The sequence below is a fragment of the Rhabdaerophilum sp. genome, assembly GCF_046092605.1.
Taxonomy (GTDB): domain Bacteria; phylum Pseudomonadota; class Alphaproteobacteria; order Rhizobiales; family Beijerinckiaceae; genus Rhabdaerophilum.
Genome location: NZ_JBJTDY010000179.1, coordinates 1 through 48,874 on the forward strand (window position 1 = coordinate 1; position 48,874 = coordinate 48,874).

At 64.4% G+C, this 48,874-nt stretch carries 54 protein-coding genes; 20 read left to right on the top strand and 34 right to left on the bottom strand.

Annotation, left to right across the window (positions count from 1 at the left end):
• Positions 1-113: 113 nt before the first annotated feature.
• From trmB to hslV, 19 genes are all read right to left on the bottom strand, one after another.
• Positions 114-842 carry a tRNA (guanosine(46)-N7)-methyltransferase TrmB gene (gene trmB, locus ACKODO_RS14010; protein WP_408984055.1) on the bottom strand — a complete coding sequence of 243 codons (729 nt, stop codon included), beginning with the start codon at positions 840-842 and terminating at the stop codon, positions 114-116.
• A gap of 17 nt (positions 843-859) precedes the next feature.
• The gene (gene metK, locus ACKODO_RS14015) at positions 860-2,059 is read right to left on the bottom strand and encodes a methionine adenosyltransferase (protein WP_408984056.1); all 1,200 of its coding nucleotides are present in this window, start codon (positions 2,057-2,059) and stop codon (positions 860-862) included.
• Positions 2,060-2,222: 163 nt separating this feature from the next.
• On the bottom strand, positions 2,223-2,657 hold the full coding sequence (locus tag ACKODO_RS14020) for a helix-turn-helix domain-containing protein (protein WP_408984057.1): 435 nt from the start codon (positions 2,655-2,657) through the stop codon (positions 2,223-2,225).
• Positions 2,658-2,774: 117 nt separating this feature from the next.
• Positions 2,775-4,523 (bottom strand): apolipoprotein N-acyltransferase, encoded by a 1,749-nt coding sequence (lnt, locus tag ACKODO_RS14025; protein ID WP_408984058.1) that lies wholly within the window; start codon positions 4,521-4,523, stop codon positions 2,775-2,777.
• A gap of 65 nt (positions 4,524-4,588) precedes the next feature.
• Positions 4,589-5,548, bottom strand: coding sequence for a hemolysin family protein (locus tag ACKODO_RS14030; RefSeq protein WP_408984059.1), 960 nt, complete (start codon positions 5,546-5,548; stop codon positions 4,589-4,591).
• Positions 5,545-6,039: an rRNA maturation RNase YbeY gene (gene ybeY, locus ACKODO_RS14035; protein WP_408984060.1), complete on the bottom strand. Its 495-nt coding sequence runs from the start codon at positions 6,037-6,039 to the stop codon at positions 5,545-5,547. The genes ACKODO_RS14030 and ybeY overlap by 4 nt, the downstream gene beginning before the upstream one ends.
• Complete coding sequence (locus tag ACKODO_RS14040; protein WP_408984061.1) at positions 6,032-7,111, bottom strand: PhoH family protein; 1,080 nt, start codon at positions 7,109-7,111, stop codon at positions 6,032-6,034. The genes ybeY and ACKODO_RS14040 overlap by 8 nt, the downstream gene beginning before the upstream one ends.
• The gene (gene miaB / locus ACKODO_RS14045) at positions 7,099-8,526 is read right to left on the bottom strand and encodes a tRNA (N6-isopentenyl adenosine(37)-C2)-methylthiotransferase MiaB (protein ID WP_408984062.1); all 1,428 of its coding nucleotides are present in this window, start codon (positions 8,524-8,526) and stop codon (positions 7,099-7,101) included. The genes ACKODO_RS14040 and miaB overlap by 13 nt, the downstream gene beginning before the upstream one ends.
• The gene (locus ACKODO_RS14050; protein WP_408984063.1) at positions 8,501-9,349 is read right to left on the bottom strand and encodes a lysophospholipid acyltransferase family protein; all 849 of its coding nucleotides are present in this window, start codon (positions 9,347-9,349) and stop codon (positions 8,501-8,503) included. Before ACKODO_RS14050 ends, miaB begins: the two co-directional genes overlap by 26 nt.
• A 60-nt stretch (positions 9,350-9,409) precedes the next feature.
• Positions 9,410-9,910, bottom strand: a complete 501-nt coding sequence (locus ACKODO_RS14055) for a GNAT family N-acetyltransferase (RefSeq protein WP_408984064.1) — start codon at positions 9,908-9,910, stop codon at positions 9,410-9,412.
• Positions 9,911-9,948: 38 nt separating this feature from the next.
• A complete protein-coding gene (gene tsaB, locus ACKODO_RS14060) occupies positions 9,949-10,659 on the bottom strand; it encodes a tRNA (adenosine(37)-N6)-threonylcarbamoyltransferase complex dimerization subunit type 1 TsaB (protein ID WP_408984065.1) in 711 nt (236 codons plus the stop codon).
• 6 nt (positions 10,660-10,665) lie between these two features.
• Entirely contained in the window at positions 10,666-11,223 is a 558-nt protein-coding gene (locus ACKODO_RS14065) for a NifU family protein (RefSeq protein WP_408984066.1), read from the bottom strand.
• Between the two features lie 147 nt (positions 11,224-11,370).
• A complete protein-coding gene (locus tag ACKODO_RS14070) occupies positions 11,371-11,865 on the bottom strand; it encodes a universal stress protein (RefSeq protein ID WP_408984067.1) in 495 nt (164 codons plus the stop codon).
• A gap of 76 nt (positions 11,866-11,941) precedes the next feature.
• The gene (gene trpS, locus ACKODO_RS14075) at positions 11,942-13,012 is read right to left on the bottom strand and encodes a tryptophan--tRNA ligase (RefSeq protein ID WP_408984068.1); all 1,071 of its coding nucleotides are present in this window, start codon (positions 13,010-13,012) and stop codon (positions 11,942-11,944) included.
• A gap of 111 nt (positions 13,013-13,123) precedes the next feature.
• The gene (gene murJ, locus ACKODO_RS14080; RefSeq protein WP_408984069.1) at positions 13,124-14,689 is read right to left on the bottom strand and encodes a murein biosynthesis integral membrane protein MurJ; all 1,566 of its coding nucleotides are present in this window, start codon (positions 14,687-14,689) and stop codon (positions 13,124-13,126) included.
• Between the two features lie 31 nt (positions 14,690-14,720).
• Positions 14,721-15,476, bottom strand: coding sequence for a metallophosphoesterase family protein (locus ACKODO_RS14085; RefSeq protein WP_408984070.1), 756 nt, complete (start codon positions 15,474-15,476; stop codon positions 14,721-14,723).
• A 6-nt stretch (positions 15,477-15,482) separates the two neighbouring features.
• Positions 15,483-16,787 (bottom strand): ATP-dependent protease ATPase subunit HslU, encoded by a 1,305-nt coding sequence (gene hslU, locus ACKODO_RS14090; protein ID WP_408984071.1) that lies wholly within the window; start codon positions 16,785-16,787, stop codon positions 15,483-15,485.
• Positions 16,784-17,875 (bottom strand): hypothetical protein, encoded by a 1,092-nt coding sequence (locus ACKODO_RS14095; RefSeq protein ID WP_408984072.1) that lies wholly within the window; start codon positions 17,873-17,875, stop codon positions 16,784-16,786. Before ACKODO_RS14095 ends, hslU begins: the two co-directional genes overlap by 4 nt.
• Entirely contained in the window at positions 17,872-18,444 is a 573-nt protein-coding gene (hslV, locus tag ACKODO_RS14100) for an ATP-dependent protease subunit HslV (protein ID WP_408984073.1), read from the bottom strand. Before hslV ends, ACKODO_RS14095 begins: the two co-directional genes overlap by 4 nt.
• A gap of 144 nt (positions 18,445-18,588) precedes the next feature.
• On the opposite strand from hslV, the gene hisB reads away from it, so the two are divergent.
• The 7 genes from hisB to coaA are packed head-to-tail and all read left to right on the top strand — an operon-like array spanning position 18,589 to position 23,200.
• Positions 18,589-19,182 (top strand): imidazoleglycerol-phosphate dehydratase HisB, encoded by a 594-nt coding sequence (gene hisB, locus ACKODO_RS14105; protein ID WP_408984074.1) that lies wholly within the window; start codon positions 18,589-18,591, stop codon positions 19,180-19,182.
• Positions 19,183-19,195: 13 nt separating this feature from the next.
• Positions 19,196-19,690: a DUF2628 domain-containing protein gene (locus tag ACKODO_RS14110; protein ID WP_408984075.1), complete on the top strand. Its 495-nt coding sequence runs from the start codon at positions 19,196-19,198 to the stop codon at positions 19,688-19,690.
• Positions 19,687-20,337 carry an imidazole glycerol phosphate synthase subunit HisH gene (gene hisH, locus ACKODO_RS14115; RefSeq protein ID WP_408984076.1) on the top strand — a complete coding sequence of 217 codons (651 nt, stop codon included), beginning with the start codon at positions 19,687-19,689 and terminating at the stop codon, positions 20,335-20,337. The genes ACKODO_RS14110 and hisH overlap by 4 nt, the downstream gene beginning before the upstream one ends.
• Positions 20,334-21,074: a 1-(5-phosphoribosyl)-5-[(5-phosphoribosylamino)methylideneamino]imidazole-4-carboxamide isomerase gene (gene hisA / locus ACKODO_RS14120; RefSeq protein WP_408984077.1), complete on the top strand. Its 741-nt coding sequence runs from the start codon at positions 20,334-20,336 to the stop codon at positions 21,072-21,074. Before hisH ends, hisA begins: the two co-directional genes overlap by 4 nt.
• Positions 21,071-21,859 carry an imidazole glycerol phosphate synthase subunit HisF gene (gene hisF / locus ACKODO_RS14125; protein WP_408984078.1) on the top strand — a complete coding sequence of 263 codons (789 nt, stop codon included), beginning with the start codon at positions 21,071-21,073 and terminating at the stop codon, positions 21,857-21,859. The genes hisA and hisF overlap by 4 nt, the downstream gene beginning before the upstream one ends.
• Complete coding sequence (locus ACKODO_RS14130; RefSeq protein WP_408984079.1) at positions 21,856-22,179, top strand: phosphoribosyl-ATP diphosphatase; 324 nt, start codon at positions 21,856-21,858, stop codon at positions 22,177-22,179. Before hisF ends, ACKODO_RS14130 begins: the two co-directional genes overlap by 4 nt.
• 52 nt (positions 22,180-22,231) lie before the next feature.
• Positions 22,232-23,200, top strand: a complete 969-nt coding sequence (gene coaA, locus ACKODO_RS14135; RefSeq protein ID WP_408984080.1) for a type I pantothenate kinase — start codon at positions 22,232-22,234, stop codon at positions 23,198-23,200.
• Between the two features lie 18 nt (positions 23,201-23,218).
• Here coaA and ACKODO_RS14140 read toward each other — a convergent pair whose 3' ends face one another.
• Genes ACKODO_RS14140 through ACKODO_RS14155 form a run of 4 tightly spaced genes read right to left on the bottom strand, consistent with a single transcriptional unit; the run spans position 23,219 to position 26,709 of the window.
• Positions 23,219-24,214 carry an adenosine kinase gene (locus tag ACKODO_RS14140; RefSeq protein ID WP_408984081.1) on the bottom strand — a complete coding sequence of 332 codons (996 nt, stop codon included), beginning with the start codon at positions 24,212-24,214 and terminating at the stop codon, positions 23,219-23,221.
• Positions 24,215-24,269: 55 nt separating this feature from the next.
• Positions 24,270-24,827 carry a Smr/MutS family protein gene (locus ACKODO_RS14145; protein WP_408984082.1) on the bottom strand — a complete coding sequence of 186 codons (558 nt, stop codon included), beginning with the start codon at positions 24,825-24,827 and terminating at the stop codon, positions 24,270-24,272.
• Positions 24,828-24,830: 3 nt separating this feature from the next.
• Positions 24,831-25,967, bottom strand: a complete 1,137-nt coding sequence (locus ACKODO_RS14150) for a murein transglycosylase A (protein WP_408984083.1) — start codon at positions 25,965-25,967, stop codon at positions 24,831-24,833.
• 34 nt (positions 25,968-26,001) lie between these two features.
• A complete protein-coding gene (locus tag ACKODO_RS14155) occupies positions 26,002-26,709 on the bottom strand; it encodes a Tim44/TimA family putative adaptor protein (protein ID WP_408984084.1) in 708 nt (235 codons plus the stop codon).
• A gap of 143 nt (positions 26,710-26,852) precedes the next feature.
• Here ACKODO_RS14155 and ACKODO_RS14160 point away from each other — a divergent pair, with 143 nt between their 5' ends.
• Together ACKODO_RS14160 and secB are read left to right on the top strand one after the other, a co-directional pair.
• Positions 26,853-27,344: an FxsA family protein gene (locus ACKODO_RS14160; RefSeq protein ID WP_408984085.1), complete on the top strand. Its 492-nt coding sequence runs from the start codon at positions 26,853-26,855 to the stop codon at positions 27,342-27,344.
• 102 nt (positions 27,345-27,446) lie between these two features.
• Positions 27,447-27,911: a protein-export chaperone SecB gene (gene secB / locus ACKODO_RS14165; RefSeq protein WP_408984086.1), complete on the top strand. Its 465-nt coding sequence runs from the start codon at positions 27,447-27,449 to the stop codon at positions 27,909-27,911.
• Between the two features lie 4 nt (positions 27,912-27,915).
• Here secB and dnaQ read toward each other — a convergent pair whose 3' ends face one another.
• From dnaQ to ACKODO_RS14190, 5 genes are read right to left on the bottom strand one after another with little or no spacing between them, the layout of a single operon-like run.
• Positions 27,916-28,650, bottom strand: coding sequence for a DNA polymerase III subunit epsilon (gene dnaQ / locus ACKODO_RS14170; protein WP_408984087.1), 735 nt, complete (start codon positions 28,648-28,650; stop codon positions 27,916-27,918).
• A gap of 15 nt (positions 28,651-28,665) precedes the next feature.
• A complete protein-coding gene (gene coaE, locus ACKODO_RS14175; protein WP_408984088.1) occupies positions 28,666-29,256 on the bottom strand; it encodes a dephospho-CoA kinase in 591 nt (196 codons plus the stop codon).
• Between the two features lie 6 nt (positions 29,257-29,262).
• Positions 29,263-30,105, bottom strand: a complete 843-nt coding sequence (locus ACKODO_RS14180; RefSeq protein ID WP_408984089.1) for a shikimate dehydrogenase — start codon at positions 30,103-30,105, stop codon at positions 29,263-29,265.
• Positions 30,102-30,743, bottom strand: coding sequence for a Maf family protein (locus tag ACKODO_RS14185; protein WP_408984090.1), 642 nt, complete (start codon positions 30,741-30,743; stop codon positions 30,102-30,104). Before ACKODO_RS14185 ends, ACKODO_RS14180 begins: the two co-directional genes overlap by 4 nt.
• Positions 30,740-31,573, bottom strand: coding sequence for a pyruvate, water dikinase regulatory protein (locus ACKODO_RS14190; RefSeq protein WP_408984091.1), 834 nt, complete (start codon positions 31,571-31,573; stop codon positions 30,740-30,742). The genes ACKODO_RS14185 and ACKODO_RS14190 overlap by 4 nt, the downstream gene beginning before the upstream one ends.
• A 400-nt stretch (positions 31,574-31,973) precedes the next feature.
• Between ACKODO_RS14190 and hemE the strand changes: the two genes are divergently transcribed.
• The 8 genes from hemE (at position 31,974) to ACKODO_RS14230 (ending at position 40,517) form a co-directional block, all read left to right on the top strand.
• Positions 31,974-32,993: a uroporphyrinogen decarboxylase gene (gene hemE / locus ACKODO_RS14195; RefSeq protein WP_408984092.1), complete on the top strand. Its 1,020-nt coding sequence runs from the start codon at positions 31,974-31,976 to the stop codon at positions 32,991-32,993.
• Positions 32,990-33,415, top strand: a complete 426-nt coding sequence (gene hemJ, locus ACKODO_RS14200; protein ID WP_408984093.1) for a protoporphyrinogen oxidase HemJ — start codon at positions 32,990-32,992, stop codon at positions 33,413-33,415. Before hemE ends, hemJ begins: the two co-directional genes overlap by 4 nt.
• A gap of 219 nt (positions 33,416-33,634) precedes the next feature.
• Positions 33,635-34,900, top strand: a complete 1,266-nt coding sequence (gene rho / locus ACKODO_RS14205) for a transcription termination factor Rho (RefSeq protein WP_408984094.1) — start codon at positions 33,635-33,637, stop codon at positions 34,898-34,900.
• Positions 34,901-34,938: 38 nt separating this feature from the next.
• Positions 34,939-36,249: a tRNA uridine-5-carboxymethylaminomethyl(34) synthesis GTPase MnmE gene (gene mnmE / locus ACKODO_RS14210; RefSeq protein ID WP_408984095.1), complete on the top strand. Its 1,311-nt coding sequence runs from the start codon at positions 34,939-34,941 to the stop codon at positions 36,247-36,249.
• 3 nt (positions 36,250-36,252) lie between these two features.
• Entirely contained in the window at positions 36,253-38,151 is a 1,899-nt protein-coding gene (mnmG, locus tag ACKODO_RS14215) for a tRNA uridine-5-carboxymethylaminomethyl(34) synthesis enzyme MnmG (protein WP_408984096.1), read from the top strand.
• A complete protein-coding gene (gene rsmG / locus ACKODO_RS14220; protein ID WP_408984097.1) occupies positions 38,141-38,779 on the top strand; it encodes a 16S rRNA (guanine(527)-N(7))-methyltransferase RsmG in 639 nt (212 codons plus the stop codon). Before mnmG ends, rsmG begins: the two co-directional genes overlap by 11 nt.
• 35 nt (positions 38,780-38,814) lie before the next feature.
• A complete protein-coding gene (locus tag ACKODO_RS14225) occupies positions 38,815-39,606 on the top strand; it encodes a ParA family protein (protein ID WP_408984098.1) in 792 nt (263 codons plus the stop codon).
• A gap of 14 nt (positions 39,607-39,620) precedes the next feature.
• Positions 39,621-40,517, top strand: a complete 897-nt coding sequence (locus ACKODO_RS14230; RefSeq protein ID WP_408984099.1) for a ParB/RepB/Spo0J family partition protein — start codon at positions 39,621-39,623, stop codon at positions 40,515-40,517.
• On the opposite strand, the gene holA is transcribed toward ACKODO_RS14230, so the two are convergent.
• The 3 genes from holA to leuS are packed head-to-tail and all read right to left on the bottom strand — an operon-like array spanning position 40,491 to position 44,744.
• Entirely contained in the window at positions 40,491-41,513 is a 1,023-nt protein-coding gene (holA, locus tag ACKODO_RS14235) for a DNA polymerase III subunit delta (protein ID WP_408984100.1), read from the bottom strand. The genes ACKODO_RS14230 and holA overlap by 27 nt on opposite strands.
• Before the next feature lie 6 nt (positions 41,514-41,519).
• Entirely contained in the window at positions 41,520-42,131 is a 612-nt protein-coding gene (locus tag ACKODO_RS14240) for a hypothetical protein (protein ID WP_408984101.1), read from the bottom strand.
• A gap of 6 nt (positions 42,132-42,137) precedes the next feature.
• Positions 42,138-44,744: a leucine--tRNA ligase gene (gene leuS, locus ACKODO_RS14245; RefSeq protein WP_408984102.1), complete on the bottom strand. Its 2,607-nt coding sequence runs from the start codon at positions 44,742-44,744 to the stop codon at positions 42,138-42,140.
• Between the two features lie 127 nt (positions 44,745-44,871).
• Between leuS and ACKODO_RS14250 the strand changes: the two genes are divergently transcribed.
• Positions 44,872-45,549 carry a YggS family pyridoxal phosphate-dependent enzyme gene (locus tag ACKODO_RS14250; RefSeq protein WP_408984103.1) on the top strand — a complete coding sequence of 226 codons (678 nt, stop codon included), beginning with the start codon at positions 44,872-44,874 and terminating at the stop codon, positions 45,547-45,549.
• Between the two features lies 1 nt (position 45,550).
• Here ACKODO_RS14250 and ACKODO_RS14255 read toward each other — a convergent pair whose 3' ends face one another.
• The gene (locus tag ACKODO_RS14255) at positions 45,551-46,081 is read right to left on the bottom strand and encodes a L,D-transpeptidase (RefSeq protein ID WP_408984104.1); all 531 of its coding nucleotides are present in this window, start codon (positions 46,079-46,081) and stop codon (positions 45,551-45,553) included.
• Between the two features lie 159 nt (positions 46,082-46,240).
• Here ACKODO_RS14255 and ACKODO_RS14260 point away from each other — a divergent pair, with 159 nt between their 5' ends.
• Positions 46,241-46,927: a response regulator transcription factor gene (locus ACKODO_RS14260; RefSeq protein WP_408984105.1), complete on the top strand. Its 687-nt coding sequence runs from the start codon at positions 46,241-46,243 to the stop codon at positions 46,925-46,927.
• A 12-nt stretch (positions 46,928-46,939) separates the two neighbouring features.
• Positions 46,940-47,380, top strand: coding sequence for a cyclic nucleotide-binding domain-containing protein (locus ACKODO_RS14265; RefSeq protein ID WP_408984106.1), 441 nt, complete (start codon positions 46,940-46,942; stop codon positions 47,378-47,380).
• A 9-nt stretch (positions 47,381-47,389) separates the two neighbouring features.
• On the opposite strand, the gene xth is transcribed toward ACKODO_RS14265, so the two are convergent.
• Positions 47,390-48,205 carry an exodeoxyribonuclease III gene (xth, locus tag ACKODO_RS14270; RefSeq protein WP_408984107.1) on the bottom strand — a complete coding sequence of 272 codons (816 nt, stop codon included), beginning with the start codon at positions 48,203-48,205 and terminating at the stop codon, positions 47,390-47,392.
• A gap of 172 nt (positions 48,206-48,377) precedes the next feature.
• Positions 48,378-48,874 (bottom strand): outer-membrane lipoprotein carrier protein LolA (locus ACKODO_RS14275; protein ID WP_408984108.1); only part of this gene is annotated, 497 nt, incomplete at its 5' end.

Sequence of the window (48,874 nt, forward strand, 5' to 3'; positions counted from 1 at the left end):
TCGTCATGCCCTGTAAACCGAAAAGAGCGGGTCCGTCACCGGCCCACTCTCACTCTGCAGATCGCATGAATTGAGATTGATGCGCGTGTTAATACGCCCGAATGGGCGCAAAATCAAGCGCCGCGCTTCATGAAGCGCAGATAGCTCGGCACACGCCCCTCGCGAATGGCCTTGGCCTCGTAGCGCGTGCGGTGCCAGCCGGCCCAGGGCTCGCGCCAATCCGCGTCCTTGCGGGCAGGCCACTGGAAGTCCCGGTTTGGCAGAACGCGGGCGAGTGTCCAGCCGACATAATCGTCAATGTCCGAAGCAAAACGGAATTCCCCTCCGGGGCGGATCACGCGCGCCAGCTCGGCCACGAAAGCCGCATCGACGATGCGGCGCTTGCGCTGGCGGCGCTTCGGCCAGGGATCGGGATAGAGAAGGTAGACCGCATCGAGGCTGGCATCCGGCAGGCGCGCGAGCACCTCGCGCCCGTCGCCGCGCAAGAGACGCAGGTTTTGGAGGTTGTCGGCCTCGACCTGCCCCAGAAGCTTGGCGACACCGTTGAGGAAGGGCTCCACGCCGAGAAACCCGGATTCCGGTTCGGATTTCGCCATGGCGGCGAGATGTTCGCCACCGCCGAAGCCGATTTCCAGCACCACCCGCTTCGGCGCGGCCGGAAACAGCGCGGCAGGGCCGGCCTTCAGCCGTTCGAGATCGATCTGGATCCGGGGGAGGATGTCCGCGAGCCGCTGGCTCTGCGCGGGCCGCAATGCCTTGCCCTTCGCGCGCCCAAAAATTTTCCGGCGCGGGCTTGCCGCGCCGGTTGCATTCTGGTCATCGGAAGCGCCATCGGGGCTCACGTGAGCGCCGCGACCGCCTACTTCAGCGACGGGACGAGGTCGGTCTTCTCCCAGGAGAAGCCACCGTCACGCGTCGGCTTACGACCGAAATGGCCATAGGCCGCGGTGCGCGCATAGATCGGTTTGTTGAGGGCGAGATGCGTGCGAATGCCGCGCGGGGAAAGATCCATGATCTCCGGCAGCACCTTCTCGAGCGCGGCTTCCGTCACCTTGCCCTTGGCCGTGCCATGCAGATCGACATAGACCGAGAGCGGCTGCGACACGCCGATCGCATAGGCGACCTGGATCGTGCAGCGATCAGCGAGGCCGGCCGCGACCACGTTCTTCGCAAGATAGCGCGCGGCATAGGCTGCGGAACGGTCGACCTTCGTGGGGTCTTTGCCCGAGAACGCGCCGCCGCCATGCGGGGCCGCACCGCCATAGGTGTCCACGATGATCTTGCGGCCGGTGAGGCCCGCATCACCATCCGGGCCGCCGATCACGAACTTGCCCGTCGGATTGACGTGCCAGACGGTATCCTTGCCGATCCAGCCTTCGGGCAGAACCTCGCGGATGACCGGCTCGACGATCTTCTGGACATCCCTGGAGGTCAGCTTCTCATCGAGATGCTGGGTCGAGAGCACGATCTGCGTCACGCCCACGGGCTTGCCGTTTTCGTAGCGCACGGTCACCTGGCTCTTCGCATCCGGGCCAAGCTTGTCGCAGCCGCGCTCGCCCTTGTGGCGCAGCGTCGAAAGGACCTCGAGGATCTTGTGGGAGTAATAGAGCGGCGCCGGCATCAGTTCCGGGGTCTCGCGGCAGGCGTAACCGAACATGATGCCCTGGTCGCCCGCCCCCTCGTCCTTGTTGCCGGAGGCATCCACGCCCTGCGCGATATGCGCCGATTGCGGGTGCAGCAGAACATCGATCTTCGCCTTCTTCCAGTGGAAGCCATCCTGCTCGTAGCCGATGGCGCGGATCGCCTTGCGGGCGACGCTCTTCACCTTCGATTTCATGGTCTTCTCGTCGAGCGAGGTGCGGACCTCGCCGGCGATCACGACGCGGTTGGTGGTTGCGAGCGTCTCGCAGGCCACGCGCACCTGGGCGGCATCCATGCCGGCCTTGGCGGCTTCCCTGAAGAACAGATCGACCACCTCGTCGGAGATGCGGTCACAGACCTTGTCCGGATGACCTTCAGACACCGATTCCGACGTGAAAAGATAAGAAGACCGCGCCACGAAAGGCTCCTGTCGCTGAGAGGCGGGAAGGATGGGCATGAAAAAGGTGCCCGTCCCGGCAGATGGGCGCGTCTGTAAAGCGAAGTTCGGCGAAAGGTCAAGGTGTTCTGGCGAACGAGTTCGTTGAAAAGAACGATTTGGGCGCGTTCCGCGAACGCAAGTCTCACCCCTTGCGCTGCCCATCCGCCAGGGTGGTGACGAGATCGACGACTCGTCGGCGCAACCTGGGATCCTCGATGGAGGCAAAAGCGCGGGCAAGCGCCAGACCTTCAGGGCTCGAGAACAGTTCGGAGGCAAACTCGGACTGCCGGGCTTCCGCGAAACCGCCGCCAATTCCATTGGCCTCCTCGCCCGGAGCGCCTTCGGTGAAATAGGCCATCGGCACGCCGAGCACCTGAGACACGATGCGCATGCGGCTCATCGTGATACGATTCGCGCCCTTCTCGTATTTCTGAACCTGCTGAAAGGTCACGCCGAGGGAATCCGCCAGTCGCTCCTGGCTCAGGCCAACCTGGATGCGCCGCATTCGAATCCGTCGCCCGACATGACGGTCGAAATCACCGGGGGCTTTTTTCAGGCTGCTGTCTTCTGCGCGCATACTCTTCCGAACTCCTCGCGATGATTGCCATGTGGACGCAGGCAGGACGAGCCCATCAGCGACGCACTCCCGATGTCAGAAGAGGCTCGGAGAACAAAATCCCTCAGCTTCTTCTCCCTAGGTTTCTAGAAGGCGTGCAAGCATTTGGCTTCCATCCCTGCGCGAACGGCGCCTCCGGTTCCAACGCTGCAAACCGAACCCTAGAGACCCTGCTGCCCCCAGCAGAACCATCACGGTAGCGTAACTATACCAAATCGTCTGGAGATACAATGTTTGATGCCCCGGCGCCGGCAAGGGGGAATCGATCACATCGGTTTCGCCAAGCGGTCCCCGCGCAACGATGCGGCCGAAGGGATCGATGACGGCGGAGATGCCGCTATTTGCCGCCCGGATCATCGGCAGCCCGAATTCAATCGCCCGCAGACGGGCCTGCGCAAAATGCTGGTAGGGGCCCGATGTGGGGCCGAACCAGGCATCGTTGGTGACATTGACCATGACGGGCCGGCTCCCCTCGGCCGGGGCGAGCTCATGCGGGAAGATCGTCTCGAAGCAGATCATCGGCAGGCTGCCGGGCAGGCCCGGAATATCCAGCGGCCTGCGCCGCTCGCTGGCCGAAAACCCGCCGAGCACGCGCACGAATTGCTCCAGGCCCATGCCGCGCAACAGGTTTTCGAAGGGCAGATATTCCCCGAACGGCACGAGATGCAGCTTGTCATAGGTTGCCTGCAGGCCATCGCGATCCAGCATCTGGATGGCATTGTAGAACCGGAAACGCCGCGCGGTTTCCGGTGCCTCCTCGGCGCGGATGGCGCCCGTCACGAGAATCGTGCCCCCCGGTGCCAGCGCCCTCGCGATCGCCTCGATGGCGCGGGGTTCGCGATCAAGGATGAACGGGAAGGCGGCTTCCGGCCAGAAGAGATGCGTCACATCGGCGAGGCCCCGCGCATGGGCACCCGTCGCGCGGTCGCTCAGCTCGAGGTAGCGCCGCAGGATTTCGGAGCCCGAGCCGCCGCGATTCTTGTCTTCCTGAGCGATATTCGGCTGCACGATCCGGATCTTCACGTCCGGCACGATCGGCAGGGTCGCGAGATCAGGCTTCAGCCCGCCGGTCGGCGCGAGGCGCCAGGCGCCGTAGGTCGCCAGCGCGGCAAGCGCCAGGAAGGCCAGTACGACCGGCAGCGTGCGCCCTGCCAGGCTGCGGCCAGTGCCCAAAGCGGCGGGCGTGGCAAAGACAACCAGCGCAAAGAGCCCCAGCCCTTCCGCGCCGATCAGCGCCGCGCCCTGCGCGAGCCAGAGATGATCGGAGAAAACCTGCCCGAAGCCGTTCCACGGAAATCCCGTGAACCATTGCGCCCGCGCCCATTCGGATGCGCCCAGGCCGAAGGCGAGGGATGCGAAGCGAAAGGGTCCGGCGGACCAGATCAAGCGCGCGATCATCACGCCGAAGGCCGGGAAGAAAGCGAGCCCCGCCGGCAGGCCGATGACGCCGAGCGGCAGGAGCCAGACAAATTGCTCGCCGCCGATGATGAAGGCCGCGCCCAGCCACCACAATCCGCCAAGGAAATAGCCGAAGCCGAAGCACCAGCCGATGAGGAAGGCCACACGCATCATGCGGCGGAAACCGCCCTCGCTCGCGCCGTCGACGAGCCAGACCAGCAGCGGGAAAGCGATGGCAAGGGCCGGCAGCGCACTGACCGGCGGCAGCGCCAGCGCGGCCAGAAGCCCGGAGAGAAAGGCCATGGATACGCGCGCGCGCCCTTCCAGCAGCGCAATGTGCCCGGCGAGATAGGGAAGCGCGAAACGATGGGCGCGCCATTCCTGCCAGAAATCCGCCCAGCCCAAACCGTTTCTCCCGTCGCGAATCATCAGCGCGGCAGCGAATCACCAAAAGCGGACGCGCAAAAGCGTTTCTTGTTCTGTCCGATGCGGCATCAACCGCTGTCGTCGCCCGGCGGCCGGGCGATGCGGAGCTTGCGCATGCGCCGCGCATCACCCTCGATCACGGTGAAGATCAGCCCGTTGGGCGCAGCGAGGCTCTCGCCTTTGGCCGGCAGGCGCCCGAGCAGGGCCGCGACATAGCCGCCGACGGTGGAGACCGGCTGGTCGCCCTCGTCAGGCTCGATCCGAAGGCCCAGCCGCAGCGCGACCTCATCGAGATCGGCCTGCGAGTCAACGAGCAGATCGCCATTCGGAAGGGCCTCGATGCGGACATCATCCGATTGATCATGCTCGTCCTCGATGTTCCCGACAATGATCTCGATCAGGTCTTCCAGGGAGACAAGGCCATCGGTCTCGCCATATTCATCGATCACGAGCGCCATGTGGATGCGCTGGCGCTGCATGTCCACCAGCAGGTCGAGCGCGGGCTTCGAAACCGGCGCGAACAGCACCGGGCGCACGAGGCCGCTTTTCCCCACCGTGGTGCCGGATGCCAGGCTCTCCATGCGCACGAAGACATCGCGGATATGGACCATGCCCTTGGGATCATCGAGGGTTTCGCCATAGACCGGCAGGCGCGAATGGCCGGCCGAGAGAAACAGGGCTTTCAGGTCCCCGAAGGTCGCGTCCTCGGAAATGCCGATGATCGCGCTGCGCGGGACCATCACATCCGCCACGCGGGTATCACGCGCATCGAGGAGGTTGCGCAGGATGCGGCGCTCCTCGGACGTGAAGCTGTCATTGTCGCCCTCGGCATCCTGCTCCTCGAGGGCATCCTCGAGGTCATCACGGATGGAATGAGCCGGCTTCAGCCCAAGCGCGATCTTGAATCGATCGACCCAGGAATCGCGCCCGGAATCCTTCAGGGACTCCTTCGCCTCACGCTCCCTTGCCGGCTCCTTGCCCTTGTTGTCCGGCACGCTGCCGCGTTCCGCCGGATTGTCACTACTCATCCAGTGGCGCCCCCTTCCGCGCCCGCATAGGGATCGCGAATGCCCAGGGATGCAAGGATCGCGCGTTCGCGCCCCTCCATCTCCTCGGCTTCCGCCTCCGTCTCGTGATCATGGCCCATCAGGTGCAACATGCCATGCACCACGAGATGGGACAGGTGATCGCCGAGACTCTTTTCTTCGGCCAGAGCTTCGGCCGAGCATTTTTCATAACCCAGCGCGAGGTCTCCAAGGAAGAGTGATTCCGCATTCCCCGCTCCGGGCAGCCTCGCCGGCGCGGGAAAGGAGAGCACGTTGGTGGGCTTGTCCTTGCCGCGGAAATGGGAATTGAGACGTTGCATCGCGGCGTCATCGGTCAACAGAATGGCGACAGAGGCCAGAGGGTTCCCGCCTTCGGCGATGATGGCTGCGAGCCCGGCACGCCGGGCTAGGAGCTCCGCCTGGGGCAGTTTCTCCCAGCCATCGGCCTCGATCAGAACCTCGATCTCAGCCACGGCGCGGCTGGGGCGGCAGATCGGCCGCGCGTTCCTCATAGGCCTGCACGATGCGCCGCACGAGATCGTGCCGCACCACATGCTGGTGGCCGAATTTCACATGGCCGATCCCCTCGACATCCTTGAGCAGCGCGATCGCCTCCGCGAAACCCGAGACCTGGCCCGGCGGAAGGTCGATCTGCGTCGGATCACCCGTGATGATCATCCGGGAACCCTCGCCGAGGCGGGTGAGGAACATCTTCATCTGCATGGAGGAGGCGTTCTGCGCTTCATCGAGCAGGATCAAGGCATTGGCCAGCGTGCGTCCGCGCATGAAGGCGAGCGGCGCGATCTCGATCACGCCGGTCTGCAGGGCACGCTCCACGAGGCGCCCCTCCATGAAATCGTAGAGCGCATCGTAGATCGGGCGCAGATAGGGATCGACCTTCTCGCGCATGTCACCGGGCAGGAAGCCGATCTTCTCGCCGGCTTCCACCGCGGGGCGCGAGAGAATGAGCCGCTCGACATGCCCGGCTTCCAGCAATTGCACGGCATGGCCCACGGCGAGCCAGGTCTTGCCGGTGCCGGCGGGCCCTTCCGCGAAGGTGAGTTCATGGCGCGCGAGCACGCGCAGATAGGCATCCTGAGCTGCGTTGCGCGCCTTCACAGGTCCGCACTTGCGCGTGGCGACATGGCCGAAGCCCTGCTGCGCGGTCTTGTTCGCATCCGCCGGTTGCTCGCTTTTCGCGGGGAAGAGCGCGCGCTGAAGCGCCGTCTCCTCGATCGCGCCATCGACATCGCCCACCCCGACGGTGCGACCCTTGCGGATGGCGGCATAGAGATTCTCGATCACGCGGCGGGCATGGTTCACGGCATCGCGGGTGCCGCGCAGGCGAACCTGGTTGCCGTTGACATGAGCCAGCACGTTCAGCCGTCGTTCGAGATGGGCGATGTTCTGGTCGTAATTGCCGACGAGAAGCACCGCGGCGCGGTTGTCATCCAGCGTCAAGCTTTCCTCGACACCATCGAGCGCGGCTTCCACCGAAGCCGCAAGCCTTGAAGGCTCGCTGAGGCGGAAATTCAAGCGGCCCATCCTCCCCGGTCGGCCTCGCCCACGGGCGAGACAATCTCCCCATGCAGCGAGTTTGAACGAAGTTCGGTGATTCGCACATCCGCAATCCGGCCGAGCCAGGCGGAAATTTCGTCACCCTTGGGGATATCCACGTGAACCGCCTGAAGATACGGCGATTTTCCCGCGACCTGCCCCGCATGCCGGCCTGGTTTCTCGAACAGCACGGGAACGGTTCTGCCGATCGTGGCCGCGTTGAATGCGTTCTGCTGTTCCAGGAGCAGGGCCTGAAGGGCATGGAGGCGCGCGGTCTTCACCGCTTCCGGCACCGCATCCCCGGCTTCCGCCGCCTTGGTGCCGGGGCGCGCCGAATACTTGAAGGAATAGGCGGTCGCGAAGCCGACTTCGCGCACGATACGCATCGTATCCTCGAAATCCGCATCGGTTTCGCCGGGGAAACCCACGATGAAATCCGAGGTGATCGCGATATCCGGCCGAAGGCTGCGCACGCGCTCGATGATGCGGAGGTAATCCGCCGCCTTGTGCTTGCGGTTCATGGCCCTGAGGATGCGGTCCGAACCCGCCTGAACCGGGAGATGCAGATAGGGCATCAGCTTCGGCAGATCGCGATGGGCGAGGATCAGCGCCTCATCCATGTCGCGCGGGTGGCTCGTGGCATAGCGCAGGCGGGCGAGGCCATCGATCTCCGAAAGCGATTCCAACAGCCCGGCGAGGCTCCAGACCGACCCATCCGGCGCGACACCGTGATAGGCGTTCACATTCTGGCCGAGCAGCATGATCTCCTTCACGCCCGCTTCCGCCATGCTGTTCGCCTCGGCGAGCACGGCCTCGACAGGGCGCGAAACCTCCGCGCCACGCGTGAAAGGCACAACGCAGAAGGAGCAGAACTTGTCGCAGCCCTCCTGCACCGTGAGGAAGGCTGAGGGGCCGCGCGCCATCAGCCGCTTCTTCGAAGGCAGGGGCAGGTGGTCGAACTTGTCCTCGTCCGGGAAATCCGTGTCGATGGTCTTCCTGCCGCGCGCATCCTTCAGCAGATCGGGCAGGCGGTGATAGCTCTGCGGGCCCACCACGAGATCGACCGTCGGCGCGCGGCGGATGATTTCGCCGCCCTCGGCCTGCGCCACGCATCCCGCCACCGCGATGAGCGTTTCCTTGCCTTGGGCCGCGCGCTCTTCCTTCCGCACGCGCAAGCGACCGATTTCCGAATAGACCTTCTCCGCGGCCTTCTCGCGGATATGGCAGGTGTTGAGGATCACGAGATCGGCGTCATCCGCGTTCTCGGTCGCCTCATAGCCTTCGCGCGCGAGGAGATCCGCCATGCGCTCCGCGTCATGGACGTTCATCTGGCAGCCGAACGACTTGATATGCGCACGCTTTGCGCGTCGTTCAGGGTTATCGGGCGGGAATTGAACCGTCATGCTGCTCCTCTAGCGGCAATTCAGGCGGGCGGGAAGGGCGCGCCTCGCCCGAAAAGGCCTGCCGCACGCGGGTTTCGAGCAGTTTCGCCGTTTGCTTGCGATTCCGCGCGCCATTGACCGGCAAAGCCTCGGGCAGGATCACGCGCACGATGATGGCCGGCCCGGCAAGAATGCCGGCGAGATGGGGCGCGAGATCCATGTCGCCGTGCCAGGCGAGGTGAGGCATCTCCGCGCGATCAACCGGCAACCCGCCACGATGGGTGTAGCGGATGGCAAGCGGCTGGAGCACGGCTTCGCCCGCATCGGCGGTCGCGGCCTGCGCGGCACCGAGAAGGGCGGAGCGGAAGGGCAGCACGCGCAGGCCATCGCTCGTCGTGCCTTCCGCGAAAAGCACCATGGCATCGCCGTTGGCGATGCGCTCGGCAATCGCGGCATTCACGGCGGCGGTTTTCGCGCGCCGCTCGCGCTCGACGAAGATCGATCGCTGCAGGCGCGCAAGCGTGCGCACGACCGGCCATGTTCCGACTTCGCTTTTTGCGATGAACGAGACCGGAAACAGCGAGGAGATCACGACGATGTCGAGCCAGGAGCAGTGGTTCGAGACAATCATCAGCGGGCGGCGCGGATCGAGCCGGCCCTCGCGGATCACACGCACGCCCATCACGAAACGGAGGTAGCGGTGGAAGATCACCGGCATGTGCCTTGCCAGCGGCGAGCCCAGTTTCAGCGCGAGCCATTGCGCCGGAAGCCCGATGGCGAAGGCCGGCGCGAGGGCCACGAGCCGCAGGCCCATCTTCATCCGGCCGCGCATATCCAGCGCCATGTCAGGCCTCCCCCGTTCGGGCAGGACTGCTGACGGTCGCACAGGACATCATCGTGACCCTTACCGGAAGCGCGGCGTGGGGTCGAGGCCGGAGAGATCGGCCTGCATGGTCAGTGCATCGCGGCGCTTGCCACCCGGCTCGGCTGGATAATAGGCCTTGCGGCGACCAAGTTCGCGAAACCCCAGGCTGCGATAGAGCGCCAGCGCGGGCGCGTTCTCCTCCGCCACCTCGAGGAACAGCACCTCCCCGCCCGCGCGGCGCACATTCTGCGCATGTTCCGCCAGAAGCGGCTTGGCGAGCCCCCGCCCCCGCGTTTCGGGATCGAGCGCGATGGTCAGCAGTTCCGCCTCACCCGCCACTACGCGGCTGATCGCGAAGCCCGTGACGACCTCGCCGATGAGAGCCCGGCTCACCTGCACATCCGCGACATGCCCATCGAGCAGCATGCGCTCCATTTCGAAGCGGTCCCAGCCATGTGTGAAGCCGGAGGCATGAATTTCAGCCATCCGCCAGGAATCGCTCATCGCGGCCGGGCGCATATCAGTGGCGAGGCCGCCCATCCACCATGTCCACGGCCAGAACCACGACCACATGGCGTTCAGGCCCCGGCAGTTGCGACGCGCTGGAGGCGATGACTGTCCTGCATGGTCACATTTGCCTCGCGCAGATAGAGCGGCTTGCAGGCAGAAACCAACGGATCTGCCACCGAAGCCAGCCGGGCGACCCAGCTGATGGCCGGCGCTGCACTGGCGCGGACCGTATCAGGGGTGATCCGCCAGTCCGGGTTCTGCTCCTTCACGGCCCGGGCGAGCATTTCCGCCGCATCGCCCGCGCAGATCACCGGCGCAGAGCCGATTCCGCGAGCGGCATCGGCCAGGGAGAACAGGCCGGGTCCTGCCATCACGCTGCCTTCCGCGCTCGTCAACTGGTAGAAGACCATGCCATGACGCGCATCGACCGCAGCGGCCACCGCGCGCTTCTCACCGCCGAAGAGCACCGGCGCGGCGAAGGCCGCGAGCGTTGAGACGCCCACCACCGGCTTGCGATGCGCCAGCGCGAAAGCCCGCGCCGCGGCAATGCCGATGCGGATCCCGGTGAAGCTGCCGGGCCCGATGGTGGATGCGTAACGATCGATCTGGGAGAAACCGAGACCGGTTTCCTTCAACACGCGATCAACCATGGGCAACAGGGCCTCGGCATGGCCACGCGCCATCGCTTCGCTGCCCTCCGCGAGCACGCGACTGGTTTCGCTGTCATAAACCGCGACCGATGTGGCGCCGAGCGCGGTATCAAGCGCCAGAACGCGCATGAGGCCTCAGGCCGCCTCGACGGACTGCACATCCGGCAGGAAATGGCGCAGCAGGTTCTGAATGCCGTTCTTGAGCGTCGCCGTGGAAGACGGGCAGCCCGCGCACGAGCCCTTCATGGTGAGATAGACCACGCCATCGCGGAAACCGCGGAAGGTGATGTCGCCGCCATCGCCCGCGACCGCCGGGCGGATGCGCGTTTCGAGCAGTTCCTTGATGGTCGCGACCGTTTCGGCATCGGCCTGTTCAAAGAACTCGTCGGCCGGAATTTCGCCGGCATCGCCCTCGCCGAGCACCGGCTCGCCGGAGAGGTAATGCTCCATGATCGCGCCGAGCACGGCCGGCTTCAGGTGCTGCCACTCGCCGCCCGCCTTGGTGATGGTGACGAAATCGCCGCCCAGAAACACGCCGGTCACGCCGGGAATCTCGAATAGGCGGCGTGCCAGGGGCGAGACCTCACCCTCGATGGGCGATTTGAACTCTCGCGTGGCATCGCCCAGAACGCTGCGTCCCGGCAGGAATTTCAGCGTGGCGGGATTCGGAGTGGCTTCGGTCTGAATGAACATGGAAGAGCCTCGTTTCGCCTTGTGTCTTTCGCATTTCCTTGCCGCGAGGCAGGCCCCGCTTCGCTCGAAAATGCTTCTCCCCGGGTTCAAGGCCCGGCAGGCTCTTCATAGATAGCCCCTTGCGCTCGCCGCACAAGGGTGTTCCGCTCAGGCCAGCGCCTCGAAATCATCATCCGGCAGGCCGCCGGGCACGATGGTGATGGGCACGGGGAAGCCGGCCGAAGCGCGGCCGGCGAGCTGGGTTACCAGCGGCCCCGGCCCTTCCTTGCCCGCGCCGGCCGCGAGAACGAGCGCCGCGATATCCTCGTCGGTTTCGATGCGTTTCTGCACTTCCTCGGCCGGCTTGCCGGTCTGGATTGCCCGTTCGGGCTCGAAATGGGCGATGTCGCGGATGATCGCCGCTGCCGCATCGAGGCGCTTGCCGGCTTCCGCCTCGGCCTCGGCCTGCATGCGGGCACCGATGCCGAGCCAGGGCTGGGCATCTTCCGGCTGAATAATCGCGAGCACGACAATGGACGCGCCGGTGCGGCGCGCGCGCCTCGCTGCGAAATGCACGGCGCGCTCACATTCGGGCGTGTCATCCACCACCACCAGCAGTTTCGCCCGGTGACCCGGCTCATAGGCGCGCCGACGAACTGCCATCCGCTTCTCTCCGCTGGCCCGGTAATTCGAAAGGCCTGATGGTGACAGGGCGTTCCTTCAGGTGCAAGGCCGGGCTTCAGCGATGGATGAAGCCCAGGATTTCCTTCACGTCCCGATAGACCGGCTCGGCGATGACGCGCGCCCGATCCGCGCCATCGAAAAGAATTGCATCGATGGAAGCGGGATCGGCGAGGTAGCGCCGCATCTGCGCCGCGATGGGCGCGAGATGGTTCACCGCCACATCGCCAAGCGCCTGCTTGAAGCGCGAGAACTGCCCGCCGCCATATTCCTTCAGGACGGCATCCGGCGCCTGGCCCGAGAGCGCGGCATAGATCGTCACGAGGTTTTCCGCCTCCGGGCGGCCCTTCAGGCCCGCTTCCTCGCTCGGCAGGGGCTCGGGATCGGTCTTCGCCTTCTTCACCTTCAGGGCAATCGTGTCGGCGTCATCCGTCAGGTTGATGCGCGAATAGTCCGAAGGGTCGGATTTCGACATCTTCTTCGTGCCGTCGCGCAAGGACATCACGCGCGGCGCGGGGCCGGCGATCAGCGGCTCGGGCAGGGGCAGGTATTCGCCGCTGTCGAGGCCGAGAGCGCGGATGCGATCCCCGAAATCGAAGTTGAACTTCTGCGCGATATCGCGCGCGAGTTCGAGATGCTGCTTCTGATCCTCGCCCACCGGCACATGCGTCGCGCGGTAGACGAGAATATCCGCAGCCATCAGCACAGGATAATCATAGAGGCCGATGGAAGCGTTCTCGCGATCCTTGCCGGCCTTTTCCTTGAACTGCGTCATGCGGTTCAGCCAGCCGAGCCGGGCGATGCAGTTGAACACCCAGCCGAGCTCGGCATGGCCCGACACCTGGCTCTGGTTGAAGATGATCGCGCGCTTAGGACCAAGACCGGCCGCGAGATAGGCAGCGGCCACCTCGCGGGTGGCCTTCCGGAGGCCTTCCGGGCCGCCCCATACTTCCGGCCCTTGCGTGATCGCGTGCAGGTCGACGATGCAATAGATGCAATCATGGGTCTCCTGCATGGCCACCCAGCGCTGGAGCGCGCCAAGGTAATTGCCGAGATGCAGGTTTCCGGTCGGTTGCATGCCGGAGAAGACGCGCGGTTGGAACGGCGCGAGGCGGGGATGAGCGGTCACGGGGGCGATCCTTCCTGATCTTCCGCGCGAGGGTTGGAAACACGCGCGGGCCCGGATGGGCGATGCGCCCTTAGCAACCTCGATCCGCAGGGGCAAGCGGCGCCGAAGGCGTCAGCTCGTGCGCTCCGCCCGCAGCAGGCGGAAATCGAGGATGCCCAGCATGCGGGCCAGCGCGAGATGCACCGCCACGCCGGCCAGGATGAGCCCGGAAAGTGTCGCCGACTTGATCGCGAGCCCGAACTCGGCCTTCAGGAAAGGTTCGGCATAGGGTTGAATCAGGCGGATGGCCAGCGCCATGCCCGCGGTGGCCGTGGCGGCTGCCGCCAGGTCTCGCAAGGCGCGCAGGCCCAGGCGCAGCCGATGCCGCGCGAGAACATAAAGGATCGCCGCGTAGCTCCAGGCGCCGATCGCGACGCCGAGCACCGGCGCCAGCGGGTTCTGCCGGGGTTCGAGCAGGAGAACCGCCAGCGCATTAAGGCCACAAGCCACGCCAATGGCCAGAAGCGGCGTGCGCATGCGTTCCTCGGCCAGGAATTCGGGCAACAGGATTTTCGCCAGCACGAAGGCGGGCAGCGCCAGCGCCAATCCACGCAGGTTCGCGGCGGTCGCCAGCGCATCGGCCTGGGTGAAGGCGCCGCGCTGGAACAGCACGGAAATCATGGGATCGGCCAGCAGGAACAGCCCCGCCGCAGCCGGCAACACGAGGAGAACCGCGAACCGGAAGCTTTCGGCCCGCGCAACATCGAGGCCCTTTTCGTCGCCCGCCTGCAGCGCCCGCGCGATGCGCGGCAGCAGAACCACGCCGATGGCCGAGGCGGCGAAGCCGAGCGGCAACTGGAAGAGCCGATCCGCGAAATAGAGCGTGGGGAGGCCATGCGGACGCAGCGAGGCGAATTGCGCCGCGATCAGCAGGTGCAGATGGCCCGAACCCGCCACCGCCATGCCTGGAAACGCGAGCCAGAGCGCCATCCGCGCTTCCCCGCTGCGAAAGCCGCGCCGGAACGCCTTGAAGCGCGGCATGGCCCGGAAGCCGGTGCGCGTGACCGCCATCGCGAGCAGCGCGAGCTGGATCAGCCCGGCCAGCAGGATGGTGATGACCAGAACCAGGCCCGCGCGCTTCTGGCTGATATCGGTGGCAAGCAGGAGCGTCGCCATCACACCGATCAGCAGAAGATTGAGCATCACCGGCACGAGGGCGGCGACCGCATAGCGCTCGACGGAGTTCAGCAGCGCCGCATAGAGCGCCAGCAACACGGTGAAGCTGACGAAGGGAAAGGCGATGCGCCCGAACAACACGGCCTGAGCGAACAGGTCGGGATCTTCGCTCAGGCCATGCGCGAGGAAGCGCATCAGCGGCTCCATGAAGATTTCGGCCACCAGCACCAGAAGGATGGCCAGAACGGAGAGCAGCGCCAGGGCATCTTCCGCGAAATCACGCGCGGCGGCAGGGCCGTCCTGCTGCTCCAGCCGCGCAATCCGCGGCACGATGGCGGCATGCAACCCGCCTTCGCTCATCATCCGGCGCACGAGATTGGGCAGGAGGAAGGCCGCGACATAGGCCTCGGCCACGCCCCCAGTGCCCAGAAGCGCCGCCACCAGCACATCGCGCAAGAAGCCCGTGACCCGCGACAGAAGCGTGGCCGAGCCGACGACGGTGAACGGAACGGCGAGAGACATAGGCCGACCTTTGACGCACGAGCGCGAGGGGTCAAGCCTTCGCGGCGGGCATCAGCCCATGGCGCAGCGCGAAGGCCCATTCCGCGCGGCCATTCGCCTCGGCGCGTTGCGCGGCCTTCTCCCAATCATAGGCGAGGGCGCGGAACTCCACCTTCGGAACCGAGAGTGAATCACCGAGTTCCAGAATCGCGTAGCGCGCATGCGGCGTGCCGGCCTCGGAGACATGCGGCTGGCCTGAGGGATCGTCATAGGCCGGGCAACCGACGCTGCCGGGGTTGAGGACCAGCGGGCCACCCAGCAGCTGGATCAGCTCCGCCCGATGGCTGTGCCCGCAGAGGATGATGCGCGCTTCCGTCGCGCCGAGCCGGGCCGCGATCCGGCCAGGATTGGCGCGGACGAGCCGTGCCTCGCGGATCTCGTCGAGCAGGTAGCGCTCGTCATGGTCCGGCGTCGCATGGAAGGCTTCGATGCCCGGCAGCACCGTCAGGCGAAATGGCAGATCGGCGAGGCTCTGGCGGCGGGGCGCATCGAGCGCATCGAAGGCGTGGGAATCCGACAATCCCAATCCCTCGCGGGAGGTCGAACCGGCGAGCCGGTCATGGTTGCCGCGCACGCCGGGAATGCCGAGCTCCACGAGCCGGTCCAAAGTCTCGCGCGGCCAGAGCGGCCCGGAGACGCGATCGCCAAGATCGACGACATGATCCACCCGCTGCGTCGCGAGATCGGCCAGCACCGCTTCGAGCGCCGGGAGATTGCCATGGATATCCGCGATCACCCCGAGCCGCATGGTGCCTCACAGGATGAACCGCGAGAGATCAGCATTCTTCGCAAGCGTGCCCACCTCGCGCTCCACCAGCGCCTGATCGATCACGATGGTTTCGCCGGCGCGATCGGTGGCGGTGAAACTCACCTCGTCGAGCACGCGTTCGAGAATGGTTTGCAGGCGGCGCGCGCCAATGTTCTCGACATTGGAATTCACCTCGAAGGCCGCGCGCGCGATCGCCGCGATGGCGTCGTCGCGAAAATCCAGCGTCACGCCCTCGGTGCCCATCAGCGCGACATATTGCTTGATGAGCGAAGCCTCGGTGTCGGTGAGGATGCGACGGAAATCCTCCTCGCCGAGCGGCTTCAGTTCCACCCGGATCGGCAGGCGACCCTGCAATTCGGGCAGGAGATCGGAAGGTTTCGCCACATGGAAGGCGCCCGAGGCGATGAAGAGAACATGGTCGGTCTTCACCGGCCCGTGCTTGGTAGAAACGGTTGTGCCCTCGATCAGCGGGAGAAGATCGCGCTGCACGCCCTCGCGGGAGACATCCGCGCCGGCGCGGCCATCGCGCGCGGCGATTTTATCGATCTCGTCGAGGAAGACGATGCCGTTTTCCTCCACCGCGCGAATGGCATCCGCCGTGATGCGATCCTGGTCGATCAGCTTGTCACTCTCCTCGGCGAGAAGCGGCTCATAGGCGTCGCGCACACTCATCCGGCGCGGCTTGCCCCGGCCAGCGAAGGCCTTGCCGAACATGTCGGAAAGGTTCATCGCGCCGATCTGCCCGCCCATTCCGGGAATCTCGAGCATGGGAAAGCCGGTCTGCGCGGGCTGGATTTCGATCTCGATCTCCTTCTCGGCCAATTCGCCCGCATGGAGCTTCTTGCGGAAGGCGTCGCGCGTGGCGGGGGAGGCGGTGGAGCCCACCAGCGCTTCCAGCACGCGGTTCTCCGCCGCGAGATGCGCCCTGGCCTTCACCTCCTTGCGGCGCTTCTCGCGCTCAAGCCCGATGCCGACCTCCACGAGATCGCGCACGATCTGCTCGACATCGCGGCCGACATAGCCGACCTCGGTGAATTTCGTGGCCTCGACCTTGAGGAACGGCGCACCCGCGAGCTTCGCGAGGCGCCGCGCGATCTCGGTCTTGCCGCAGCCGGTGGGGCCGATCATGAGGATGTTCTTCGGCAGAACCTCCTCGCGCATCGGGCCTTCGAGCTGCTGCCGGCGCCAGCGGTTGCGCAAAGCGATGGCGACCGCGCGCTTCGCCTCGGGCTGGCCGACAATGAAGCGATCGAGTTCGGAAACGATCTCGCGGGGCGAAAAGGTGGTCATGCGTGGGAATCCTGCGCATTCGCCGGGAACCTGCGACGAAGATTGGCGGGCAGAGCCATCAGCATCAGGCGCCGCAGGGGCTGCCAGCCAATGCTGAGCCCGAGGATGATCGCTCCGAGGACAAGAAGGGCGGCCGGTACGGTCGCGGTGGTGATCGCCGCTTCCCTGAAGAGCGTGCCGAGCGCGATAGCGGTATAGACCAGCGCCGAAACGAGTAGCGCCCGCCGATCGATGATGAGCGCCACCATCGACAAAGCGAGAAAGAGGCCGATCATCGCAATCGCCTTGCCGGGATTCAACAGCGCCACGCCGCCAAACACTTCCTGGATGAAGCTGTGCACGATGAGCGGCGCGGAGAGGAGATGCAGCCAGAAGGCGATATCCGTTCGGCGCGTCTCCCGGCGCGGGTCGCTCATGTCGAAGCGCATGGCGAGCAGGAAGATCAGCAGGCCGATCAGCAGGATGATGAGCCCGGCGAATCGCTCCACGAAGCCGGGTGCCAGCGCCGTCAGGAACACGAAGGCCGAGCCCGCCAGCACGGCCACGCCTGCCGCCACGGTCACCGGCACGCGGAAACGCAGGTAATGCAGCCAGACCGCGCCAACGGTCAGCAGGGCCGCCAGTGACAGGGCCAGACGATCCCCGAGGAGGCCGGATCGCCGCCCGAAATCGAAGGCACGATCGAGGCGGGAGGCATCGAGCCCCCAGATCATCGCAGCCCAGAGATAGATCGAAACCAGGGCCGAGCCGGTGAAGAGCACGAGCAGCACGATGCTGGGCAGGGCCATGCGATGGCGGCGCGAGAACAGTTCCGCAAGCCCCCAGATCAGCCCCGTCATGATCGGCGCTGCAAATGCGGGCCTGACCGATTCCAGCAGGAAATAGCCCGCCGCACCCACGAAGAGCGAAATGCCGATCACCACGAAGATATCCGCGAAACCGGAGATGAAGCGGAGTTTCTCGCGGTCCTGCTCGGGCTCGAATTCGCGCCGGGCGAGATCGTCGGCCAAATCGCGCAGGCCATCCGCCTGCTGCGCCGTGATGATGCCGCGCGAGACCGCCTCGCGCAGGACGGGTTCGGAAATCATGCACCGATGCTTTCGATCACGAGGGAATGGTTCGTGTAGACGCAGATGTCACCGGCGATCTTCATCGAGCGGCGCACGATCTCCTCGGCGTCGAGATCCGTGTCGGCCAGCGCACGGGCAGCCGCGAGCGCATACATGCCGCCCGAGCCGATGCCCATGATGCCGCCCTCGGGTTCGAGCACATCGCCCGTGCCGGAAAGCACGAGGCCGGTATGCTTGTCGGCCACCAGCATCATCGCCTCAAGCCGCCTGAGGTAGCGGTCGGTGCGCCAATCCTTGGCGAGTTCCACGCAAGAGCGCATCAACTGCCCGGGATATTGCTCGAGCTTCGCCTCGAGCCGCTCGAACAGCGTGAAGGCATCGGCCGTAGCACCCGCAAAGCCGCCGATCACCTCGCACTTGGCAAGGCGGCGCACCTTTTTCGCATTGCCCTTGATGATGGTCTGGCCGAGGCTCACCTGCCCGTCGCCGCCGATCACGGTTCGGCCGCCCTTCCGCACCATCAGGATGGTGGTGGCGTGCCAGGAGTTGCTCTGCCACCCTTGGGCCGGCTCTCTCTCGTTCTGCATGCGCATTCCCTTCGCGCCTGTATGTAGGGGCCCGGAGGCGGGATTGCCAAGGCGGCCGGACCACAGTCGTGCTTTTCCTTTTCGTCCGCATGTTCTAAAGCCTCGCGGCAAGTGGCGCGAGCCACGGAAGGACGGGAGCAGGCCATGCGCCGCGCAGAGGTGAAACGCGAGACCGGCGAAACCAAGATCGCCGTCGCCCTCGATCTCGACGGGACCGGGCGGGCGGATATCGCCACCGGCATCGGCTTCCTCGATCACATGCTGACTTTGCTTGCCCGGCATTCCATGGTCGATTTCCTCGTGCGCGCCGAAGGCGACCTGCAGGTGGATGACCACCACACCACCGAAGATGTCGGCATCGCGCTCGGGCAGGCCCTGCGGCAGGCGCTCGGCGCCAAGATCGGCATCCGCCGCTATGCTGATTGCCTGATGCCGATGGACGAGACCTTGGCGCGCGTGGCGCTCGACATTTCGGGCCGGGCCTTCCTTGTCTTCAAGGCGGAATTCCCGAGCGAAAAGATCGGCACCTTCGATACCGAGCTCGTGCGCGAATTCTTCCAGGCTTTCGCGGCGAATGCGCAGGTGACGCTGCACGCCGAGGCGCTTTATGGCTCAAACAGCCATCACATCGCCGAAGCTCTGTTCAAGGGTCTCGCCCGCGTGCTGCGCCACGCCACCGAAATCGATGCTCGCGCGAAGGATGCCGTGCCTTCCACCAAGGGAACCCTTTCGGTCTGATGAGGTCGGTCTGATGGCCCGCTACACGGTGCATGTGAAGGGCGAGGGGCCCGATGCCCTGGCCCGCGCGAAATTCGTGCTTGACGGGTTTTCGTGGGCGGCCCTCGCCTTCGGCCCGTTCTGGCTGTTCGCGAAGGGCGCGTGGATCTCGGCATTGCTGCTCATCGCGCTGCTCATCAGCATCGGCATGGTGCTGGGCGGGTTGGGGATCGCAGCGATGTTTCCACTGGTGTCGCTGCTGGTTTCGTTCCTTGTTGCGCTGGAATCGGGCGCGATCCAGGCCTGGGAGCTGGAACTCAAGGGCCATCGTTTCGCGGGCGTGATCTCGGGCGATGACCGAGACGTGATGGAACGCCGGTTCTTCGCGGAAGCGCTCGGCGAAAGGGCCGCTCCTGCGCCGGTTTCCGCTCCCGTCCCCGCCGAATTTGCGCCGACGCGGACCGTGAGCGGCGTCCCGATCATCGGGCTGTTTCCCAATCCCTCCCGCCCCGGAGGAAACCGCTCATGAAGGTCGCGCTGATCGATTATGGCGCGGGAAACCTGCATTCCTGCGGCAAGGCGCTTGAGCGTGCGCTCGCGGCCAATGGCATGGCGGGCACGGTCGAGGTGGGCGCGAAGCCGTGGGTGATCGCGATGGCGGATGCCATCGTGCTTCCCGGCGATGGGGCGTTCAGGGATTGCCGTGATGAATTGGCTGCCGTTTCCGGCCTTGAGCAGGCCTTGCACGAGGCTGTCCGGGTGAAGGCCCGTCCCTTCCTCGGCATCTGCGTCGGCATGCAATTGCTGGCGGATATCGGCGAGGAGCGCGGGGAAACCGCCGGCCTCGGCTGGATTCCCGGTCGCGTGGTGGCGCTCGATCCGGCCGAGCGGCATCTCAAGGTGCCGCATATGGGCTGGAACACGCTGGAATCGCGTGGCTCGCACCCCGTGCTGAAGGACGTGCCCTTCGGCGAGAAGGCCCTGCACGCCTATTTCCTGCATTCCTTCCACCTGTTGCCGAAACATGCGGGCGATTTGCTGGCTATCGCTGATTATGGCGGGCCGGTCTCGGCCATTGTGGGTCGCGAGAACATCGTCGGCACGCAATTCCACCCGGAAAAGAGCCAGCAGCTCGGCCTCCGGCTTCTCCAGAACTTTCTCGCGTGGCGTCCATGATCCTTTACCCCGCCATCGACCTCAAGAACGGCCAATGCGTTCGCCTGAAGCAGGGCGACATGGCGCAGGCAACCGTCTTCAACGATGACCCCGCCGCGCAGGCTGCGCGCTTCGAGGCGCAGGGCTTCGAGGCCTTGCATGTCGTCGATCTCGACGGCGCCTTCGCGGGCGAGGCCGTGAACGGCGCGGCGGTGGAGGCGATCCTCAAGCGCGTGCGCTTTCCGGTGCAACTCGGCGGGGGCATCCGCCGCATGGAACAGGTGGAAGCCTGGCTGTCGCGGGGCATCGCCCGCGTCATCATTGGCACGGCGGCCCTGCGCGACCCCGATTTCGTGAAGAGGGCGGCGAAGGCCTTCCCGGAAAGGATCGCCGTCGGCATCGATGCCCGCGACGGGCGCGTGGCCGTCGAGGGCTGGGCCGAGACCTCGGACATGCGCGATGTCGAACTCGGCAAGCGATTCGAGGATGCCGGCGTGGCGGCCGTCATCTACACGAACATCGCACGGGACGGCATGCTATCGGGCCTCGATTTCGACGGCACGATCGCTTTGGGCCATGCGCTGACCATCCCCGTCATCGCCTCGGGCGGGCTTGCCTCCATCGCCGATATAGAGCGGCTCGCCGCGCCCGACTGCGCGCATCTCGCGGGCGCCATCACGGGCCGCGCGCTCTATGACGGACGGCTCGATCCCGCGCGGGCCATCGCGACCATCCGGGCAGCGGGGGCGGCCGCATGAGTCTCAAGGTTCGCGTCATCCCCTGCCTCGATGTGAAGGACGGGCGCGTCGTGAAGGGCGTGCAATTCGTCGATCTCATCGATGCCGGCGACCCGGTGGAAAGCGCCAGGGCCTATGACGCGGCGGGCGCGGACGAGCTCTGCTTCCTCGACATCACCGCGAGCCACGAGAATCGCGGCACCATCCTCGATGTCGTCAGGCGTACGGCCGAGAATTGCTTCATGCCGGTCACTGTGGGTGGCGGCGTTCGCGCGGTGGAGGATATCCGCGCGCTGATGCTCGCCGGCGCCGACAAGGTGTCGATCAACACCGCCGCCGTGAGGGATCGCGCGATCGTGGGCCGCGCGGCCGAGAAATTCGGCGCGCAAGCGGTCGTCGTGGCGATTGACGCGAAAAACGTCTCCGAGCCGAACGAAGACGACCGCTGGGAAATCTTTACCCATGGCGGGCGCAACCGCACGGGAATCGAGGCGATCCAATATGCCCGCGAGGTGGCCGATCTCGGCGCGGGCGAAATTCTGCTCACCTCCATGGATCGCGACGGCACCAAGGCCGGCTTCGATCTCGCGCTGACCCGCGCGATTGCCGAGGCGGTGACCATCCCCGTGGTCGCTTCCGGCGGCGTGGGGACGCTGGAACATCTTGTGGAGGGAATAAAAGTCGGCAAAGCTTCGGCGGTCCTCGCTGCGTCGATTTTCCATTTCGGCACTTTCACCATCGGCGAGGCGAAAAAGCACATGGCGCAGGCGGGCCTTCCCGTGCGCCTCGACGGGATCACCGGATGAGCCAATTCACCCTCGAACATCTCGAAGCCCTGATCGCGGTGAGGGCCGGCGCCGATCCGGCCGAATCGCACACGGCGAAGCTGGTGGCGCGCGGCATGAGCCAGGCCACGAAGAAACTCGGCGAGGAAGCGGTGGAAACCGTGATCGCGGGCATGAAAGGCGATATCGAGGAACTCACGAAGGAGAGTGCCGATATGCTCTACCATTTGCTCGTGGTGCTCTACATTGCCGGGGTTCCGCTGAAAGACGTGCTTGACGAACTGGCTTCTCGCACGGCCCAATCCGGGATCGCGGAAAAGGCCGCGCGCAAACCCGTCTGAGAGCGGGCGCGGCCGAGGAGGCGAAGATACTCTGGGGGGAGGGGCTTTTTCCATGGATGCTCGCATCTCGAAGCTCGCGCCCGACGTGGATCTCTCGCCGTTCCGCGTTTTCGACCGCCAGGAATGGGCCTCCCTGCGCGCCGATACGCCACTGACCCTCAGCCTCGAGGAGATCAAGGGCCTGCAATCCATGAATGATCGCCTCAGTCTCGAGGAAGTGGTGGAGATCTATCTGCCGCTCTCGCGCCTGCTCGCGCTCTACACCGCGGCGGCGCAGGGGCTCTACAAGGCGACGCAGCGCTTTCTCAATGCCGGAGACGGCAAGGTTCCTTATGTCATCGGCGTCGCGGGCTCTGTGGCAGTGGGGAAATCCACGACCGCGCGCGTGCTGGAAAAGCTGCTGACGCGCTGGCCCAACACGCCGAAGGTGAGCCTGATCACCACGGATGGCTTCCTCTTCCCCAATGCGGAATTGCGCCGCCTTGGCCTGATGGAGCGGAAGGGCTTCCCCGAGAGCTATGACAGCATGGCGATCGTGAAGTTCCTCGCGCAGATCAAGGCGGGCGAGCGCCATGTGTCCGCGCCGCTCTATTCGCATCTCGTCTATGACGTGCTGCCCGGCGAGCAGCAGCTCGTGGACCGGCCGGATATCCTGATCTTCGAGGGCCTCAACGTGCTCCAGCCGCCCAAGCTGCCGCGCGATGGCAAGCCGGTGCCCTACGTGTCGGACTTTCTGGATTTCTCGATCTATATCGACGCGGATGAGGATTTGTTGCGCAAATGGTATGTTGATCGCTTCATGGCCTTGCGCGAAACCGCCTTCCGCAAGCCGGAGAGCTTCTTCAACCGCTATGCCGAGATCCCCGATGCGGAAGCGCTGGCGACTGCGCATAGCCTGTGGGACCGGATCAACCTGCCCAACCTGCGCGAGAACATCTTCCCCACGCGGCCCCGCGCTGATCTCATCCTGCGCAAGGGCGAGCGCCACACGATCGAGGAAGTGGCGCTGCGGAAACTCTGAGGGTCAGGAGCCCAGGCCTCAAAGCAGCCCGTTTTCCTGCGCCAACACCTTCAGCGACCGTTCCGGGCGCGCGCCGAGCTTCTGGATGACATGGCTCGCGGCCATCGTGCCGAGGCGGCCCGCCTTCTCGTAGCCGAGGCCCGCCGTGTAGCCGAACAGGAAGCCCGCCGCGAAGGCATCGCCCGCGCCGGTCGCATCCTCCAGCGTCTCGATCGGGTAGGCCTGCACGGAGACGGTCGTGGGCCCCTCGATGATGACAGCGCCCTTCTCGGACCGCGTCACCGCCGCGCGCTTCGCCTCGTTGCGCAGCGCCGCGAGGGCGGTGTCGAAATCGGCGGTCTCGTAGAGCGCCTTCAGTTCATGCTCGTTCGCGAAGACGAGATCCACGGTGCCGCTCACGATGAGCTGGCGGAATTCCGCGCGGTAGCGATCGACGCAGAAGCTGTCGGAGAGGGTGAGTGCGACTTCGCGACCGGCTTCATGCGCCAGGTCCGCCGCCTTGCGGAAGGCGAGCTTCGCGGCGGGCGGGTCCCAGAGATAGCCTTCGAGATAGGTCACGGCCGCGGCCTGCACGGTGGCGGGGTCGATATCGGCCTCGGTCAGGTTCTGGCAGGCGCCGAGGAACGTATTCATCGTGCGCTCGCCATCGGGCGTCACGAGGATGAAGCTGCGCGCCGTGGCCTTGCCGTCGACCGCCGGACGGGTGCCGAAGGCTACACCGGAGGCCACGATGTCATGGGCGTAGAGATCACCTAACGGATCGGCCTTCACCTTGCCGATGAAGGCCGAGCGGGCACCCAACGAGGCCGCACCGACACCGGTATTCGCAGCCGAACCGCCCGAGATGATCGTGACCGGGCCCATCGCGGCGTAGATGGCTTCCGCGCGATCCTCGTCGATCAGCGTCATCGAGCCCTTCACCACGCCCTGGCGATTCAGGAAATCCTCCTCGCAGCGGGCGATCACATCGACGATCGCATTGCCGATGGTGAGGACGTCATAGGTGCGGGACATGGGATTTTCCGGTTCACGAAGGGTCGCGAGGGGATGGCCGAGCGGAGGCGGGGCGTCAAGCCTTCTCGAACCTGCGCACCCGACGCAGACGCACATAAAGCGCCCCCTCGCCCCCATGGCCCGGCGCTGAGGCCTCGTAACCGAGCACGATGGTGCGCAGGGCAGGGTCGGCCAGCCAATGCGGCACGAGGCGCCGCAAGACGCCGCGCTCCTCGCCGCGGGCATCAAGGCCGCCACCCTTGCCGGTGATGACCAGAACGAGCTTCGCGCCGCGATGATGCATGGCGTAGAGGAATTCGAGCAAATCGCGATGCGCCTCGGCCTGTCGCAGGCCATGCAGGTCGATCCGACCGTCGAGCGGCTGCAACCCTCGCGCGACATCGCGCCGGGCACGCCGATCCAGCGGCGCGAGGGGCGGAATGGGGCGTGGCGCGTCCTTTTTCAGGGGCTTTCGCGGGTCATTCTCTGTAATTGGCAGCGGTGCCGGGACCGCCGGCGGCGATTCCTCCGGCAATTCGGGCAGCATGCGGCCCGGCAAGGGTTTCGCCTGCCGTGCAACATGGTGCCAGACCTGAACCTCATCCGAGGATAATCCGCGCCGCTTGCGCCGCATGGGTCATCCCCCCCGAGGCCAGAGGACGACAAAACGCATCGAATCGCGCACGAGACCGGCGCGCTGCCCTGCCTCGGGGCCTGATCCCATGAAGAAATCCCCGCGCGCCGGGCCGAGAATCGCCGAACCGGTATCCTGCGCGATCATCAGGCGATCGAGAGGCCGGCGCGGACCTTCAGGCGTGAGCGGCGCAACCTCGATCCAGACCGGCAGTCCATAGGGCCAGATCGTCCGATCCACCGCGAGGCTACGTCCTGTTGTCAGTGGAACACCCGCGCCACCGATTGGGCCGCGCGCAGGATCGAGCATCGGCTCGAGCGCAAAGAAGATGTAGGAACGGTTCCGCTCCATCAGCGCGCGCCCGCGCGCCGGATCGGCCCGAAGCCAGCCCATCAGGCGCTCCAGCGACATCTCCGGGAGGGGTATCTCGCCCTGCTCCGCGAGAATTCGGCCGATGGAGGTGTAGGGATGCCCGTTCCGCCCGGCATAGGTGAATCGCGCGCGCGTGCCATCCGTGAAGGTCAGGCGTGCCGAGCCCTGCACCTGGATGATGAAAAGCTCGGCCTCGTCCCGGAGCCATGCGATTTCAAGACCCTGGCCGGCCAGCGCACCCGCCCGGATCGCCGCGCGATCCGCATAGATGGAAAGAACGCCCCCGCTCATGCTGGCGGCAGAATAGGTCTGGTCGATCCCCGGCGGGCGGGGTTCATCCTGCGCGAAGGTCACGAGGTCCGGCGGACGGCGCAGCACCGGCACGGGAAACTCTGCCATGCGCTCGCGGGACGCCACGATTTCCGGTTCGAAATAGGCCGTCAGGAAGCCATTCCCAATCCTGGGTCGGATTTCGAAGGGCTGGAAATGCGCCTCGAAGAACGCCCGCGCAGCCCGGCTGTCAGTGATCGGCTCGGCAAGAGATTTGCGACAGATGGCGACGAGCCCTTCCGGCGGCTTCACGCCGAGCCGCTGGGCAGCGGCACCTTCGGCCAAAGGCTTGCAGGTCTCGAGAAAGGCGCGGAAGGCGGCGCCCGCATCGTCCTGCCCCCAGACGGAGAGCTCGGAGAAGGCGAGCGGGCGCAGATCCGCCTGTTCGGCCACGGTTTGCAGGGCGCGCGGGATTTCGGCTGGCGCAGCGCCACTCACGGCCAGAAGCCCCAGCCCGGCAACGACCAGAGCCTCAGGCCGATTCAGTCGCCACCAGACGCCAGTTCGGATCCCGCGAGGTGACATCGCGCGCGAAGGTCCAGATATCCGTGACATCGGTGACCTTTTCGGGGTTGCCATCGATGACCGCGCCCTGCGCATCACGCGTTGCGGTGATGAGCTTGGAGAGGAATTTCACCGTCACCTGCGCACTCTTCGCGCGCAGCAGGGCATCCGAGAATTCGGCCTTGTCGATGGAGACGAATTGTGTCTCGACCTTCTCGTTGCGGCTCTCGCGATCCTTGATCGCGCCCTCGAAGCCCTCATAGACCTCTGGCGAGAGGAGATCCTTCAGGGTGCGGCGGTCGCCCTGCGCGAAGGCCATCACGATCATTTCATAGGCCGCCCGCGCGCCGCCAAGGAACTCGCGCGGGTTAAAGGTGGAATCGCTCTGCATGATCTGGACAAGGCCGCCAAAAGCGGGCGAATCCGGCGGAACCACGCCGGCCAGGCGGGCTTCCGGCTCGGCGGCCGGCTGAGGTCCCCGCACGCTGGCGAGCGGCACGACATTGGTGTTGCTGGCGCCCGGCGCCGGCTGTTCCGCCGCCTGCTCGCGGCGAATCATCAAATCCTGAGGCGGTTTCTCGGTGCCCGTGCGTTGGCCCAGAACCGAGCGCAGCTTGTAGATGACGAAAATCGCCAGCCCGAGGAAAACAAGCGTGAGAATGTCGAAGTTCTGCATCGAGGAGCACCTGTACAGTCGCGAAACCCATGGGCGCGACCCATTGGTTCCTGCTTTATCCTTCCCATATAGGGTGTTCGATTGTCTGGCGCCATCCCCGATTCGACCGCCAGGCGCAAGGAAAACGAGGCGAAAGATTCCGGATGGGCCGATTTCCCGACCCGAATGAGCGCAATATGGCCATGGCGCGCGGCCTTCAGGCTTTCGTGCTGCGCCCGGGCCTGTGGTTTCTGCTCTGGATGGCGCTGGAAGGCGCGTTGTTCATGCTGCTGGCCCAGAAATGGGGTCTTGGAACCGTCCTTCTTGCGGCCATCTGCAAGAGCGCGCTGGGGCTTTTCGCGCTGGTCTGGCTGACCGGGCGCTCCCTGCTGAAGGTTTCCGCGCCGGGCTTCGGCCTCATCCAGCTGGAAAGGCTCGGCACCGGCATGATGCTCGCGCTGACCCTGATGATGCCGGGTTTCGTGCTTTCGCTTTTCGGGCTGGCGCTGCTGGCGCCGGGGCTGCGCAGCGCGATCATCCGGCGCGCTGCGCCGCCGCCGCAGAGGGATGACGTGATCGATCTTGAACCCGGAGAATGGCGCGAAATCCCCACGCGTGAAACCCGCTTGCCGCCCGATGCACCGAACCGGCCTTGAGGCGCGCGGGCCTTGCGTGTAATCCAGCGCCCGAATATCGGGTGCTTTCATAGCCCCGGCGGGCGAAATTCCCGCCTGACACACGAGGACAGGATCAGAACCATGGCTGAAGGAAATGGCGGCATGCCGCAGCTCGATGCGCTTGCGCAATATGTGAAGGATCTGTCCTTCGAGAACCCGAATGCACCGCGCTCGCTGCAACCGAAGCAGGTTCCGCCGGCCATCAATGTCCAGGTGAACGTGAACGCGAAGGAACTGGGCGGCGGCGAATTCGAGGTCGATCTCTCGCTCGAGGGTTCGGCGGGCGAGGCCGACGACCTGATCTTCCGCTTCGAGCTCCTGTATTCCGGCATTTTCCGGCTCGTGAACATTCCCGCCGAGCACATGCACCAGGTAGTGATGATCGAGTGCCCGCGCCTGCTCTTCCCGTTCGCGCGCTCCATCGTGGGCAATGCTGTTCGTGACGGCGGCTTCCCGCCCTTCCTGCTCCAGCCGATCGATTTCGGCGCGCTTTATCACCAGAGGATGGCAGAAATGCAGGATTCCGGCGCGTCCGCGCACAACTGAACCCTCACGCGGGAGGCGGCACCGCCGCCGCCTTTTCCGCCTCGGCCCAATAGGCCTTCCAGAGCGCCTTTTCGCCCATCTCCGCCACGAAGGCGCGGTGCAGGGCGCGTTCTTCTTGCGTGATCAGATGGATGGCGGAGAGTTGCGCGCGCTGTTGAGCCTGCCCTGCGGCATCCCGGCCGGGTCCGCCGTCGTGCTCGGATGAGGCGCCGAGCAGCAGGCTCGATTGCTTGCCGCCGGTCAGCTCCGCATAGATTTCCGCGAGGATCTCGGCATCGAGCAGCGCCCCATGGCGCGAGCGCCGGCTGTTGTCGATGCCATAGCGGGCGCAGAGCGCATCGAGCGAGTTCTGCTGGCCCGGATGTTTCCGCCGGGCGATGGCGAGGGTATCGATCACCCGGTCTGCGGCGAGCGAGCCCTTTTTCATGCGCTTCAGTTCGGCATTCAGGAAACCCATATCGAAGCTCGCATTGTGGATGACCAGTGGATCATCCCCGATAAAGGCGAGAAACTCCTCGGCGACCTGCCGGAAGACCGGCTTGTCAGCAAGAAAAGCATCGGAAAGCCCGTGCACCGCGAAAGCTTCGGGCGACATCGGGCGCTCCGGGTTGATGTAGCGGTGGAAGACCTGCCCCGTGACGAAGCGGTTGACGATTTCCACGCAGCCGATCTCCACGAGACGGTCGCCGCGCAGGGGGTCGAGGCCGGTCGTTTCGGTATCGAGCACAATCTCGCGCATGGTTCCGCCCGAATGTCAGTAGAGGCGCGGTGCCAGGGCCCGGAGAAGGGCCTGAAGATCGTTCCGCGCGGCCGGAAAACCCCGGCCGGTTTCCAGTATGACATGGGCGCGTTTGCGTTTCTCGGCATCCGGCATCTGGCGATTCAGAAGAGCGTGGAAAAGTTCCTCGGTCATGTCGGGCCGGGCCATCACGCGCGATTCTTGAGTCGCGGGCGAAACGGTGGTCACCAGCACGGCATCACACCGGTTTTCGCCTTTCGTTTCGAAGAGCAAGGGCACATCGAGCACGATGAGCCTGTGGCCCGCGCGTTGGGCTTGGGCGATCGCCTGCTCCTCTTCTTCGCGCACGAGCGGATGCACGATCGACTCCAGTTTCCGAAAGCGCTCCGCCTTGCCATCCAGCGCGCCCGCGAGCTTCCTGCGATCTACCTCGCCATCCTTGACCGTGCCGGGAAAAGCCTCCTCGATCAGCGGCGCGGCGCGTCCGCGATAGAGGGCGTGAACCGCAGCATCAGCATCATGAACCGGCACGCCGAGTTCGCGCAGCATGGCAGCGGTGGCGGATTTGCCCGTGCCGATCGAACCCGTGAGGCCCAGCCGGAACATTTCGGGTCACTTCGGCAGATGCGCGACGATATGCGCATGCAGGGCTTCGGTGACCTCCGGTTTACGGCCGAACCATTTCTCGAAGCCGGGCACGGCCTGATGCAGCAGCATGCCGAGGCCATCAAGCGTCTTGAGCCCGCGCGCCTTCGCCGCCGCCAGAAGCGGTGTTTCCAGCGGCACATAGACGATATCCGCAACGATCGCGTGCGCGGGAAGGGTGGAAAGATCGAGCGTCAGCGGTTCCTTGCCCTGCATGCCGAGGCTCGTCGTGTTGATCAGGAGATCGAATTCGGCGAGCGCCGTGTCTTTCGCGGCCCACGGAACGATCTCGACCGGGGCATCGGGCGCGACCTTCTTCAGGTCGGCCACCAGCTTGCGGGCGCGATCCGACGAGCGGTTGCAGAAGGCGAGTCGCCGGGGTTTCCGCTCCAATAAAGGCATCGCAAGGCCGCGCGCGCCGCCGCCCGCGCCAAGCAGGAGGATGCGGCTGTTGGCCTGCTCCCATCCGGGATGAACGGCATCGAGATGGGCAACGAAGCCGACCCCATCCGTGTTGTCGCCCCAGATCTCGCCATTCTCGAACCAGATCGTGTTCACGGCTTCGAGCGCGGAGGCACGTGGCGTGGTGTGCGTGCAGGCGCGGAAGGCCGCTTCCTTGTTGGGAATCGTGACATTGCAACCCGCGAATCCGCGCGCAGGGAGGCTTTGGAGGAAGGTGGCCACATTCTCCGGTGGCACTTCCTCGCGGCCATATTCGCCTGCAATGCCATATTCCTTCAGCCAGAAGCTGTGCAGCAAGGGCGAGCGCGCCTGAGAGACCGGAAATCCAATGACGAGCGCGCGCTTCATGCCTCGATCTCCTCGGCGCCGGCCAGCACGCCCGCCTCGCGCAGCGCATAGAGCACTCCGAGGAGCGGCAGGCCGAGAATGGTCGCGTGATCGCCGACGATCTCCGAAAAGAGATGCGGACCGAGACCCTCCATCTCGTAGCCGCCGACGGTTTCGGTGACCCGCGGACCCATCGCGTCGAGATAGCGTTCAAGAAAGGCGTCGTCAAAAGGCCGCATGAGCAGCGTAGCTGAGGAAAGGCCTGCCCAGAGCACGGTTTCGCCGCGCCGCAGGGCCGAGGCCGAATGCAGGTGATGCGCCTTGCCCCGGAGACGCGCGATCTGCGCCTGTGCAGCGCCGCGATCCGCCGGCGTCATGAAGAGAGAGCCCTCCAGGTCGAGGGTCTGGTCGGCGGCGAGAACCAAGCGATCCGGGTGAAGCCGCGCGACAGCCTCGGCCTTGGCATGGGCCAGGGCGATGGCGATTTCAGCAGGGTCGGCACGGCTTTCCAGCAGAGTGGCGGCGATCGCCTTCTCATCCACCCGCGGCCGGACGATCTCGAGCGGGATACCACAGGATTCCAGCAGCAGCCGACGCGCGGAACTGCCCGAGGCGAGAACGAGTGGCTCGTCGCCGAGCCAGAAAGGGGAGGCACTCATTGCGCGATCAGCCCCAGGCGATGCGTGCGGTGCAGATCGATGATGGCCGCGGCGGTCTCTTCGATCGAGCGGCGCGTGACATCGATCACCGGCCAGTCATGCTTGTCGAAGAGCCGCCGGGCCCGCAGGATTTCATCGATCACGGATTGCTTGTCCGTGTAGGCCGCGTCCCGGTCATCGGCATTGAGCGCGAGCAGGCGGTTCTGGCGGATCTGCACGATGCGCTCGGGCGAGGCCACCAGACCCACGACCAGCGGCTTGAACAGGTGCTCGAGTTCCGTCGGCGGCGGCACACCTGGCACCAGAGGCACATTGGCGGTCTTGATGCCGCGATTGGCGAGATAGATGCTCGTTGGCGTCTTGGAGGTGCGGCTGACGCCCACCAGCACGACATCGGCCTGCTCGAGATTGTCGAGCAGCTGGCCGTCATCATGCATCATGGTGAAATTCAGGGCATCGATGCGCCGGAAATACTCGGTGGAAAGCGTGTGCTGTCCACCGATGCGCGGGGTCATCGCCACGCCGAGATAGGATTGGAACAAACCAACGATCGGCTCCAGGACCGACATGCTCGGGCACCCCATTTCCTCGCAGGCCGAGCGCAGGCGCTCCGACAGATCCTTCTCGACAAGCGTGAAGAGAACAATGCCCGGCTCGCTTTCGATTTCCGAGATCACGCGATCGAGTTGCCGCATGTTGCGCACCAGCGGATAGACATGCTCGATCGGCGAGATGCCCTGATACTGGGCCGTCGCGGCTCGCCCGACGGTGATCAGCGTCTCGCCGGTAGAATCCGAGACGAGATGGAGATGAAAGAAATTGCGGCCCATCGCGTTCCGTAACTCGCTGGATTCGCCCGGTTGTCTGGCTTGTCTACGGACTTCTCCACAGGGCTGTTGTCAAGCCGGGAAAGCCGGGCTGAACGCGGGCATCGCTGGCCCGCATCGCTTTCGGGGTGGGGAAAAGCCCGCATTCGGATTCACAGACCCACAAGCGGGAGAGGTTCGGAAATGTCAGGAATGATATCCGGCATAAGCTCCTGGCTTGTGAATCCGCGGCAGGAACTCTCTTGTTTTCAAGCGGTTCGGGAAGCACGGTCCGAGGCGGGCTGTGGATGGTATCGCGGATGGATGGCAAGGTGCTGTGGACGGAAGCCGTCTTTCGCTCTAAGCCCCTCCAAGAGAAAAAGAAAAGAAGAAGGTTTCCTTTCTTTATTAGAGGGGTCTAGGAATGGATGGTTTGCGTGGTTTGTTTACCGGACGGGTCAAGACCCGGCCACCGGTTTGGCTCATGCGGCAGGCGGGGCGTTATCTTCCGGAATATCGCGAGGTGAGGGCAACGGCACCTGATTTCCTGTCCTTCTGTTACACCCCGGAACTCGCGATCGAGGTGACCTTGCAACCGATCCGGCGGTTCGGCTTCGATGCATCGATCATCTTCTCCGACATTCTCGTCATTCCCGATGCCCTGGGGCAGCGTGTTCGGTTTGTGGAAGGCGAAGGCCCAAGGCTCGATGCCATTGAAACACCGGAAGCGTTGACAGCGCTGGCAGCCAAACTCGACGAGGAAGAGCTTCAGCCGGTCTATGAGGCCCTTCGCGGCGTGCGGGCAGCGCTCCCCGCCTCGACCTCGCTCATCGGCTTCTGCGGCGCTCCCTGGACCCTGGCGACCTACATGATCGCCGGTCAAGGGACGCCGGATCAGGCGCCGGCGCGGCTCTTCGCCTATCGGCATCGCGAGGCTTTCGCAAAGCTCATCGACACGCTGACGGAAAGCTGCATCATTCATCTCATCCGGCAGATCGATGCCGGGGCGGAAATCGTCCAGATCTTTGATTCCTGGGCCGGGCCGTTGCCGCTTTCGGAATTCGACGCATGGTGCGTGGAGCCCGTGGCGCGGATCACCAGCGCCGTTCGGGCACGCCACCCACATGTGCCGGTGATCGCCTTCCCGCGCGCCGTCGCCGGAAGCCTGCGCGGCTTTGTCGATCGCACCGGCGTTCAGGCGATCAGTCTCGACACGGCGGCCCGACTGGCAGAGGTTCGGGTTGGCTTGCCGCCGCAGATTGTCACGCAGGGCAATCTCGATCCCCTCGTGCTGATCGCAGGTGGCGATGCGCTGGATCGCGCGGTCGATGACATTCTCGCGGCGACGGATGGGCTGCCGCACATCTTCAATCTCGGGCATGGCATCCTGCCGCAGACGCCGATTCCCCATGTCGAACGCATGCTGGAGCGCATTCGCGGATGATGGACCTCTGGATCAAGACCCTGCATGTCCTGGCGGTCATCTCCTGGATGGCCGGGCTGCTCTATCTCCCGCGGCTCTTCGTCTATCATTCGAGTGTCCCGGCGGGTTCCGAGCAGGATCGCCTGTTCCGGGTGATGGAATACCGGCTTTATCGTTACATCATGCGGCCGGCGATGATCGTGGCGTGGATCACTGGGCTCTGGCTTGCCTGGTCGAGCTTTGGCCTCAGGGGGGGCTGGCTGCATGCCAAACTCGCGCTGGTCGTCGCGCTGTCGGCCCATCACGGGTTTCAGGGCTTCTGGCTCAGAAGCTTTGCCGCCGGAACGAACACGCGGCCGGGCCGTTTCTTTCGCATCCAGAACGAAGTACCCACGCTTCTGATGATCGGCATCGTCATTTTCGTGATCGTGAAGCCTTTTTGAAGCGGCTCTTGTGAAGCGGCGCGAAAGGCGCTAATCGAGCAAGTGAATCCGCCGTTTTGCTCTCGATCTGCGGCGAAACGGGTCCGGATTTGGTCGCCGCCTGATCGGCACGAGCCCGTTGGCCGTGCTGTCGGTGATCCGGACCGCGAGAGACGGGCCCTATTTTTCCCCAACCCCGGGCCGTCTCCGGCCCTTCCCGACCAGACAAGGTTTTTCGTCATGCCCGAGATCAAGCTTCAGGATCTCAAGACAAAATCTCCAACGGAATTGCTCAACTTCGCCGAGGAACTCGAGGTTGAGGGGGCCAGCACCATGCGCAAGCAGGAGCTGATGTTCGCGATTCTGAAGCAATTGGCCGCCCGTGACACCGAGATCATTGGTGAGGGCGTGATCGAAGTACTTCAGGACGGATTCGGCTTTCTGCGGTCTCCGGATGCGAATTACCTCGCAGGCCCGGATGATATCTATATTTCACCGATGCAGATCCGGAAATTCTCGCTGCGCACCGGCGATACGGTAGAGGGTCTCATTCGCTCACCGCGCGACGGCGAGCGCTATTTTGCGCTGCTCAGGGTGAACACCATCAATTTCGAGGACCCGGAGAAAGCGCGCCACAAGGTGCATTTCGACAACCTGACGCCGCTTTATCCGGACCAGCGGCTGAAGATGGAAACGATTGATCCCACGAAGAAGGACATGTCCTCGCGTGTGATTGATATCGTCTCGCCGATCGGCAAGGGCCAGCGCGCGCTCATCGTCGCCCCGCCGCGCACCGGCAAGACCGTGCTCCTGCAGAATATTGCGCAGTCGATTACCGGCAATCACCCGGAATGCTATCTTATCGTCCTGCTGATCGACGAGCGACCCGAGGAAGTGACCGACATGCAGCGTTCCGTGCGCGGCGAGGTCGTCTCGTCCACCTTCGACGAGCCTGCGACCCGCCACGTGCAGGTGGCCGAAATGGTGATCGAGAAGGCGAAGCGCCTGGTCGAGCATGGGCGCGACGTGGTTATCCTGCTCGATTCGATCACCCGTCTCGGCCGGGCCTACAACACGGTCGTTCCGTCTTCGGGCAAGGTGCTGACCGGCGGCGTGGATGCGAATGCCCTTCAGCGCCCGAAGCGCTTCTTCGGCGCGGCCCGCAACATCGAGGAAGGTGGCTCTTTGACGATCATCGCGACGGCGCTGATCGATACCGGCAGCCGCATGGATGAAGTGATCTTCGAAGAGTTCAAGGGCACCGGCAACTCGGAAATCGTGCTCGATCGCAAGGTTGCGGACAAGCGGGTCTTTCCCGCGCTCGATATCCTCAAATCGGGCACCCGCAAGGAAGAACTCATCACCCCGCGCGACCAGCTCCAGAAGACCTATGTGCTGCGCCGCATCCTGAACCCGATGGGCCCGCAGGACGCGATCGAGTTCCTGCTCGACAAGCTTCGCCAGACCAAGACCAATGGCGAGTTTTTCGATTCCATGAATACCTGACCATGAAGACCTGACAAGGCGGAGGGCGTGGTGTCGCCATGGAGGTGGAGACGATTTTCGCGCTGAGCAGCGGTGCCGCGCGGAGTGGCGTCGCCGTGATTCGCGTCTCCGGCCCTGCGGTCCCCGAGATTCTCGGACTTTTTCTGGATAAGCCGGTGCGGCCGCGCGAGGCCACCCTCCGCGCCATCCGCGATCCTCGGGATGGTTCTCTGCTTGATCGCGGGTTGGTGCTGCATTTCCCCGCGCCCCATTCTTTTACCGGCGAGGATGTGGTCGAGTTTCAGACACATGGCTCCGTGGCGGTGATGCGCCAGTTGCTTGCGCGGCTAAGCGATGTTCCGGGTTTGCGTGCGGCCCTGCCTGGCGAGTTCACGCGCCGCGCGTGGCTCGGCGGCAGGATGGACCTGCTGGATGTCGAGGCGCTCTCGGACACGCTCGCGGCTGAAACGGAGCTTCAGCGCAAGCTCGCTTTGGATGGTTCGCGCCGGTTGCGCGGGATGAGCACCGAGTGGCGCCGCGCGCTCATGGGTCTTCGGGCCCGGGTGGAGGCCGAGATTGATTTCGGCGATGAGGGCGACGTCCTCGATCGACTCGATTCGGAAACGGAACGAGATATTCGGCACTTGGCCGAGGCCTTGCGTCAGGCGGCATCTTCGCTTCGTATCGGACAGAAAATTCGTACGGGTTTCCGCGTCGCCATCCTCGGGGAGCCGAATGCGGGAAAATCCAGCCTTCTCAATGCGTTGGTCGATCGCGATGTGGCGATGACCTCGCCCTTGCCTGGTACGACGCGGGATATTGTCGAAGCCGTGGCGGATCTCGATGGCCTGCCGGTGATCTTCATGGATACGGCCGGGCTTCGCTCCAACGCCGCGGATGAACTCGAGGCGGAGGGAATGCGTCGTTCGATGCGGGCCGGGGAATCAGCGGACCTTGTCATTTGGGCCTCAGCGATCGATTCGCCTTCGAAACCATTCGACACGCGGTTTCTGGTCGTCAACACCAAAGGCGACCTTGGCCCACGATCCGCAGATGGTTCGCTGGTGGTTTCAAGCAAGACCGGCGAGGGAATCGATTCGCTGACGAAAGAAATTCACCGTCGAGCCGGGATTGAGCGGTTTGATTTCGAACAGGGATACGGAGCGCTTGTTGCCCATGAACGACATGCGCAATGTTTGCTGCGTGCAGCGGATGCGCTGCATCGAGCGATTGGGCATGACGCGATCGCCATGGATATTCGTGCGGAGGAGCTGCGCGTTGCGTGCGATGCGCTCGATGCCTTGGTCGGTCGGATCAGCCCGGATGATGTTCTGGGGGAAATCTTCAGTCGCTTTTGCATCGGGAAGTGAGCGATGTTTCACGTGAAACAAGGCGGGCCTGCGGGCGGGTTGTCCTTCGATGTTATCGTCGTTGGCGGTGGGCATGCAGGCACCGAGGCAGCTGCCGCAGCGGCGCGGCTTGGCGCGCATGTCGCGCTCGTAACCCATCGCTGGGACAATGTCGGTGTCATGTCCTGCAATCCCGCCATCGGCGGCTTGGGCAAGGGGCATTTGGTTCGGGAGATCGATGCACTGGATGGCATCATGGGTTGCGCAATCGACCGCGCGGGCATCCATTTCAAGGTTCTCAACCGGTCGAAAGGGCCTGCCGTTCGCGGTCCGCGAGCGCAGGCGGATCGTAAGTTGTACCGCCTTGCCGTGCAGGATCTGCTGGCTCGCCTGGAGAATCTGGCGGTGGTTGAGGGGGAGGTGGTCGACCTGATTGTGGAGTCGGGCTCGGTCGCGGGCGTTGAGCTGGCCGGCGGCCAACGAATTCGGGCGGGATCGGTAGTCCTTACCACTGGGACATTTCTGCGCGGCGTCATCCATGTTGGTGGCGACCGGACGCCCGGCGGGCGGGTCGGCGAAGCGGCCGCCGAGCAGTTATCGCGACGACTGCTCCAACTCCAACTGCCCATGGGGCGGTTGAAGACGGGTACGCCGGCGCGGCTGGATGGCGGAACGATCGATTGGTCGGCGTGCGAGCGGCAACATGGAGACAATCCTGCTGAACCCTTCTCCGCGCTCACGAGATGTATCGCGAATCCGCAGGTCGCTTGCGGCATCACGTATACAACGCCGGCGACTCATCAGGTGATCACGGCCAACCTCCATCGATCCGCGATGTTTGGCGGGCAGATCGAGGGAAGAGGCCCGCGTTATTGCCCGTCGATTGAGGACAAGGTTGTGCGCTTTGCGGATCGGGACCGTCACCAGATCTTTCTGGAGCCTGAAGGCCTGGAAGACCCGCTCGTTTATCCCAATGGGCTGTCGACCTCGCTGCCGGCCGAGGCGCAGGTTGCGTTCTTCGCGACCATTCCGGGGCTGGAGAAGGCGCGGATCATCCGGTATGGTTATGCGATTGAATATGACTATGTCGATCCGCGCGCCCTCCACCCGACTTTGGAGTTGAAAGTGCTCGGCGGCCTGTTCCTCGCCGGCCAGATCAACGGAACCACCGGCTATGAAGAGGCCGGCGCGCAGGGACTGGTCGCCGGGCTGAACGCGGCCCGCAAAGCTGGTGGATTGGACGGCATCACCTTCAACCGCACCCAGTCGTATATTGGCGTCATGATCGACGATCTCACGCGGCATGGGGTGACAGAGCCATACAGGATGTTCACGTCCCGATCCGAATTCCGCCTGCTGCTGCGTGCGGACAACGCGCCTGAGCGCCTCACAGATCTTGGCGTTCGCCTGGGACTGGTCGGCTCCGAGCGTTCTCTTCATTTCCGGGCCCAGCAGGAGCAGATCGATTCGGTACGGGAACGATTGCGTTGGATTTCCGTGACACCGAATCAGGCAGCGGGCCACGGGCTTTCGCTCAATCATGATGGAGTTCGCCGCAACGGTTTGCAGTTGCTGGCGTTGCCTGGTGTCCAATTCGCGACCCTGGAAGCTTTCGATGCCGAACTGAAATTGACGCCAGTGCCGGTTCGGGAGAAGCTCGAGATCGAGGCCAAGTACATGGTCTACCTGGAGCGCCAAGCGCGTGACGTGGAACGGCTGCGCCGGGACATGGACTTGTTGATTCCCGCTGAGTTTGCTTATGAAGATCATCCGGGGTTTTCCGGCGAGGTTCGGCAGAAACTTGCGTCGATTCGGCCGCGTTCCATGGCTGAGGCTGCCGAGATTGAGGGCATGACACCCACCGCGCTTCTGCTGCTCTCCGCGTTGGTTCAGAGAGGCAAGGACAGGCCCCATGTCCCCTGAGGGTGCCAGCGAGCGCGCATCGAAAGAAGCACTGATTGCAGATTTCGGTGTTTCATGTGAAACAATGAAGGGGCTTGAGGCTTACGTCGCTCTCCTCACGCATTGGCAAAAGATCACCAATCTCGTTGCCCATTCGACACTTGGACAGATCTGGTCGCGGCATATCCTCGACTCAGCGCAACTCTTTGCACTTGCTCCGAACGCCCGAGCCTGGATCGATATGGGATCTGGCGGTGGCTTGCCGGGGCTGGTGCTGGCCTGTCAGCTCAAGGAAGTCGGGGGGACGATCGATCTGGTCGAAAGCAACAGCAAGAAAGCCGCCTTCCTGCGCCATGTCGCAACGCAACTGGCCCTCCCGGCCCGGGTGCATGGCGATCGCATCGAAACCGTCCTGCCAAAGCTTGCGCCCCCCGACATTGTGACCGCGCGAGCCCTTGCACCGCTGACCGACCTGATCGGTTACGCAAAGCAGTTGTTGAAAAGCGGGGCAACAGGTCTCTTTCCGAAGGGGAGAGAGTATGCTGCGGAGTTGACCGAAGCCGGCAGGCACTGGCATTTCTCTCATGAGCTGCACGCGAGTCGAACAGAGCCTGAGGCGCGGATCATTCGGATCACCGGCCTGACATGAGGTCCTGTCGACCCTAGGATTTCCGGGAGAGACCCATGAAGCCTCGTGTTCTAACGATTGCGAACCAGAAGGGCGGCGTGGGAAAGACCACGACAGCCATCAATCTGGGTACTGCCCTGGCTGCCATTGGCGAGCATGTCCTGCTGATCGATCTTGATCCCCAGGGCAATGCTTCGACGGGTTTGGGTTTGGATGGCGCCTCGCGGACTCGATCGAGCTATGATGTGCTGCTCGGCGAACTAGATCTGGTGCAGGCCGCGCAAGCCACGGATGTCCCCCGCGTATCCATCGTGCCGGCGACGATGGATCTTCTGGGTGCCGAGATCACGCTCGCCGGGCAGAAAGACCGCACGCATAAGCTGCGTGCCGCGACTGACCGTCTCGGCGCGAATGCCCCATTCTCCTATATTCTTATCGACTGTCCGCCTTCCTTGAACCTGCTGACCATCAACGCGCTCGCGGCTTCGGATGGCGTGCTTGTGCCGTTGCAATGCGAATTCTTCGCTCTGGAAGGCTTGAGCCAGCTCCTCAAGACGGTCGAGCAAGTTCGGAACTCCCTCAATCCGGACCTCGAGATCTATGGCGTGGTTCTCACCATGTTTGACCCGCGGAACAATCTCGCCAATCAGGTCATCCGGGATGTCCGGCAGTTCCTCGGCGCGAAGGTTTTCGAGACAGTCATCCCGCGCAATGTTCGTGTGTCTGAAGCCCCATCTTTCGGCAAGCCGGCGCTTCTCTATGATCTCAAATGCGCGGGCAGCCAGGCTTATCTGAAGCTGGCATCCGAAGTGATCCAGCGTGAGCGCCTGATGCAGGCAGCCGAGTGAGGGGGAGAGGCCCGGTGAACGATGATCTTTCCAAAAACCGTCTGGGTCGCGGCCTGGCCGCCTTGCTGGGAGATGTCGGCGCCGAGAGCGCCGCCGAGAAGCGGCTGAGGAGCCAGCGTCGGGTGCCAATCGAGTTCCTGCGCCCGAACCCGATGAACCCTCGCGTGACCTTCCACGAGGCGGAACTCGAGGAGCTGGCGCAATCGATTCGGGAGCGTGACATCATTCAGCCCATTGTCGTGCGCGGTGTCCCCGGCGTGCCAGATGCCTTCGAAATTATCGCGGGCGAGCGCCGCTGGCGCGGGGCCCAGCGCGCCGGCCTGCATGATGTTCCCGTGGTCATCATCGAGGCGGATGACAAGCAGGCCCTCGAGCTGGCAATCATCGAGAATGTGCAGCGGGCGGATCTCAACGCGCTGGAAGAGGCGAGGGGGTACGAATCGCTGATCCTGCAATATGGTTACACCCAGAGCGATCTCTCGCAGATCCTTGGAAAAAGTCGTAGCCATGTCGCGAACACATTGCGTCTTGCGCGATTGCCGGATGGCGTGAAGGAGAAGCTCGCCAGCGGCGCGCTTTCCGCCGGCCACGCCCGCGCCCTTCTTTCCGTCTCAGATCCGGAACTTGTAGCGAAACGCGTTGTTGATCAAGGGCTTACGGTCCGAGACGTCGAGCGTATCGCGCAGAGGGAGGCGGAGGGCGAAGCGCCGCGCCAGCCTCGTGTTCGCGAGAAGGATGCCGATACGAGAGCGCTGGAGCAGCGCCTTTCCGATCTTCTCGGCCTGGCCGTCAGCATAGAGCATCGGGGTGAGAAGGGCGGAGCGATCGCGATCCGCTACCGCACGCTCGAACAGCTCGATGCCTTGAGCCATCGGCTGGCTGTCTCAGTTGCTGCTCCGGCGCGCGGCTAGGGCCACGGCCCAGAGGGCGCGGGCCACGATGGTTTCTTCGAGCGCGGCGTTTTTCCGGCTCTGCGCCTGCGCCGTGCCAAGTGTTTCTACGGCACGCCGGATTCCATCCGGCGACCAGTTCTGAGCCTGACGCCGCACGCGTGCCTCCCGGCGAAAGAACAGCCGCTCTTGCTTCACGGCCTGATCCAGCATGTTTTCCGCGCGCGCGCGCACCAGGCGATGCAGCATTTGGACATGGTTGAGCGCCAGAGTCAGCACCGCTGTGGCCGATATGCCGTCACGCCGGCACCTCTGCATCGCAGGCTCGATTCCCTGAAGATTGCCCTCGAATGCCGTGTCGATGGGTTCCGAGGCCGAACTGGCCGAGGCATCCGCGAGTATCGCGTCGATATCCGCGATCTCCACCTCCTGCTGTCCGTGGCAATAGAGCGCGAGCTTGTCGACTTCCTGGAGGGAGAGCGACTGATCCGCCCCGAGCATATCCACGAGATGTGCAGCCGCCTGGGGCCCGAGTCGAAGGCCGGCGGCGCCCAGGCGCGCCTGCGCGGCCTGCTCCAGATCACGTGCCTCGAGCGGATAGCACGCGATCACGGCGACAGCCGGATTCGATTCGCAGGCGATACGAAGCGCATGGGGTTTCGTTAGCTCTTCCGCGTGCAGAATAACAGGCGAGCCAGGGCTCCCAATCTCCAGCAAAGCCTGCCAGATGCCCTTGCTGAGCTTGCCGGCTTGCCGCACGATGATCACACGCTTGTCGCCGAACATGGAGATGGCTTGCGTTTCATCCGCCAGCCGCGCCGGATCGGAGTTCAGCGTTTCGGCATCGAGTTCCACACGATTGAGGGGGTCGGCAGCTGCGCCAAGCACGGCCTCCGCCATGGCCCGCACGCGCAGACGCGCAAGGCCCTCGTCCGGCCCATGCACCAGCATGATGCGATACTCGCCTCCGCCACGGGCGATCAGGCGATCGACATCGCCGGGCCGGATCGCGCTCATGGTGGGTCAGCCGGTTTCGTCACCGGGGTTGCGTGCAGGCGCCTCATCCCACGGATCGATGGGTCGCGACAAAGCCGGGGCCGGGCCCGTGCGGCGCGGCGCAGCATTGTTTGACAGCGCGCCGATCACGATGAGGCGCAGACGCTCCGCCAGGGCCTTGCCAAGACGCTCCTCGGCATCCCGCTGCGCGCGGATGGTGGCGAAGCGCTGGCCGGAACGGTCATAATTGGCGGAGCCGAAGGTCCTCCCGGAGGCGCGGATGACCCCGGTCTGGGTGTCCTTCAGCTCATAGGTGGCTTCGGCCTGAAGGGTTACGCTTTGCGGGCGTGCGGTCTGCGCGTCGATGATGCTCGTCGCGCCGGTCTGCTGGGTTTTCACGGTGAGCAGATAACGGGTGCCGCTCGCGGGAGCGCCATTGGTCAGCAGGTAATCAAGCTCCGATTTCAGGTTATAGCCGAGGAAGCCCTCGATCGGCGCCACGGAGACCTGCGCCAGTTCCTGCGCGATCGGTCCGCCTCCAATTCCTAGATGCGGTGCATGGACGGGCTGGAGGCAGGCCGATAGCCCGCCTGCCACCGCGCCGAGAATCGCCAGTCGAAAAAAGGACCGCCGGATCATCTGTCCTCACACCACGATATTCACGATGCGCTTCGGCACCACGATCACCTTGCGCACGGGCTTGCCATCCAGTGCAGCCTGCACGCTTGCATCGGCGAGCACAAGCGCTTCCACAGTCGCGTTGTCGGCATTGGTCGGCACGCTGACATCGGCGCGCTTGCGACCATTGACCTGCACAGGAAGCAGCAGCTGATCCTCGACGATGAGCGAGGCATCGCCCAATGGCCAGGCGGCATCGGCCACGAAGCCTTCGCCGCCGAGATCTCTCCAGCATTCTTCCGCGAGATGCGGCATCATCGGGGCGAAAAGCTGCACGAGAATGCGCGCCGCGGCCTTGATCTGGTCGCCATTCTTTGCGGCATCCGGAGAAGCCAGAGCCTCTGCCAGCGCATTCGAAAGCTCGTGGATATGCGCCACGCAGCGGTTGAAGCGCAGGCGCTCGATATCCTCGCCCACCGCGAGAATCGCCTTGTGCGCAGCCTTGGTGACCGGCTGCAGGAGCCCCGAATCACCCGCGGGAAGCGCAACGGCATCGCCCACAAGGCGCCAGACCTTCTGCAGGAAGCGCGAGGCACCCTGCACGCCATCCTCGGTCCAGATGACATCGCGCTCGGGTGGGCTGTCTGAGAGCATGAACCAGCGGGCAGTATCCGCGCCGTAGCTTGCGATGATGTCGTCGGGATCGACGACGTTCTTCTTCGATTTCGACATCTTCTCGATGGAGCCGATGGAAACCTCGGCGCCGCTCGCGATCTCGAAGGCCCGGCGCTCGCCCTCGACCGTCTCGATGCGGACATCCGCCGGCGGCACCCATGCGCCTTCCGCGTTCTTGTAGGTTTCGTGCACGACCATGCCCTGGGTGAAGAGCCCGTCGAAGGGCTCGGCGAGCGTGGCATGGCCGGTCTTGGTCATCGCGCGGGTGAAGAAGCGCGAATACAAGAGGTGCAGGATCGCATGCTCGATGCCGCCGATGTATTGGTCGACCGGCAGCCATTTCCGGATGGCAGACAGGGTTGTCGGCTCGCTTTCGTTGAACGGGTCCGTGAAGCGCGCGAAATACCATGAACTATCCACGAACGTATCCATGGTGTCGGTCTCGCGACGGGCCTTCAGGCCGCATTGCGGGCAATTCACGTGCTTCCAGGCGGGGTGGCGATCGAGCGGATTGCCCGGCACGTCGAAGGTCACGTCATCCGGCAGCTTCACCGGCAGATCCTTCTTCGGCACGGGCACGGTGCCGCAGGCCTCGCAATGGATGACGGGGATGGGGCAGCCCCAATAGCGCTGCCGCGAGATGCCCCAGTCACGCAGGCGGTAATTCACCTTGCGCTGCGCCACCGGGCGATGGCCGAGGCTTGCCTTTTCGAGCTTCTTCGCCACGGCTTCCTCGGCATCCGCGACGTTCAGGCCGTTGAGGAAGCCGGAATTGAAGAGAATGCCATCTTCCGTCTCTGGCGGGTTCTCGCGGCGGAAAGCGGCGTTGGCTGCCTCGTCCGAGAGATCAGCCGCGCGCACCACCGGGATGATCGGCAGATTGTATTTCGTCGCGAAATCGTGGTCGCGCTGGTCATGCGCCGGGCAGCCGAAAATGGCGCCGGTGCCGTAATCCATCAGGATGAAGTTCGCGACATGGACCGGCACGGTTTTTCCAGGCAGCAGCGGATGAACCGCGCGGATGCCCGTGTCGAAGCCTTTCTTCTCGGCCGTCTCCAGCACGGCCTGCGAGGTGCCCATGCGGCGGCATTCCTCGCAGAAGGCCGCAAGTTCCGGGTTTTTCGCCGCCGCCGATTTCGCCAGCGGATGATCCGCTGCAATCGCCATGAAGGAGGCGCCGAACAAAGTGTCGGGGCGCGTGGTGTAGATTTCGAGTTCGGTTTCACCGGCGGGAACGGTTGCCCCGTCAAGCGCCCAGCGCACCATCAGGCCCTCGGAGCGGCCGATCCAGTTCGCCTGCATCAGGCGCACCTTCTCGGGCCAGCGCGGGAGATGATCGAGGGCCGCCAGCAATTCATCCGAATAATCGGCGATCTTCAGAAACCACTGGGTGAGTTCACGCTGTTCCACCAGCGCGCCGGAGCGCCAGCCGCGCCCGTCGATCACCTGCTCATTGGCGAGCACGGTCTGGTCGACCGGGTCCCAGTTCACCTTCGAGGTCTTGCGTGCAACGAGGCCGCTGCGGAGGAAATCAAGAAACATCGCCTGCTGGTGGCGATAATAGGAGGGGTCGCAGGTCGCGAATTCGCGCGCCCAGTCGAGGCTGAGGCCCATGGACTTCAGCTGCGCCTTCATCGTCGCGATATTCTGGTAGGTCCAGGTGGCGGGATGGCTCTTCTTCTCCATCGCGGCGTTCTCGGCCGGCATGCCGAAAGCGTCCCAGCCCATGGGGTGGAGCACGGCATGACCCTTCGCGCGGCGATAGCGCGCCACCACATCACCCATGGCGTAGTTGCGCACATGGCCCATATGGATGCGCCCCGAGGGATAAGGGAACATCTCGAGCACGTAGTATTTCGGGCGCGGATCGTCGGTGCGGGTGGCGAAGGTTTCCGCCTCGTCCCAGCTTTTCTGCCAGCGGGGTTCGGCTTCGCGGAAATTGTAGCGGCTCGGGCGCATGGATCAGGCTTGAGGCTCTGGAAGGGCGCGTTTTCGCGCGGGAAACACGCGCGCTATGGACAATATTCCCGCTTTGCGGTCAACGGAGATTCCCTGCGCGAGGGTTTCAATTTTCGGAGCATCGGCCATGGATGAGGCGCATCAGGACGTGATCGAGGCGCTGGCGCGCGTGCAGGGCGAGATCGCCCGCGCGGAAAAGGACCATGGTCGCAAGGCTGGAAGCGTCACGCTTGTGGCTGTCTCGAAGACCATGCCGGCGACGCGCATCCGACCGGCCCTTGTTGCGGGCCAGCGCGTCTTCGGCGAGAACCGCGTGCAGGAAGCGCAGGAGAAATGGCCCGGCCTGCGCGCGGAGTTTCCCGGCATCGAGCTTCACCTGATCGGCCCGCTCCAGACCAACAAGGTAAAAGAGGCCGTGGCGCTGTTCGACGTGATCGAGACGCTTGATCGGGAGAAGCTCGCGGTCGAACTCGCGAAAGAGATCCGCCGAACTGGCCGTGCGCCGAAGCTCTATGTGCAGGTCAATACCGGCGCGGAGCCGCAGAAGGCGGGCATCCTGCCCGGCGCGGCCGATGATTTCATCCGCCTTTGCCGGGAATCCCACGGCCTCATCGTTTCGGGGCTGATGTGCATTCCCCCGGCAGGGGAGCCACCTTCACCGCATTTCGCGCTGCTGGGCGAGATCGCCAGGCGCAACGGCATCGCCACCCTCTCCATGGGCATGAGCGCGGATTACGACCCCGCGATCCAGCTTGGCGCCACGCATGTGCGGGTCGGCAGTGGGATTTTCGGCGCGCGGCACTGAATCAGCCCATCACGATTCGCGTTTTCGGCGAGAGCCGGCTCATCACGAAATCGATTCGGTTGCGGAATATGCCGATGCAGCCGGCGGTAGGCCCGCCTTCATCGCGTGCGAGATGCAGGAAGATGGCGCTTCCCTTGCCCTGTCGGCGTGGGCGGCGGTTCCAGTCGAGTTCGAGCACCACATCGTAGAGGCCGTCCTTGCGCATCATGTCCTCGTGGCTCGCGGCATAGGGCTTCTTGACGAGCCGGTTGTAATTGCGGTCGCCCGGCACCTCGCACCAGCCATCGCCGGGCCGGATGGGCCGCAGCGGCACGCCCGTCACTGGTGGCAGGCGCCTGTCACGCCGCCAGAAGCCGCGCACCGCCCGCAGCGTCGCGTGGGGCGAGGCGCCATCGCCCTCCTTCTTGCGATGGGTGATGCCGCTTCGACCGATTCGGCACCGTAACGTCACCGGCCCGAGGGTGATGCGGCCGATATGGCGCGGGCCGCCGGGCACGGCGCGGACGGTGATCCGGGAAAGCGGGCGCAGCATCGTCTTGAAAACTCCGGAAAAGTCGAACACAAACGCTGAATTCCATGTGAGAACCCGCGTGAACTCTTCCCCAAAGCGCAAACGCTTGCAATCCTGCGCGCGGGGATCGGGCCGCGCTCGGTCCGAGGGCGCGGGTTTCTGGCTGAAGGCAGGTTACGCATGAGTTCGGTTCGCAAAATTCTGGTCTGCGACGATGATAATGATCTTCGCACGGCACTCGTCGAACAGCTGGGTCTCTACGACGAGTTTCAGGTCAAGAATGTCGACTGTGCAACAGCCGCCATTCAGCTGGTCAAATCCGATCATTTCGATCTGGTGATCATGGATGTCGGCCTGCCGGATATCGATGGCCGCGAAGCCGTGAAGATCATGCGCAAGAACGGGTTCAAGAGCCCGATCTTGATGCTCACCGGGCATGATGGCGAGGCCGATACCATTCTCGGGCTCGAGGCGGGCGCGAATGATTACGTGACGAAGCCCTTCCGCTTCGCCGTGCTGCTTGCGCGCATCCGCGCGCATCTGCGCCAGCATGAATCGAGCGACGACGCGATCTTCCAGGTCGGCCCCTACTCCTTCCGGCCCGGCCAGAAGCTCCTGGTCACGGACAAGGGCTCGAAGATCCGCCTCACCGAGAAAGAAACGGCGATCATCCGCTTCCTTTATCGCGCGGGGCAGCGCGTCATTCCGCGGGATGTCCTGCTGCAGGAGGTGTGGGGCTACAATTCCAATGTGACCACGCACACGCTGGAAACGCATATCTACCGCCTGCGCCAGAAGATCGAGCCCGATCCAGGTCGCGCACGGCTTCTCGTCACGGAGAGCGGCGGCTATAAGCTGGTGCCCTGAGGAACAGGCGCGATGCGGCTCGATGATGTCATCTTCCTTCTGAAAGCCCTGCCGCTCTTCCGGCAGGTCGAATCCGAGGCGTTGCGCCTGCTCGCCTTCTCAGCCTCACGCCGGTCTTTGCGTGCCGGTGACATCCTGTTCCGAAAGGGCGAACTCTCGGATGGCGGGTTTCTCGTGCTCGAAGGCGAAATCATTCTGGATGCCTCGGACAGTGGTGCGCCCTCCCCGCACATTTTCCGGGCGGGGGCCCTCATCGGCCAGGCCGCGCTGTTCGCGCCGATCGAGCGGCCAGCTACGGCTCTCGCCCGCGAACGGACGCAATTGCTGGTCTTAACCCGCGATCTGATCGAGCGTGTGCTTGATGCATATCCGCGCAGCGCCATTGCTCTCCGCGATGCCGTGGCCGAAGAAGTCCGGCAATTTTCGAACGCCCTGTCCAAACTCTCGATCTGAGGCACCCTGTCAATCGCGTGCCAGGGTCAGCGTGATGGGAACATGGTCGGATGGGCGCTCCCAGCCGCGCGTTTCCTTTCGAATAGCACCCGAAATGATCTGGTCCTTCAGCCCGCGCCCCAGCCAGATATGGTCGAGGCGCCGCCCCTTGTTCGCGACCGCCCAATCCGGCGAGCGGTAGCTCCACCACGAATAGAGTTTTTCCGGCTCGGGCGTGAGCGCCCGGAATGCGTCGCACCACTCGCCCTCGGCAATCGTGCCCATCATGGCCTCGGTCTCGACCGGGGTGTGGCTCACGACATCCAGAAGCTGCTTGTGGCTCCAGACATCATGCTCGAGTGGTGCGATGTTGAGATCGCCGACGAGCACCGAACGCGGGGCGGCCTTGCGCAGGTTTTCGGAGAATTGCCGCATTTCCTCCACGAAGGCGAGCTTGTGCGCAAATTTCGGATTGGCTTCCGGGTCGGCGACATCACCACCTGCCGGAACATAGAAATTGTGGAGCTGGATGGCGGATGCGCCTTCCCCCATCTCCACTGCGATGTGACGCGCATCGGGCCTTGTGCACATCTCGCGCGCGCCCAGCGGGCGGATGGGCTCGCGCGAGAGAATCGCCACACCATTATAGCCCTTCATGCCGATGAAGGACTGATGCGCGTAGCCGGCCTTCGCGAAGGCGTTGGCAGGAAAGACCGGGTCGGGGCATTTCGTTTCCTGGAGGCAAAGCACATCCGGCTGGTCCTCCGCCAGGAAGCGCAGGACCTGATCGATTCTGAGCCGAACCGAATTGATGTTCCAGCTGGTGATGCTGAGCGCTTTCGCCATGAGCCGTCCTTTCCCGCGCGCTCTCCTCAGAGCGCAAACCGATCTGATCGAATCAGCTCTGGCGCTCACTCGTCCTGTTTTCGAATCCGCTTTTTCCGCCAACCGGTATCCACTTGGCGGGCGTATGCTCTAGCGGAGGTCGTGCTGGAAATCGATGGCGAAGCGGTCGTCCTCAGTTCGGATTGATGAGCTTCTGCTCGTCGACCACGAAGAGCGAGCGATCCGGATTGGCATTGGTGTCGAGGTTGGAGAGCATCACGCGCGTATCGAACCCCTGCGGGTCCGTCACGGTCCATTCCTTCAGTGCGTAGGTCTGGCCGTCGAAAACGACGCGGATCCTCGAGGTGCCGCCGATGGTCGATCTGTCCTCGAGCAGGAGCTGCACCTCGTCGCCGGCGCGCTTCAGATCGGTGACCGTCGAATCCCGGGCGACGTCGATCTTCTGCGCGAGCAGGAATTTCAGCGGCGTCTGCTCGATGAAATAGACATCCTGCGTGCGGAGCTTGCGATCCACAATCGCGACCGAGCGGCCGTCCGCGACAATCTCGAGCTGCGCGGGCGGGTGATATTCGAAGCGCATGCGACCGGGGCGGAGCAGGTAGAGCACACCCCCGTAATTGCGACCATCCGGTGCGATCTGCACGAAATCGGCCTGGAAGCCCCTGAGGC

What these genes read in the sequence shown, in the direction of transcription:
- leuS (WP_408984102.1), bottom strand. Translation starts at nt 44,744, where the DNA reads ATGCGCCCGAGCCGCTACAATTTCCGCGAAGCCGAACCCCGCTGGCAG.
- rho (WP_408984094.1), top strand. Translation starts at nt 33,635, where the DNA reads ATGCCCGAGATCAAGCTTCAGGATCTCAAGACAAAATCTCCAACGGAA.
- ACKODO_RS14040 (WP_408984061.1), bottom strand. Translation starts at nt 7,111, where the DNA reads ATGGGCCGCTTGAATTTCCGCCTCAGCGAGCCTTCAAGGCTTGCGGCT.
- ACKODO_RS14185 (WP_408984090.1), bottom strand. Translation starts at nt 30,743, where the DNA reads ATGAGTGCCTCCCCTTTCTGGCTCGGCGACGAGCCACTCGTTCTCGCC.
- ACKODO_RS14250 (WP_408984103.1), top strand. Translation starts at nt 44,872, where the DNA reads ATGGATGAGGCGCATCAGGACGTGATCGAGGCGCTGGCGCGCGTGCAG.
- hslU (WP_408984071.1), bottom strand. Translation starts at nt 16,787, where the DNA reads ATGACCACCTTTTCGCCCCGCGAGATCGTTTCCGAACTCGATCGCTTC.
- hisB (WP_408984074.1), top strand. Translation starts at nt 18,589, where the DNA reads ATGCGCCGCGCAGAGGTGAAACGCGAGACCGGCGAAACCAAGATCGCC.
- coaE (WP_408984088.1), bottom strand. Translation starts at nt 29,256, where the DNA reads ATGTTCCGGCTGGGCCTCACGGGTTCGATCGGCACGGGCAAATCCGCC.
- ACKODO_RS14260 (WP_408984105.1), top strand. Translation starts at nt 46,241, where the DNA reads ATGAGTTCGGTTCGCAAAATTCTGGTCTGCGACGATGATAATGATCTT.
- rsmG (WP_408984097.1), top strand. Translation starts at nt 38,141, where the DNA reads ATGTCCCCTGAGGGTGCCAGCGAGCGCGCATCGAAAGAAGCACTGATT.
- ACKODO_RS14240 (WP_408984101.1), bottom strand. Translation starts at nt 42,131, where the DNA reads ATGATCCGGCGGTCCTTTTTTCGACTGGCGATTCTCGGCGCGGTGGCA.
- ACKODO_RS14095 (WP_408984072.1), bottom strand. Translation starts at nt 17,875, where the DNA reads ATGATTTCCGAACCCGTCCTGCGCGAGGCGGTCTCGCGCGGCATCATC.
- mnmE (WP_408984095.1), top strand. Translation starts at nt 34,939, where the DNA reads ATGGAGGTGGAGACGATTTTCGCGCTGAGCAGCGGTGCCGCGCGGAGT.
- mnmG (WP_408984096.1), top strand. Translation starts at nt 36,253, where the DNA reads ATGTTTCACGTGAAACAAGGCGGGCCTGCGGGCGGGTTGTCCTTCGAT.
- ACKODO_RS14070 (WP_408984067.1), bottom strand. Translation starts at nt 11,865, where the DNA reads ATGGCAGTTCGTCGGCGCGCCTATGAGCCGGGTCACCGGGCGAAACTG.
- miaB (WP_408984062.1), bottom strand. Translation starts at nt 8,526, where the DNA reads ATGACGGTTCAATTCCCGCCCGATAACCCTGAACGACGCGCAAAGCGT.
- ACKODO_RS14065 (WP_408984066.1), bottom strand. Translation starts at nt 11,223, where the DNA reads ATGTTCATTCAGACCGAAGCCACTCCGAATCCCGCCACGCTGAAATTC.
- hisA (WP_408984077.1), top strand. Translation starts at nt 20,334, where the DNA reads ATGATCCTTTACCCCGCCATCGACCTCAAGAACGGCCAATGCGTTCGC.
- ACKODO_RS14225 (WP_408984098.1), top strand. Translation starts at nt 38,815, where the DNA reads ATGAAGCCTCGTGTTCTAACGATTGCGAACCAGAAGGGCGGCGTGGGA.
- hisF (WP_408984078.1), top strand. Translation starts at nt 21,071, where the DNA reads ATGAGTCTCAAGGTTCGCGTCATCCCCTGCCTCGATGTGAAGGACGGG.
- dnaQ (WP_408984087.1), bottom strand. Translation starts at nt 28,650, where the DNA reads ATGCGCGAGATTGTGCTCGATACCGAAACGACCGGCCTCGACCCCCTG.
- hisH (WP_408984076.1), top strand. Translation starts at nt 19,687, where the DNA reads ATGAAGGTCGCGCTGATCGATTATGGCGCGGGAAACCTGCATTCCTGC.
- hslV (WP_408984073.1), bottom strand. Translation starts at nt 18,444, where the DNA reads ATGCAGAACGAGAGAGAGCCGGCCCAAGGGTGGCAGAGCAACTCCTGG.
- secB (WP_408984086.1), top strand. Translation starts at nt 27,447, where the DNA reads ATGGCTGAAGGAAATGGCGGCATGCCGCAGCTCGATGCGCTTGCGCAA.
- murJ (WP_408984069.1), bottom strand. Translation starts at nt 14,689, where the DNA reads ATGTCTCTCGCCGTTCCGTTCACCGTCGTCGGCTCGGCCACGCTTCTG.
- ACKODO_RS14050 (WP_408984063.1), bottom strand. Translation starts at nt 9,349, where the DNA reads ATGGCGCTGGATATGCGCGGCCGGATGAAGATGGGCCTGCGGCTCGTG.
- ACKODO_RS14030 (WP_408984059.1), bottom strand. Translation starts at nt 5,548, where the DNA reads ATGAGTAGTGACAATCCGGCGGAACGCGGCAGCGTGCCGGACAACAAG.
- holA (WP_408984100.1), bottom strand. Translation starts at nt 41,513, where the DNA reads ATGAGCGCGATCCGGCCCGGCGATGTCGATCGCCTGATCGCCCGTGGC.
- ACKODO_RS14155 (WP_408984084.1), bottom strand. Translation starts at nt 26,709, where the DNA reads ATGCAGAACTTCGACATTCTCACGCTTGTTTTCCTCGGGCTGGCGATT.
- ACKODO_RS14180 (WP_408984089.1), bottom strand. Translation starts at nt 30,105, where the DNA reads ATGAAGCGCGCGCTCGTCATTGGATTTCCGGTCTCTCAGGCGCGCTCG.
- lnt (WP_408984058.1), bottom strand. Translation starts at nt 4,523, where the DNA reads ATGATTCGCGACGGGAGAAACGGTTTGGGCTGGGCGGATTTCTGGCAG.
- hemE (WP_408984092.1), top strand. Translation starts at nt 31,974, where the DNA reads ATGGATGGTTTGCGTGGTTTGTTTACCGGACGGGTCAAGACCCGGCCA.
- ACKODO_RS14145 (WP_408984082.1), bottom strand. Translation starts at nt 24,827, where the DNA reads ATGCGGCGCAAGCGGCGCGGATTATCCTCGGATGAGGTTCAGGTCTGG.
- xth (WP_408984107.1), bottom strand. Translation starts at nt 48,205, where the DNA reads ATGGCGAAAGCGCTCAGCATCACCAGCTGGAACATCAATTCGGTTCGG.
- ACKODO_RS14130 (WP_408984079.1), top strand. Translation starts at nt 21,856, where the DNA reads ATGAGCCAATTCACCCTCGAACATCTCGAAGCCCTGATCGCGGTGAGG.
- coaA (WP_408984080.1), top strand. Translation starts at nt 22,232, where the DNA reads ATGGATGCTCGCATCTCGAAGCTCGCGCCCGACGTGGATCTCTCGCCG.
- ACKODO_RS14160 (WP_408984085.1), top strand. Translation starts at nt 26,853, where the DNA reads ATGGGCCGATTTCCCGACCCGAATGAGCGCAATATGGCCATGGCGCGC.
- ACKODO_RS14255 (WP_408984104.1), bottom strand. Translation starts at nt 46,081, where the DNA reads ATGCTGCGCCCGCTTTCCCGGATCACCGTCCGCGCCGTGCCCGGCGGC.
- ACKODO_RS14265 (WP_408984106.1), top strand. Translation starts at nt 46,940, where the DNA reads ATGCGGCTCGATGATGTCATCTTCCTTCTGAAAGCCCTGCCGCTCTTC.
- ACKODO_RS14140 (WP_408984081.1), bottom strand. Translation starts at nt 24,214, where the DNA reads ATGTCCCGCACCTATGACGTCCTCACCATCGGCAATGCGATCGTCGAT.
- ACKODO_RS14055 (WP_408984064.1), bottom strand. Translation starts at nt 9,910, where the DNA reads ATGGGCGGCCTCGCCACTGATATGCGCCCGGCCGCGATGAGCGATTCC.
- tsaB (WP_408984065.1), bottom strand. Translation starts at nt 10,659, where the DNA reads ATGCGCGTTCTGGCGCTTGATACCGCGCTCGGCGCCACATCGGTCGCG.
- ACKODO_RS14190 (WP_408984091.1), bottom strand. Translation starts at nt 31,573, where the DNA reads ATGGGCCGCAATTTCTTTCATCTCCATCTCGTCTCGGATTCTACCGGC.
- ACKODO_RS14020 (WP_408984057.1), bottom strand. Translation starts at nt 2,657, where the DNA reads ATGCGCGCAGAAGACAGCAGCCTGAAAAAAGCCCCCGGTGATTTCGAC.
- hemJ (WP_408984093.1), top strand. Translation starts at nt 32,990, where the DNA reads ATGATGGACCTCTGGATCAAGACCCTGCATGTCCTGGCGGTCATCTCC.
- ACKODO_RS14085 (WP_408984070.1), bottom strand. Translation starts at nt 15,476, where the DNA reads ATGCGGCTCGGGGTGATCGCGGATATCCATGGCAATCTCCCGGCGCTC.
- ACKODO_RS14110 (WP_408984075.1), top strand. Translation starts at nt 19,196, where the DNA reads ATGGCCCGCTACACGGTGCATGTGAAGGGCGAGGGGCCCGATGCCCTG.